Origin of the sequence: Cupriavidus pampae (assembly GCF_914271485.1) — a bacterium.
GTDB lineage: Bacteria > Pseudomonadota > Gammaproteobacteria > Burkholderiales > Burkholderiaceae > Cupriavidus > Cupriavidus pampae.
This window is the reverse complement of sequence record NZ_CAJZAG010000001.1, coordinates 226,128-283,798: the sequence shown is the minus strand read 5'-3', so window position 1 is coordinate 283,798 and position 57,671 is coordinate 226,128. Positions and strand designations below refer to the sequence as shown.

Annotated in this window: 51 protein-coding genes and 1 tRNA gene (2 of these 52 cut by a window edge); 27 read left to right on the top strand and 25 right to left on the bottom strand. The window is 65.0% G+C overall.

Annotated elements, in window-relative coordinates; all coding sequences use genetic code 11:
- Together waaC and LDO41_RS01385 are read right to left on the bottom strand one after the other, a co-directional pair.
- A protein-coding gene (waaC, locus tag LDO41_RS01390; protein WP_223980908.1) for a lipopolysaccharide heptosyltransferase I crosses the window boundary here: on the bottom strand, positions 1–298 show its 5' portion. The gene continues 719 nt to the left of window position 1, outside the view; only the first 298 of its 1,017 coding nucleotides appear in the window; its start codon is at positions 296–298; the stop codon falls past the left edge of the window.
- 87 nt (positions 299–385) lie between these two features.
- Positions 386–994 carry a cysteine hydrolase family protein gene (locus LDO41_RS01385; protein ID WP_223980906.1) on the bottom strand — a complete coding sequence of 203 codons (609 nt, stop codon included), beginning with the start codon at positions 992–994 and terminating at the stop codon, positions 386–388.
- A gap of 331 nt (positions 995–1,325) precedes the next feature.
- Here LDO41_RS01385 and LDO41_RS01380 point away from each other — a divergent pair, with 331 nt between their 5' ends.
- On the top strand, positions 1,326–3,278 hold the full coding sequence (locus LDO41_RS01380) for a diguanylate cyclase domain-containing protein (RefSeq protein ID WP_223980904.1): 1,953 nt from the start codon (positions 1,326–1,328) through the stop codon (positions 3,276–3,278).
- A 39-nt stretch (positions 3,279–3,317) separates the two neighbouring features.
- On the opposite strand, the gene LDO41_RS01375 is transcribed toward LDO41_RS01380, so the two are convergent.
- The 6 genes from LDO41_RS01375 to LDO41_RS01350 form a co-directional block, all read right to left on the bottom strand.
- Complete coding sequence (locus tag LDO41_RS01375; protein WP_223980902.1) at positions 3,318–5,057, bottom strand: ABC transporter substrate-binding protein; 1,740 nt, start codon at positions 5,055–5,057, stop codon at positions 3,318–3,320.
- 125 nt (positions 5,058–5,182) lie between these two features.
- Complete coding sequence (locus LDO41_RS01370; RefSeq protein ID WP_223980900.1) at positions 5,183–5,491, bottom strand: DUF2160 domain-containing protein; 309 nt, start codon at positions 5,489–5,491, stop codon at positions 5,183–5,185.
- A gap of 13 nt (positions 5,492–5,504) precedes the next feature.
- Positions 5,505–6,332 (bottom strand): carbohydrate ABC transporter permease, encoded by an 828-nt coding sequence (locus LDO41_RS01365; RefSeq protein WP_223980897.1) that lies wholly within the window; start codon positions 6,330–6,332, stop codon positions 5,505–5,507.
- On the bottom strand, positions 6,325–7,209 hold the full coding sequence (locus LDO41_RS01360) for a carbohydrate ABC transporter permease (RefSeq protein ID WP_223980894.1): 885 nt from the start codon (positions 7,207–7,209) through the stop codon (positions 6,325–6,327). Before LDO41_RS01360 ends, LDO41_RS01365 begins: the two co-directional genes overlap by 8 nt.
- Complete coding sequence (locus LDO41_RS01355) at positions 7,206–8,333, bottom strand: ABC transporter ATP-binding protein (protein ID WP_223980891.1); 1,128 nt, start codon at positions 8,331–8,333, stop codon at positions 7,206–7,208. Before LDO41_RS01355 ends, LDO41_RS01360 begins: the two co-directional genes overlap by 4 nt.
- Position 8,334: 1 nt before the next feature.
- Positions 8,335–9,495 (bottom strand): ABC transporter ATP-binding protein, encoded by a 1,161-nt coding sequence (locus LDO41_RS01350; protein ID WP_223980888.1) that lies wholly within the window; start codon positions 9,493–9,495, stop codon positions 8,335–8,337.
- 169 nt (positions 9,496–9,664) lie between these two features.
- Between LDO41_RS01350 and LDO41_RS01345 the strand changes: the two genes are divergently transcribed.
- Positions 9,665–10,435: a DeoR/GlpR family DNA-binding transcription regulator gene (locus tag LDO41_RS01345; RefSeq protein ID WP_223980885.1), complete on the top strand. Its 771-nt coding sequence runs from the start codon at positions 9,665–9,667 to the stop codon at positions 10,433–10,435.
- Positions 10,436–10,514: 79 nt separating this feature from the next.
- Here the strand turns inward: LDO41_RS01345 and purU are convergent, their stop codons facing one another.
- Together purU and LDO41_RS01335 are read right to left on the bottom strand one after the other, a co-directional pair.
- Positions 10,515–11,381: a formyltetrahydrofolate deformylase gene (purU, locus tag LDO41_RS01340; protein WP_223980882.1), complete on the bottom strand. Its 867-nt coding sequence runs from the start codon at positions 11,379–11,381 to the stop codon at positions 10,515–10,517.
- A gap of 50 nt (positions 11,382–11,431) precedes the next feature.
- Complete coding sequence (locus LDO41_RS01335; protein WP_223980879.1) at positions 11,432–12,301, bottom strand: NUDIX hydrolase; 870 nt, start codon at positions 12,299–12,301, stop codon at positions 11,432–11,434.
- Positions 12,302–12,328: 27 nt separating this feature from the next.
- Between LDO41_RS01335 and glpK the strand changes: the two genes are divergently transcribed.
- Genes glpK through LDO41_RS01315 form a run of 4 tightly spaced genes read left to right on the top strand, consistent with a single transcriptional unit; the run spans position 12,329 to position 16,340 of the window.
- Complete coding sequence (glpK, locus tag LDO41_RS01330) at positions 12,329–13,882, top strand: glycerol kinase GlpK (protein ID WP_223980876.1); 1,554 nt, start codon at positions 12,329–12,331, stop codon at positions 13,880–13,882.
- Positions 13,883–13,911: 29 nt separating this feature from the next.
- Positions 13,912–15,516: a glycerol-3-phosphate dehydrogenase/oxidase gene (locus LDO41_RS01325; protein WP_223980873.1), complete on the top strand. Its 1,605-nt coding sequence runs from the start codon at positions 13,912–13,914 to the stop codon at positions 15,514–15,516.
- Positions 15,517–15,527: 11 nt separating this feature from the next.
- A complete protein-coding gene (locus LDO41_RS01320) occupies positions 15,528–15,911 on the top strand; it encodes an MliC family protein (RefSeq protein WP_223980871.1) in 384 nt (127 codons plus the stop codon).
- A gap of 48 nt (positions 15,912–15,959) precedes the next feature.
- Positions 15,960–16,340: a hypothetical protein gene (locus LDO41_RS01315; protein ID WP_223982314.1), complete on the top strand. Its 381-nt coding sequence runs from the start codon at positions 15,960–15,962 to the stop codon at positions 16,338–16,340.
- Here LDO41_RS01315 and LDO41_RS01310 read toward each other — a convergent pair whose 3' ends face one another.
- The 3 genes from LDO41_RS01310 to LDO41_RS01300 form a co-directional block, all read right to left on the bottom strand.
- Positions 16,341–16,607 carry a hypothetical protein gene (locus LDO41_RS01310; RefSeq protein WP_223980869.1) on the bottom strand — a complete coding sequence of 89 codons (267 nt, stop codon included), beginning with the start codon at positions 16,605–16,607 and terminating at the stop codon, positions 16,341–16,343.
- Between the two features lie 56 nt (positions 16,608–16,663).
- Positions 16,664–16,885 carry a hypothetical protein gene (locus LDO41_RS01305; protein ID WP_223980867.1) on the bottom strand — a complete coding sequence of 74 codons (222 nt, stop codon included), beginning with the start codon at positions 16,883–16,885 and terminating at the stop codon, positions 16,664–16,666.
- A gap of 78 nt (positions 16,886–16,963) precedes the next feature.
- Positions 16,964–17,527 carry a hypothetical protein gene (locus LDO41_RS01300; protein WP_318036266.1) on the bottom strand — a complete coding sequence of 188 codons (564 nt, stop codon included), beginning with the start codon at positions 17,525–17,527 and terminating at the stop codon, positions 16,964–16,966.
- 422 nt (positions 17,528–17,949) lie between these two features.
- On the opposite strand from LDO41_RS01300, the gene LDO41_RS01295 reads away from it, so the two are divergent.
- The 3 genes from LDO41_RS01295 to LDO41_RS01285 are packed head-to-tail and all read left to right on the top strand — an operon-like array spanning position 17,950 to position 20,379.
- Complete coding sequence (locus LDO41_RS01295; protein ID WP_377741173.1) at positions 17,950–18,495, top strand: YfiR family protein; 546 nt, start codon at positions 17,950–17,952, stop codon at positions 18,493–18,495.
- Positions 18,492–19,841: a diguanylate cyclase domain-containing protein gene (locus LDO41_RS01290; RefSeq protein ID WP_223980863.1), complete on the top strand. Its 1,350-nt coding sequence runs from the start codon at positions 18,492–18,494 to the stop codon at positions 19,839–19,841. The genes LDO41_RS01295 and LDO41_RS01290 overlap by 4 nt, the downstream gene beginning before the upstream one ends.
- Positions 19,842–19,854: 13 nt before the next feature.
- On the top strand, positions 19,855–20,379 hold the full coding sequence (locus LDO41_RS01285; RefSeq protein ID WP_377740863.1) for an OmpA family protein: 525 nt from the start codon (positions 19,855–19,857) through the stop codon (positions 20,377–20,379).
- A gap of 4 nt (positions 20,380–20,383) precedes the next feature.
- Here LDO41_RS01285 and LDO41_RS01280 read toward each other — a convergent pair whose 3' ends face one another.
- Both LDO41_RS01280 and LDO41_RS01275 read right to left on the bottom strand, forming a co-directional pair.
- Positions 20,384–20,665 carry a hypothetical protein gene (locus LDO41_RS01280; RefSeq protein ID WP_223980861.1) on the bottom strand — a complete coding sequence of 94 codons (282 nt, stop codon included), beginning with the start codon at positions 20,663–20,665 and terminating at the stop codon, positions 20,384–20,386.
- 68 nt (positions 20,666–20,733) lie between these two features.
- Entirely contained in the window at positions 20,734–21,603 is an 870-nt protein-coding gene (locus LDO41_RS01275) for a D-amino acid aminotransferase (RefSeq protein ID WP_223980859.1), read from the bottom strand.
- A 238-nt stretch (positions 21,604–21,841) separates the two neighbouring features.
- Here LDO41_RS01275 and bcsD point away from each other — a divergent pair, with 238 nt between their 5' ends.
- From bcsD to LDO41_RS01220, 11 genes are all read left to right on the top strand, one after another.
- The gene (gene bcsD / locus LDO41_RS01270) at positions 21,842–22,297 is read left to right on the top strand and encodes a cellulose biosynthesis protein BcsD (RefSeq protein ID WP_223980857.1); all 456 of its coding nucleotides are present in this window, start codon (positions 21,842–21,844) and stop codon (positions 22,295–22,297) included.
- A 58-nt stretch (positions 22,298–22,355) separates the two neighbouring features.
- Positions 22,356–22,910: a cellulose biosynthesis protein BcsP gene (bcsP, locus tag LDO41_RS01265; protein ID WP_223980854.1), complete on the top strand. Its 555-nt coding sequence runs from the start codon at positions 22,356–22,358 to the stop codon at positions 22,908–22,910.
- Positions 22,907–23,683, top strand: coding sequence for a cellulose biosynthesis protein BcsQ (gene bcsQ, locus LDO41_RS01260; RefSeq protein WP_223980851.1), 777 nt, complete (start codon positions 22,907–22,909; stop codon positions 23,681–23,683). Before bcsP ends, bcsQ begins: the two co-directional genes overlap by 4 nt.
- Positions 23,638–25,950 (top strand): UDP-forming cellulose synthase catalytic subunit, encoded by a 2,313-nt coding sequence (bcsA, locus tag LDO41_RS01255; protein WP_377740867.1) that lies wholly within the window; start codon positions 23,638–23,640, stop codon positions 25,948–25,950. Before bcsQ ends, bcsA begins: the two co-directional genes overlap by 46 nt.
- Before the next feature lie 102 nt (positions 25,951–26,052).
- Positions 26,053–28,431 carry a cellulose biosynthesis cyclic di-GMP-binding regulatory protein BcsB gene (gene bcsB, locus LDO41_RS01250; RefSeq protein ID WP_223980848.1) on the top strand — a complete coding sequence of 793 codons (2,379 nt, stop codon included), beginning with the start codon at positions 26,053–26,055 and terminating at the stop codon, positions 28,429–28,431.
- Entirely contained in the window at positions 28,428–29,720 is a 1,293-nt protein-coding gene (bcsZ, locus tag LDO41_RS01245) for a cellulose synthase complex periplasmic endoglucanase BcsZ (RefSeq protein ID WP_223980844.1), read from the top strand. The genes bcsB and bcsZ overlap by 4 nt, the downstream gene beginning before the upstream one ends.
- A gap of 74 nt (positions 29,721–29,794) precedes the next feature.
- Positions 29,795–34,204, top strand: a complete 4,410-nt coding sequence (locus LDO41_RS01240; RefSeq protein WP_223980841.1) for a cellulose synthase subunit BcsC-related outer membrane protein — start codon at positions 29,795–29,797, stop codon at positions 34,202–34,204.
- 210 nt (positions 34,205–34,414) lie between these two features.
- A complete protein-coding gene (locus LDO41_RS01235; RefSeq protein WP_223980838.1) occupies positions 34,415–35,662 on the top strand; it encodes a SpoIIE family protein phosphatase in 1,248 nt (415 codons plus the stop codon).
- 23 nt (positions 35,663–35,685) lie between these two features.
- The gene (locus LDO41_RS01230; RefSeq protein WP_223980836.1) at positions 35,686–36,264 is read left to right on the top strand and encodes a SiaB family protein kinase; all 579 of its coding nucleotides are present in this window, start codon (positions 35,686–35,688) and stop codon (positions 36,262–36,264) included.
- 21 nt (positions 36,265–36,285) lie between these two features.
- Entirely contained in the window at positions 36,286–36,675 is a 390-nt protein-coding gene (locus LDO41_RS01225; RefSeq protein WP_223980834.1) for a DUF1987 domain-containing protein, read from the top strand.
- Between the two features lie 20 nt (positions 36,676–36,695).
- A complete protein-coding gene (locus LDO41_RS01220) occupies positions 36,696–37,436 on the top strand; it encodes a GGDEF domain-containing protein (RefSeq protein ID WP_223980832.1) in 741 nt (246 codons plus the stop codon).
- A 19-nt stretch (positions 37,437–37,455) separates the two neighbouring features.
- Here LDO41_RS01220 and LDO41_RS01215 read toward each other — a convergent pair whose 3' ends face one another.
- Positions 37,456–38,466, bottom strand: a complete 1,011-nt coding sequence (locus tag LDO41_RS01215; protein ID WP_223980830.1) for a 2-dehydropantoate 2-reductase — start codon at positions 38,464–38,466, stop codon at positions 37,456–37,458.
- 230 nt (positions 38,467–38,696) lie between these two features.
- Between LDO41_RS01215 and LDO41_RS01210 the strand changes: the two genes are divergently transcribed.
- Complete coding sequence (locus LDO41_RS01210; protein WP_223980829.1) at positions 38,697–39,746, top strand: FUSC family protein; 1,050 nt, start codon at positions 38,697–38,699, stop codon at positions 39,744–39,746.
- Between the two features lie 162 nt (positions 39,747–39,908).
- The gene (locus tag LDO41_RS01205) at positions 39,909–40,562 is read left to right on the top strand and encodes a peroxiredoxin-like family protein (RefSeq protein ID WP_223980826.1); all 654 of its coding nucleotides are present in this window, start codon (positions 39,909–39,911) and stop codon (positions 40,560–40,562) included.
- On the opposite strand, the gene LDO41_RS01200 is transcribed toward LDO41_RS01205, so the two are convergent.
- Both LDO41_RS01200 and LDO41_RS01195 read right to left on the bottom strand, forming a co-directional pair.
- Positions 40,514–41,527, bottom strand: a complete 1,014-nt coding sequence (locus tag LDO41_RS01200; protein WP_223980823.1) for a LysR family transcriptional regulator — start codon at positions 41,525–41,527, stop codon at positions 40,514–40,516. The genes LDO41_RS01205 and LDO41_RS01200 overlap by 49 nt on opposite strands.
- An 87-nt stretch (positions 41,528–41,614) precedes the next feature.
- Positions 41,615–41,986 carry a hypothetical protein gene (locus tag LDO41_RS01195; RefSeq protein ID WP_223980821.1) on the bottom strand — a complete coding sequence of 124 codons (372 nt, stop codon included), beginning with the start codon at positions 41,984–41,986 and terminating at the stop codon, positions 41,615–41,617.
- A gap of 1,014 nt (positions 41,987–43,000) precedes the next feature.
- On the opposite strand from LDO41_RS01195, the gene oxlT reads away from it, so the two are divergent.
- Positions 43,001–44,320 carry an oxalate/formate MFS antiporter gene (oxlT, locus tag LDO41_RS01190; RefSeq protein ID WP_223980818.1) on the top strand — a complete coding sequence of 440 codons (1,320 nt, stop codon included), beginning with the start codon at positions 43,001–43,003 and terminating at the stop codon, positions 44,318–44,320.
- A 296-nt stretch (positions 44,321–44,616) separates the two neighbouring features.
- Positions 44,617–46,347, top strand: coding sequence for a ubiquinone-dependent pyruvate dehydrogenase (poxB, locus tag LDO41_RS01185; protein ID WP_223980801.1), 1,731 nt, complete (start codon positions 44,617–44,619; stop codon positions 46,345–46,347).
- 17 nt (positions 46,348–46,364) lie between these two features.
- On the opposite strand, the gene LDO41_RS01180 is transcribed toward poxB, so the two are convergent.
- From LDO41_RS01180 to acs, 6 genes are all read right to left on the bottom strand, one after another.
- The gene (locus LDO41_RS01180) at positions 46,365–46,769 is read right to left on the bottom strand and encodes a hypothetical protein (protein WP_223980799.1); all 405 of its coding nucleotides are present in this window, start codon (positions 46,767–46,769) and stop codon (positions 46,365–46,367) included.
- Complete coding sequence (locus tag LDO41_RS01175) at positions 46,766–47,569, bottom strand: hypothetical protein (protein ID WP_223980798.1); 804 nt, start codon at positions 47,567–47,569, stop codon at positions 46,766–46,768. The genes LDO41_RS01180 and LDO41_RS01175 overlap by 4 nt, the downstream gene beginning before the upstream one ends.
- Before the next feature lie 347 nt (positions 47,570–47,916).
- Complete coding sequence (locus LDO41_RS01170) at positions 47,917–48,114, bottom strand: hypothetical protein (RefSeq protein WP_223980797.1); 198 nt, start codon at positions 48,112–48,114, stop codon at positions 47,917–47,919.
- A gap of 209 nt (positions 48,115–48,323) precedes the next feature.
- Positions 48,324–48,414 (bottom strand) — tRNA-Ser (locus tag LDO41_RS01165).
- 48 nt (positions 48,415–48,462) lie between these two features.
- The gene (locus LDO41_RS01160) at positions 48,463–50,514 is read right to left on the bottom strand and encodes a sodium:solute symporter family protein (protein ID WP_223980796.1); all 2,052 of its coding nucleotides are present in this window, start codon (positions 50,512–50,514) and stop codon (positions 48,463–48,465) included.
- A gap of 123 nt (positions 50,515–50,637) precedes the next feature.
- Positions 50,638–52,620 carry an acetate--CoA ligase gene (gene acs / locus LDO41_RS01155; protein ID WP_223980795.1) on the bottom strand — a complete coding sequence of 661 codons (1,983 nt, stop codon included), beginning with the start codon at positions 52,618–52,620 and terminating at the stop codon, positions 50,638–50,640.
- 274 nt (positions 52,621–52,894) lie between these two features.
- Here acs and LDO41_RS01150 point away from each other — a divergent pair, with 274 nt between their 5' ends.
- The 3 genes from LDO41_RS01150 (at position 52,895) to murI (ending at position 55,986) form a co-directional block, all read left to right on the top strand.
- Positions 52,895–53,455 (top strand): TIGR00645 family protein, encoded by a 561-nt coding sequence (locus tag LDO41_RS01150; protein WP_223980794.1) that lies wholly within the window; start codon positions 52,895–52,897, stop codon positions 53,453–53,455.
- Positions 53,456–53,606: 151 nt separating this feature from the next.
- On the top strand, positions 53,607–55,130 hold the full coding sequence (locus LDO41_RS01145) for a fumarate hydratase (RefSeq protein WP_223980793.1): 1,524 nt from the start codon (positions 53,607–53,609) through the stop codon (positions 55,128–55,130).
- 7 nt (positions 55,131–55,137) lie between these two features.
- On the top strand, positions 55,138–55,986 hold the full coding sequence (murI, locus tag LDO41_RS01140; RefSeq protein WP_223980792.1) for a glutamate racemase: 849 nt from the start codon (positions 55,138–55,140) through the stop codon (positions 55,984–55,986).
- Between the two features lies 1 nt (position 55,987).
- On the opposite strand, the gene LDO41_RS01135 is transcribed toward murI, so the two are convergent.
- Positions 55,988–57,671, bottom strand: the 3' portion of a protein-coding gene (locus LDO41_RS01135) for an AAA family ATPase (protein ID WP_223980790.1). Its footprint extends 614 nt past the window's final position; 1,684 of the gene's 2,298 nt are visible here — the last part of the coding sequence; its start codon lies beyond the right edge, outside the window; the stop codon is at positions 55,988–55,990.

Sequence of the window (57,671 nt, the reverse complement as noted above, 5' to 3'; positions counted from 1 at the left end):
CGCTCTTCATAACGCCGTGGACATCGACCACGGCATCGTATTTCTCGCGCCGCAACGCACGCACGGCCTTGAGAATGCCGCCGAGATTACGCAGGCTGCGCTGCTTCTTGAAGCCGCGCAACGGCGGCGAGATCACGCGATCGACACCGACGGCCCAGCTCGGAATGTCCGCGCACGAGGCATCCGCGACCCAGTCGATCTTCGCTTCGGGATATGCGCGGCGCAGATCGGAGATCAGCGGCAGCGTGTGGACCATATCGCCCAGCGAGGTGATCTTGATGACGAGAATGCGCTTCATGCGGAGGAGCCGCGGCCGGGGCCGGTCAAATTTGCGAAGCCGCTAGTATGCCTGAGCCGGCAGCCCCAGCCTCACACTCGTCGTCGCTCAACGCCAGACCGAAGCGTCCGCCACCACCGTGGCAAAGCGGTCATGCAGCGCGGCCAGCGTCACGCGATGCAGTTCCGCGGCGGGCAACGGCTCGCCACCGAGCGGATCGGGCAGATCGCGCGTGGCGCAGGCCGCCGCCACCAGCGTGCAGCGATAGCCGTGATCGAGCGCGGACCGTACCGTGGCGCTTATGCACATATGCGTCTGGAAGCCCGCGACGATCAGCTCCTTGCGGCCCAGCGCCTCCAGCTTGGCGGCGAGTTCTGTACCCGCGAAGCTGTTGGGCAGGTGCTTGACCACGGTCGTCTCGTCGTCGCGCGCCTCGAGGCCCTCGATCAGGCTGGCAAATCGCGTTGCAGGATCGAACGCGCCACCGGCCTTGCCGTGGTGAACCACATGCACGACGGGCGTGCCATGCGCGCGCGCCAACGCGAGCAGCTCGGCGCAGGCCGCGACGGCCGACGGCATACCGACCAGCGGCAGGCGGCCATCGACGTACTCCTGCTGGTGATCGACGACCACCAGCACGGCGTCCTGCCAGGCGGAAGGCTTGCGGCTCGCGCCCGCAGCGTCGAGCAAGGTGAATGGAGCGGATGGAGTGGACATTTGGAACCGGTTCCTCTTCTGGGAAATATGGATGGTAATTCACTTCGAGGGACGATGCCCCACACGATGGTAGGCAACCATCGGACAGACGCCAAAACCTCGGTATCGCACCATGCACTTAGCGTGCGATCGGACACATCCATTTGGATTAGTCCGCGTTTACGCGGGTGCACATCTGCTACGCTGCCAACCAGTGCCAAGAAACGGGCGGGTTGCAGCACAAAAGCCCTGGCACCAAAAGAACGGGTCAGTGCGCGCAAGGCTTGCCATACCTGAGGCCTGAGCGCGCATGAAAAAGAACATAAACATGCGGCACTCTCTGAAGTACCGGATGGCTCTTGCGACTGCGCTCGTGGCCACGCTGGTCCTTGTGGTCAGCGCAGGGTTCTCGCAGTACTACGCGTACGAAAGCCTCAAAGGTCTGCTTCAGGACCAGCAGGATACGCGTGTCAAGATGGTCGCCGAGCAACTCGATGAAAAGCTCGAGTCGCGCGAGGTCGTACTGCGCCGGCTGGCGAAACAGCTCGAGCCGGCCCTCGCGCGGCCGGCAACGGAGTTGCGCCGTCTCGCCACGGGCGCCGTGGACATGCCCGAGAGCTTCAACGCAGTACTCATGGCCTGGCCCGACGGCACGCTTGCGTTCAGCACTGCCGTGCCCGAGGGCTACAAAGCCAACGTCAGCGAACGTGAATATTTCCGCGCCATTCTCAGGGGTGCCCCGTTTGTCGTCTCGGATCTGATCCAGGGCCGTTATTCCAACTCACCGGGCGTGATTCTGGCGGTGCCGCTTCATGGCCCCAAGGGCGAATTGCGCGCCGTGGTCGCGGGCGTCCTGAACCTCAACGGGCACAACTTCCTGCGCGAGCTCTCGCGCAGCCGCGTGGGCGTGACCGGTTACTACTGCCTGGTCTCGGCCCCTTCCAATCCGCGCTACGCATTGCATCCGGTGGCCGGCACGGTACTGCAACCCGCGCGCGCCGAGGGCGAGTCCTGCGGGGCCGAGCAACCCAAGTCCGCATGGGAGTGGTTCGCGCCAAAGCAACCCATCGTCGCGCGGCATGCGCTCGAGGCCAATGGCTGGCAGGTGGTGGCGGTGCTCCCGGCGCAGGAAGCGTTTTCGCCGTTGATCGAGATTCGTCAGCGCGCGGTGATTGCTGGCGTCATGTCGCTGCTGGTCGCGGGCGCGCTGATGTGGCTGTTGATCCGGCATATCCTCGCGCCGCTGGAGCACCTGCATCGCACGGTGCGTCAGCTCGCCACGCGCCCCACGGCCGTGGCCGAACTCCAGCATGACAGCGAGGACGAGATCGGCGAGCTGGCTACCGCGTTCTCTGAGGTCATGCATCAGCTATCCGAGCGCGAGCGTGCGCTCGAAGCCGCCAAGGATCGCGCCGACGCCAGCGAGAAGCGCATGGAGGCGATTGCCAACCATGTGCCCGACTATGTGTCATTCATCGATGCGTCGGAACGGTTTGCCTATGTCAATCAGGCCTATGCAAACCACTTCGGGCTGGCACCTGCCCAGATCGTGGGACTCACGGTGCGCGAGTTGTGGGGCACCAGCGAATATGTGGCCAACGAGCCGTTCCTCGCGCAGGCGCGTGCCGGTGAAGCGGTGACTGTCACGCGTGAATGCGCGGACGGCGCGTGGTTCGAGGTCACCTATCAACCCGCATGGAACGAGGCACGCGATGCCCTGACCGGGCTGCATATGTTCGCGCGCAATGTCACCGATGAGCGCGCGCGGTTACGGCAGCTGGAGGCGCAGACGCTGTCGGACCATTTGACTGGACTGCTCAACCGCAAGGGTTTCGATCGCCGGCTGGCCGACGTGATGGCGCGGGCGGATGCAAATGGGCAACGCGCGGCATTGCTGCTGGTGGATCTCGATGACTTCAAGGCCGTCAACGACACGCATGGGCATGCGATCGGCGATCGGCTGCTGGTGGCGTTTGCGGAACGACTCAGCCATTGCGTGCGCAAGGGCGATGCGGTCGCGCGCATTGGCGGCGACGAGTTCGCGATCATTCTCGAGAATGTTGGCCATCCAGGCACGGTGGACCGGCTCGCGCGCACGGTGGTGCAGGCGGCGCTGCGCCCGCTGGTGATCGGCGATCAGCCGTTTGTGGCGACGGCCAGTGTGGGTAGCGCGCTGCACCAGCCGCATGGCGGGAGTTCGATCAGCGAGCTGTTTATGCGGGCGGATATGGCGCTTTACGAGGCCAAGCGTTGCGGCAAGGCGCGGCATGCTTCGCCGACCGCGCCGGCAACATTTACGGTTTGAGCCCTCTCCCCGAGGGGAGAGGGCTCACCTGCTAAGCCACTACCGTACGCGGCCTTCCTTCCAGGCTTGCAGCAGCTTGTCGTACGCGATGGTTTCGCCCTTCGGCTTTTCGTTGTCGAGCTTCTTCCACGGTGCGTGGTCCGAAGACAGCCACTTCGACGGATCGCTCTTCGGGTTGAGCTTCGGCGCGCACTGGCTCATGCCGGCGCGCTGCAGGCGGGCCATCACCTGATCCATCTCTTCGGCAAGCGTGTCCATTGCGGCCTGCGGCGTCTTTTCGCCGGTCACCGCGGTGGCCACGTTCTTCCACCACAGTTGCGCGAGCTTCGGATAGTCGGGCACGTTGGTGCCGGTCGGCGTCCAGGCCACGCGCGCCGGGCTGCGGTAGAACTCGATCAGGCCACCGTACTTGGCCGCGTTCTTGGTCAGGTACTCGTTGTTGATGTCGCTATCGCGAATAAACGTCAGGCCGGTCAGCGACTTCTTCAGCGACACGGTCTTGGCCGTCACGAACTGCGCATAGAGCCATGCGGCAGCCAGGCGGTTCGGATCGGTGTTCTTGAAGAACGTCCACGAGCCCACGTCCTGATAGCCGTTCTGCATGCCCTGCTTCCAGTACGGGCCATACGGCGACGGTGCCATGCGCCACTTGGGCGAGCCATCCGCGTTGACCACCGGCAGGCCCTTCTTGGTCATGTCAGCCGTGAAGGCCGTGTACCAGAAGATCTGCTGCGCCACCTGCCCCTGCGCGGGCACCGGACCGGCTTCGGAGAAGGTCATGCCCATCGCCTGCGGCGGTGCGTACTTCTTCATCCAGTCGATGTACTTGGTCAGCGCATAGACCGCGGCCGGGCTGTTGGTGGCGCCGCCACGCGAAACCGAGGCGCCTTCCGGCGTGCACTTGTCCGTGCCCACGCGAATGCCCCACTCGTCCACCGGCATGCCGTTCGGCAGGCCCTTGTCCGCGGTACCCGCCATCGACAGCCATGCATCGGTAAAGCGCCAGCCCAGCGACGGGTCCTTCTTGCCGTAGTCCATGTGGCCATAGACCTTCTTGCCGTCGAGCTCCTTCACGTCGTTCGAGAAGAAGTTGGCGATGTCCTCGTACGCGGACCAGTTGGTGGGCACGCCGAGGTCATAGCCGTACTTGGCCTTGAACTTGTCCTGCAGATCCTTCCGCGCGAACCAGTCCGCGCGGAACCAGTACAGGTTGGCGAACTGCTGGTCCGGCAGCTGATAGAGCTTGCCATCGGGCGCCGTGGTGAACTTGGTGCCGATGAAGTCCTTCAGGTCGATATCCGGGTTCGTGAACTCCTTGCCGGCACCGGCCATGTAGTCGGACAGCGGCAGGATCGCGCCGTAGCGATAGTGCGTACCGATCAGGTCCGAGTCGGAAATCCAGCCGTCGTAGATCGACTTGCCGGACTGCATCGACGTCTGCAGCTTCTCGACGACGTCGCCTTCCTGGATCAGGTCGTGACTGACCTTGATGCCGGTGATTTCCTCGAACGCCTTGGCCAGCGTCTTGGACTCGTATTCATGCGTCGTGATGGTTTCCGACACCACGCTGATCTGCGTGACGCCCTTGGCCTTGAGCTTGGCCGCGGTGTCGATGAACCATTTCATCTCGGCAAGCTGCTTGTCCTTGCTCAGCGACGATGGCTGGAACTCGTTGTCCACCCACTTCTTCGCTTCGGCTTCACCGGCCCATGCGTGCCCGCATGCTAGCGCGGCCGCAAATGCCAGGGCCGACATCCCCAACTTTACGTGCTGTTTCATCAATGTCTCCTCAGGAACCCCCTTCCCCGATTTCTGTTTCTGGGATGGCGCCCCCGGGGAAGGGACAGGCGGCACAGCCCATTTTTAATATGGCAACTGCAACACACATAACCCACGCAGGAGTCTTAACCCTTGCGCATGATCAACAGCAACACCAGCAGCGAGATACCCGCGCTGACCCACACCGACGGCGCCTCGGCAAGCGAGAACCAGGTCTGCATCTTCTCGCCCAGTCCCACCCACGCGAGGTTGATCCACGCCGCGCACATCAGCCCGATAAACAACCGGTCGCCGCGCGTGGTCGCAATCGGCAGAAAGCCCTTGCGCAACACCGTGGGGGAGCGCATTTCCCAGATCGTCATGCCGATCAGCATGATCACCACGCTTGCAAAGAACACGGCCACCGGGGTGGTCCATACCATCCAGCTCAGCATAGATCGCCCTCCCTCAGACCCGGCCCATCGCGAAGCCCTTCGCGATGTAGTGCCGCACGAACCAGATCACGATGCCGCCCGGCACGATGGTCAGCACACCGGCCGCGGCCAGCACACCCCAGTCCATCCCCGAAGCCGACACCGTGCGCGTCATCGTCGCCACGATCGGCTTGGCGTTCACGGACGTCAGCGTACGCGCGAGCAGCAGCTCCACCCAGCTGAACATAAAACAGAAGAACGCTGCCACACCCACGCCGGCCTTGATCAGCGGCAGGAAGATCGTCAGGAAGAAGCGAGGAAACGAATAGCCGTCCACATAGGCGGTCTCGTCGATCTCGCGCGGCACGCCCGACATAAAGCCTTCCAGAATCCATACCGCCAGCGGTACGTTGAACACCAGATGCGCCAGTGCCACGCCGAGGTGCGTGTCCATCAGCCCCATGGTCGTGTAGAGCTGGAAGAACGGCAGCAGGAACACGGCAGGCGGCGTCATGCGGTTGGTCAGCAACCAGAAGAACACATGCTTGTCGCCGATGAACTGGTAGCGCGAGAACGCATACGCGGCCGGTAACGCGACCGAGATCGAGATGATCGTGTTCAGCGCGACGTAGATCATCGAGTTGATATAGCCCGAGTACCACGACGCATCGGTGAAGATGGTCACGTAGTGCTCGAGCGTGAACGTCGCGGGCCACAGCGACAGCGTGGACACGATCTCCTCGTTGGTCTTGAACGACATGTTGACCATCCAGTAGATGGGCACGATGGCGAACAACAGGTAGATCGTGAGGAACACCGGACGCCAGGCCCCGGCGCGTTGTCCCGGTAGTTTCTCAGCCATGGGGCACCTCCTCGCTGCCGGCGGTGCCGGCGCGCTGCATCCAGTTATAGAGCACGAAGCAGGTCAGCAGGATGATCAGGAAATACACGATCGAGAACGCCGCCGCCGGGCCCAGGTCGAACTGCCCCACGGCCTTCTGCGTCAGATACTGCGACAGGAACGTGGTGGCGTTGCCGGGTCCGCCGCCGGTCAGCACGAACGGCTCGGTGTAGATCATGAAGCTGTCCATAAAGCGCAGCAGCACGGCGATCATCAGCACGCCACGCAGCTTGGGCAACTGGATAAAGCGGAACACCGCGAAGCGCGAGGCGCCGTCGATCTGCGCGGCCTGGTAGTACGCATCGGGAATCGCGCGCAACCCTGCGTAGCACAGCAGCGCGACCAGCGGCGTCCAGTGCCAGACATCCATCACGAGCACGGTCACCCAGGCATCGATGGCACTGCCCGTGTAGTTGTAGTCAAAGCCCATGCCCGCGAGCGACGCGCCCAGCAGGCCGATATCGGTACGGCCAAAGATCTGCCAGATCGTGCCCACCACGTTCCACGGAATCAGCAGCGACAGCGCGATGATCACGAGCGTGGCCGACGCGCGCCAGCCTTTGGCCGGCATCGACAGCGCCAGCAGGATACCGAGCGGAATTTCCACCGCCAGCACCGCCAGCGAGAAGCCGAGCTGACGCAGCAGCGCATCGTGCAACTCGACGTCGCGCAGCACGGTGGCAAACCATTCGGTACCGACGAACACGCGGCGCTCGGGCGAGATGATGTCCTGCACCGAGTAGTTGACGATGGTCATCAGCGGCAGGATGGCCGAGAACGCCACGCAGATCACCACGGGCAGAACCAGCAGCCAGGCCTTCTGGTTGACGGGCTTCATTGCACCAGCTCCTCGTTGACGTAGTAGCAGGTATGACGGTTGAACACTGCAAGCCAGGCGGCATCGCCGGCGTTCAGCGCCGCGGCTTCGGTACCCAGGCGGGCGCGTAGCGTGGCGCCCTCGCCCGTGTTTGCCATGGCACCCGCCACGGTGGCTGTGACCAGCCAGTACGTGCCGATATCCTGCGCGCGCGCCACGCGCACCGGCATCGCGAGCGGATCGCCCTCGCCCGACAGGCTCAGGTATTCCGGCCGCACGCCAATGCGGAACGTGCCCGCGGCCTGCAGCGCGGCCGCGATATGCGGTGCGAGCGGCGGCGTGTAGCGACGCCCGCTCGCGTCACCCTCCACTTCGATCGCGCCATCGCGCCATGCGGCCGACAGGAAGTTCATGCCCGGCGAGCCGATAAAGTGCCCGACGAACGTATGCGCGGGTTTCTCGAACAGTGCCTCCGCCGAGCCGACCTGCACCGCCTTGCCGCGCGACATCACCACCACCTGATCCGCGAACGTCAGCGCCTCGGTCTGATCGTGCGTGACATAGATCAGCGTGAGCCGGAACTCGTGATGAATCTCCTTGAGCTTGCGCCGCAGCTGCCATTTCAGATGCGGGTCGATCACGGTCAGCGGTTCGTCGAACAGAATCGCGGACACGTCCTGCCGCACCAGGCCGCGACCCAGTGAAATCTTCTGCTTGGCATCGGCGGCCAGCCCGCTCGCGCGGCGGTCGAGCGACGACGACAGGTCCAGCATTTCCGCGACGCGGCCCACGCGCTCCTTTACCTGCGCGGCGGGCACGCCGCGGTTGCGCAGCGGGAACGCGAGGTTCTCGCCGACGGTCATGGTGTCGTAGATGACCGGGAACTGAAACACCTGTGCGATATTGCGGGCCTGCGGCGACGCCGCCGTAACGTCCTTGCCATCGAAATGGATGGTGCCCTGCGACGGCCGCAGCAGCCCTGATACGCAATTCAGCAGCGTGGTCTTGCCGCAACCGGATGGTCCCAGTAGCGCATAGGCGCCGCCGTCCTCGAACGTGAAACGCAGCGGTAGCAGCGCGTAGTCCTCGTCGCGCTGCGGGTCCGGTACGTAGGCATGCGCGAGGTCGAGATCGATGCGCGTCATGTCAGACTCCGGAAACGTGAGGTGACGTGTTGTTCGGCGTACTGAGGATCGGCGTACTGACCACGTCGGCGAGCGCGCCCGGACGGCGCGGCGCGTGAATGCGCGCGCCGGCGGCATCGAACAGATAGAGGTGCGCGGGGTCGAGGTATAGCGACAACTGCGCGCCGAGCGCGAAGTCGAGCACGCCCGCGAACTGGGCCACGAGATTGCCGGCCGGCGTGTCCACGTGCACGAACGTGTCGGAGCCCGACAGTTCGGCCAGCGCCACGCGTCCCGGCAACTCGACACTGCCGTCGCCCCCCTCGATACCCCCCGGCTTGAGCCGCAGCGCGGCGGCACGGATGCCCACCGTCACATCACCTTCGTAGGTGCCGACGTCGGGCACCGCCACCGCGATCCCACCCGGCAAGGTGACGCGGCCGGCCGTGAACGTGCCCGCGATCAGATTCATCGGTGGATCGCTGAACGCGCGCGCCACGCGCAGCGAGTCCGGATAGTGGAATACCTGCGGCGTGGGCCCGTACTGCAGCAGTTCGCCGGCATCGAGCACCGCGGTGTAGCCGCCGAGCAGCAGTGCTTCGGCCGGCTCGGTGGTGGCATAGATCACGGTGGCGTCGCCATGCGCGAACAGTTGCGCGAGTTCCTCGCGCAGTTCCTCGCGCAGCTTGTAGTCGAGGTTGACCAGCGGCTCGTCCAGCAGCATCAGCGGCGCATTCTTGGCCAGCGCACGCGCCAGCGCGACGCGCTGCTGCTGGCCACCGGACAATTCGGCCGGATAGCGCTGCAGCAGATGGTCGATATGCAGCCGCGCGGCCAGTTCGCGCACCTGCCGCGCGATGTCGTCGCGGCCGGTCTTGCGCAACCGCAGCGGCGAGGCGATGTTGTCGAACACCGTCAGCGACGGGTAGTTGATGAACTGCTGGTACACCATCGAGACATTGCGCTCGCGCACCGGCACCCCGGTCACGTCCACGCCATCGACCAGCACGCGGCCCGCACTCGGCTTGTCCAGCCCCGCCATCACGCGCATCAGCGAGGTCTTGCCGGCCTGCGTCGCGCCCAGCAGGATGGTGACTGCGCCGGGTACCGGCGTCAGCGACATCGGATAGAGATAGGCTTGCGAACCTACATGCTGCGCAATGCCTTCCAGGCTTAGCTGCATCCAGTCTCCAATTTTTTCTTATGCTTTATTCATCACACCCGAAACGCGTGGCCGAGGGCGGTGAAATGCACTATTTGTAGTGTCCTGCTCGTTTTAGCAAAAAAGCGAACGTAATACAACTGTGCGGCGCATCATTTGTTTTCGTTTCTGTTTGTTCTAGAATGGCCGCATGATCCTCAATCCCCGCCAGACTGCCCTGCTCGAAGAGGTGCGCAGCCAGGGCTTCGCCTCCATCGACGCCCTTGCGCGCAAGTTCGGCGTGACCCTGCAAACGGTCCGCCGCGACGTCAATCTGCTCGCCGAGAATGGCATGCTCACCCGCTTTCATGGCGGCGTGCGGATGGAGAACTCCACCACCGAGAATATTGCCTACCGGCAGCGGCAGTTACTCAATGCCGACGGCAAGGCGCGCATCGGACGCGCGGTGGCGGCGGCGGTGCCGGACGGCTGCTCGCTGATCCTGAACATCGGCACCACGGTCGAAGAAATTGCGCGCGCACTGATCCATCACCGCGGGCTGCGCGTCATTACGAACAACCTGCATGTGGCCAATATCCTGGCCGACAACCCCGACTGCGAAGTCATCGTAGCGGGTGGCGTGCTGCGTTCGCGCGATCGCGGCATCATCGGCGAGGCCACGGTCGAGTTCATCCGTCAGTTCAAGGTGGATATCGGGCTGATCGGCATCTCGGGCATCGAGGCCGACGGTACGCTGCGCGATTTCGATTTTCGCGAGGTCAAGGTGGCGCGCACGATCATGGAGCATTCGCGCGAGATCTGGCTGGCCGCCGATGCGAGCAAGTTCAACCGCCAGGCCATGGTGGAACTGGCGCCGCTCACCTGCATCGATCGTCTGTTCACGGACGAGCCGCTGCGCGATCCGTTCGTGCAGATGCTGGGCGAAAGTGGAGTGAACTGTGTGGTCGCGGACCCCGAATAAGCGCGCGGGCGCGCGCGCTGTCAGGTTTGCTATCGGATTCGCTAACCGGCGCGCCGTGGCGCGCCTGTCGGGACTGGATTTACTTGAAGACCACCGTCTTGTGGCCGTTGAGCAGGATGCGATGTTCCGCATGCCATTTGACGGCACGCGCGAGCGCCACGCATTCCACGTCGCGCCCCACGGCGGTGAGCTGGTCGGGGTCCATGCTGTGGTCCACGCGCTCGATCTCCTGCTCGATGATCGGGCCTTCGTCGAGGTCGGCGGTCACGTAATGGGCCGTCGCGCCAATCAGCTTCACGCCGCGATCGTGCGCCTGGTAGTACGGCTTGGCGCCCTTGAAGCTCGGCAGGAACGAATGGTGGATGTTGATCGCGCGGCCGGCCAGCTTGCGGCACAGGTCGTCGGACAGCACCTGCATGTAGCGCGCCAGCACGACGAGGTCGATGTTCTGGTCGCGCACGACTTCGAACACGCGCATCTCCTGCGCGGCCTTCTGGTCGCCGGACGCGTTCATCAGCGGCAGATGGAAGAACGGCACGTCGTAGGACGCGGCCAGTTGATAGAAGTCGCGATGGTTCGACACGATCGCGGCGATCTCGACCGGCAGCCCGCCGACCTTGGCACGGAACAGCAGATCGTTCAGGCAGTGGCCGATCTTGGAAACCATGATCATGACGCGCGGCTTGATCGAGGCATCGAACAGTTCCCACTGCATGCCGAACTGGTCGCCGATCGGCGCGAACGCATCGCGCAACGTGGCCAGTTCCGGACCACCGGCCGCGGTGCTGAAATGCACGCGCATAAAGAAACGGCCGGTGAACGCATCGCCGTACTGGTCGGAGTCAACGATATTGCAGCCGTGCTGGAACAGCAGGCCCGAAACGGCATGAACGATGCCCGGTTGGTCCGGGCACGAGATAGTGAGAATAAATCCGGTGTTGCTCATCGTAGGCGATTGGGTTCAGGGCAGACCGCGGGGTTCGTGAGGCCGAAAGCTCAGGCCCAGCCGCGCCGCCGGAGCGCATCGAGAGTCACCAGCGTAGCGTCCACGGTCATCGCGCGGTCCGCCATGATAGCAAGCAATGCCGCCGGCGCGATCCGCCGATGCTCGGCCACCTCGCCATCGCGATTGACCGGCACGAAGTCCGCCGGCAGCATCAGGTCATATACGAACACCTGTTCCCATTGCACGCCTTCGGGAATATCACGCAGGACTTCAATCACGCCATGCGCCTCGACGCGCGCGGCCAGTGCGGGGGGAATGCCAGATTCCTCGTCGCATTCGCGCACGATCGTCTCCAGCGGCTCGCTGCCATGCGGCATGCCGCCCGCGACGAGGTTGTCCCACATGCCGGGATCGGTCGCCTTGTTCGGACTGCGGCGGGAAATCCATAACGCGGGCCTGGCTTCCGGACCCTCGGGGGCCGTCTCGATGATCCCGTTCAGGTGCGAGGCGAACGTCAGCAGCCCCAGAAACCGGGCCGCCGCGCGTTCGATGGTCGCGAACGCAGGCGCATCGAGCGCTGGCGTGACCGCGAACAGTTCGTTGCGCCAGCCACGCACATGGCCCGCGTCGGCGAGCCGTCGGGCCAGGTCCGCCAGCGCGGCACTGCGGCTTGCAAAGTCGTGGCAACCGGGCAGCAGCGCGATGGTGCCGTGGGCTTCCGCGCCGACCCATTCCAGACCGTCGTTCGCGGCCGCATGCATCGCGCGCAGCGTGACGGCATGGCTGCGCGGCAACCAGCCCACGTGGCAGCCTTCGACGATCAACCGCAGATGCGCCGCCGCATCGAACGGGCTGCGCGCGGCCACGCCGCTCACCGTGCGTTCAACCAGCCCCACAAGCTCTTCATTCATTCCTGACATGTTCGATTCGATTTCGACGGGGGCAGCATGACCACCACGTCCTCACAGCCCACTTATATTCTGGCGCTCGACCAAGGCACGAGCAGCTCGCGCGCCATCCTGTTCGATCACGCGGGCAACGTGGTACGCATCGCCCAGCGCGAATTCCGGCAATATTATCCGCATCCGGGTCATGTCGAACACGATCCGTACGAGATCTGGCAATCGCAGCTCGCGGTCGCGCACGAGGTGCTCACCGCCGCCAACGTCAGCGGCACGCAGGTGCGCGCGATCGGCATCACCAACCAGCGCGAGACCACGGTGCTGTGGGATCGCAAGACCGGCGAACCGGTCGGCCGCGCGCTGGTCTGGCAGGACCGCCGCACCGCGCCGCTGTGCGAGCAGTTGCAGAACGACGGCCACGGCCCGATGTTCCAGCAGAAGACCGGGCTGATCATCGACGCGTACTTCTCCGGCACCAAGCTGCGCTGGATGCTCGACAACTATGAAGGCGCCCGCGCGCGCGCCGAACGCGGCGAGCTGGCCTTTGGCACCGTCGACAGCTGGCTGATCTGGCAATTGACCGAGGGCAAGCGCCATGTGACCGACGTGTCCAATGCCGCGCGCACGCTGATGTTCAACATCAACGATTTCCGCTGGGACGACGCGCTGCTCGAGGTGCTGGATATTCCCAAAAGCCTGTTGCCCGAAGTGGCACCGTCCAGTGGCGAGGTGGCGCACACCTCCGCACGGCTGTTCGGCACCGCGATTCCGATCGCGGGCATCGCGGGCGACCAGCAGGCCGCCACGTTCGGTCAGGTTTGTCTGTCGCCGGGCATGGCCAAGAATACCTATGGCACCGGCTGCTTCATCCTGATGAACGCCGGCGACAAACCCGTGGCCTCGCAGAACCGGCTGCTGACGACCATCGGCTGGCAACTGGGTCCGCAACACGGTAACAACACGCAATACTGCCTTGAAGGCGGTGTGTTCATGGGCGGCGCCACGATCCAGTGGTTGCGCGATGGGCTGAAGATCATCGAGAGCGCGCCCGAGGCGGAAGCGCTTGCGCGCCAGTGCAACGACACCGAAGGCGTGGTGCTGGTGCCCGCGTTCGCGGGTCTGGGCGCGCCGCACTGGGACCCCTTCGCGCGCGGCACGCTGGTCGGCATCACGCGCGGCACGGGCCGTCCGCATATTGCACGCGCGGCGCTCGAGTCGATCGCGTTCCAGAGCGTGGACGTGCTGCAGGCCATGGAGAAGGACGCGGGGCTGCCGCTCGCCGAACTCCGCGTGGATGGCGGCGCGTCGCGCAGCGACCTGTTGATGCAGATGCAGGCCGATCTGCTCGGCACGCCCGTGGTGCGCCCGCGCGTGACCGAGACCACGGCGCTCGGCGCCGCCTACCTGGCTGGCCTTGCCACCGGCTACTGGAGCGATACCGAGGAAATTCGCCAGCAATGGCAGATGGAGCGGCGCTTCGAGCCGCGGCTCTCCGCCGACGAGCGCGCGCAACGCCTGCGCCGCTGGCATCGCGCGGTGGCGCGCGCACGCGACTGGGCTCGCGACGACGATGAAGATTCCGTCGCCAACGCCTCCTGAACACCGATCATTTCTATGTTACTGAAGTCATGCCGATAACCGCCCCCTCCGTCCAACCCCCGTCACGCGCCGAACTGCTCGCCACGCTCGAGCGCGAGCCGCGCTGGGATGTCATCGTCATCGGCGGTGGCGCCACCGGCCTCGGCACCGCCGTCGATGCCGCCTCGCGCGGCTATCGCACGCTGCTGCTGGAAGCCGCCGATTTTGCCAAGGGCACGTCGAGCAAGGCCACCAAGCTCGTGCACGGTGGCGTCCGCTATCTGGCCCAGGGCAATATCAGCCTGGTGCGCGAGGCGCTGCACGAACGCGGCCTGCTCGCGCGCAACGCGCCGCATCTGGTGTGGCCGCTCGGTTTCGTGGTGCCGGCCTATCAGATGTTCGACCAGCCGTTCTACGGCATCGGCCTCAAGGTATATGACATGCTGGCGGGCGGGCTCAACCTGTCGGGCAGCCGCTGGCTCAACCATCGCGAAACACTGGCCGCGGCGCCGACACTGGCCGAGCACGTCGGTGGCCGGCCGCTGCGCGGCGGCAATCTCTACTTCGACGGGCAGTTCGACGACACCCGTCTGGCCACCGCGCTGATGCGCACGCTGTTCGATGTCGGTGGCGTGGCGCTCAACTACATGCGCGTGAGCGGCCTGCAGCAGAAGAACGGCGTGATCACCGGCGTGACCGTGCAGGACGCGATTGGCGATGCCACGTTCGAACTGCGCGCGGACTGCGTGATCAACGCCACCGGCGTGTGGGTCGATGCGATCCGCCAGATGGAAGACGGCCAGGCGCGCACCATGGTCGCGCCGAGCCAGGGCGTGCACCTGACGCTGCCACGCAGCTTCCTGCCCGGCGATCGCGCGATCCTGGTGCCGAAGACCGACGACGGCCGTGTGCTGTTTATCGTGCCATGGAACGGCCACACCATCGTTGGTACCACCGACTCGCCGCGGCAGGACCTGCCGCTGGAGCCGCGCGCCAGCGGCGACGATGTGGACTTCATCCTCGAGACCGCCTCGCGCTATCTCTCGCGCGACCCGACGCGCGCGGACGTCACCAGCGTGTGGGCCGGGCTGCGGCCGCTCGTCAAGGCTACTGGCGAATCGTCCACGGCATCGTTGTCGCGCGAGCATACGATCCTGGTTTCCAAGGCGGGCCTGATCACCGTAACCGGCGGCAAATGGACCACCTATCGCAAGATGGCCGAAGATGTCATCGAAACCGCGATCCAGCGCCAACTGCTCAAGGCCGCGCCGGGCGTCACCGCCGAGTTGCCGCTGCACGGCGCGACGAATCTGCCGGCAGACCTGCCCGCGGCCAACACTGGCTCGCCGGACCGTTACTACGGTTCGGACCTGCCGTTGCTGCGCGCGCTGCCGGGCAACGACGACATTCTCGTGCCCGCGGCAGGCCTGACGGCCGCGCACGTGCGATTTGCCGCGCGTCATGAACTCGCGCGCCGTGTGGAGGATGTGCTGGCACGGCGCAATCGTGCGCTGTTCCTCGATGCGCGCGCGGCGGTCGCCGGCGCGCCGCGCGTGGCCGAGATCCTGGCCGAGGAGCTCGGCCAGGACGCCACTTGGCAAGAGACCGAGGTGGCGTCGTTCGGCGCGCTGGCCAGGGGCTATATGCTCGAATAGGAGGGATGGACATGCACGCACGTACCCGCTTCGCGCTCGTCACGCCGGTCATGCTGGCGACGCTGACCACGCTGACCCTCATGGGGATCGCCCCCGCGGCGGCGCAGCCACGGCTCGACAACCTGCGCTTTCAGGACAACCGGGCCGTGTCCTACCAGTGCGACAACGGCCAGCGCGTGGCCGTGCGGTACCTCAACAGCGCCGACAACCAGCTGGCCCTGATGCGTGTCGACGACAAGCCGAAAGTGTTCGTCAACGTGATGAGTGGCTCCGGCGCGCGCTACGTCGCGGGCCGCTATGAGTGGTGGACCAAGGGGGAGGATGGCAACCTGCGCGACCTGATGGCCGCGCCGGACGCACCGCCGGTATTCGCGAACTGCCACGCGGTGAGATAACTCGGCGATAATGCCGGCTATCGCATCACGGAGAACACCATGGACGAGATGGACGAGATTGATGACCTGTCCGATCTGCCGATGCCCCGCTTTATCTGGGGCTTCGCCATCGCTGCCGACAAGGGCGGCGACATCACGCACGACGAATTCGAGTACCTCACGCACACGAGCAGCCCGCGCTTCACGTGCCGTGTGGTCGAACTCGAGGACATGCCCGTCGGCGGCGACGAGAGCAGCATCGATGGACGCGTCGTGCATTACGACGAACCCGACCGGCTGTTCTACATCACCGATGCCGGCCTGGCACTCGTGAATTTTCAGCTGTTCGACAAGCTGCCCGAGAAAGGCAAGCTGAAGAAGGTCTGCGACGAAGCGATCGCCAACTGGATGCTGCGCCGCGAATTCCTCGACGAGGAAGACGAGGACTGATCAGTCCGCGAGACCTTTTGTTACCACTTCGTTCATCAGGCCGTTGATCCCGCCCGCGTGATCCTTGGCCAGTTCCTGCAGCCGGGCGGCCAGCGTGCCGTCCAGCTTGCAGGCGAACGGCACCAGACCAGCCTGCTGATCCAGCCGACGCTGCTCGCGGCGATCGATCTTTTCGGCCTGCGCAGCGCCACCGCGCACGGAAGCGGCATGCTTCATGTCATGCGCGATCTTGAGACCCTTGTTCTTTTCGAGATCCGTTTTTTTCACGGTCGTATATTCCCAGCAGAGCTAATCGAGGGCGCCATTGTACTCGGCGGCCAACCTTACTTGCTGACCTCGATCAGACCCGAGGCCACGCGCTCGATTTCGCAATAGACCGGCATCGCCTCCAGCGGGCCCGTGCAGCCCACACCCGAGGCCTGGCCCGCATCCGCGCCGGGCGGCAGAAACACGAACGCCATGCCGGGCTGCCAGCCCGGGTGCTTGCGCAGGCTGTCGTTGAGGATGTCGAGGTATTGCGCGCGTGAGAAGACCTGCTTCGTCATGTCATGCCTCCATGTTCGGACCCCTGCGGCCGTCATGGCTGACGGCTGCGGGCATCCTAGCATGGCCGCACGCTGCGGTCAGCGGCCGTGACCTCCGCCACCATGGCCGCCGCCGTGTCCACCACCATGGCCACCACCATGGCCACCGCCATGACCGTGCCCGCCGTGACCGCCATGACCGTGCCCGTTGCCGTGTCCGTGCCCGTGCCCATTGCCATGACCGCGCCCCGGGCCGCCGTAATAACCATGCCCCCCACCGTAGCCGTATCCCGGATGCCCCTGGTAGCCCCCGTGGCCGCGATTCCAGCCGCCGCCCCGCATCACCCAGCCATTGCCGCCCTGCACCCAGTGCGGCGACTGGTAGACATAGCCGGGCCGGCCATGCGCCCAGCGGCCCTTGTGCCAGTGGTGGCGATGGCGGTGGTCATCCCAGCCCCAATAACCCTGCTGCCAGACATAGCCAGGCCGCGGCCCCGGCACGACCTCGTAGATCGGCGCCGGCGGCGGCGTATTGATGCCGATGCTGACGTTGACCTGCGCGTGCGCCGACGGCGCGAGCACGGTACTGAAAACGGCGGTCAGCACGGCCGCGGCAGCGGCCACCGTGATGGAAGGACGTCGATACATACGGCGAGAAAGCATGCAAACCCTTTGGTTGTTGTCTTGTATTCAAAGCATTCGATGGCAGTCTAGCCATCGCCGCGATGCTTCGATGTAAGAAAGGGTATCGGGAAATTACTGGGGAAACTGAGGCGGGGCCTGCCTCGCGCGTTTGAATCGATCCCCGGCGCAGGATTTTCGGTCTACAGTTTTTGCGAGTCGCGCCGAAACAGCAATGAGGCCCTGCGTGTTCTGGACCACCGACGCCGCCAGAGAGCGGCGCCTATCGTATCCGCCGTACACACGATAGCGGTCGTCCCCGTCACACCAGTGCCATTACCAATCATTTGTTTTTCGTTATCGCTTCTTATCGCACTGGCGCTACGCGCCCATCCCTCGACATGGCCGCCCTCTTCTTCTGCCGCGCCGGTCTGGCGCTGGCACTCGTGACCGCGCAGACGGCAATGCCGTCCACGACCGCGTTCGCGCAGGGGTCCGCCGTCACGGGGGCGCCACTCGCGCCATCCTCCGCGCCCACGTCGCCGTCCGGCGGCCCGATCACGCGCCAGGACGCGGTGGCGCGCGTCGTCATGAGCCTGCTCAGCTACGCGCGCTGGCCTGCCGAGCGCGATACCGTGCGGCTCTGCGTCGACACCGGCACGCGTTATGCGGGCAAGCTGATGGAAGGCGGCGCGCTGACCTCGGGCCGCTTCGTCGAGTCGCGCCGCGTCGATCTGATGACGGATGCGCTCACGCCCGGCTGCGATGCGCTGTACGTCGGCGCGGTGTCCGACGCGCGCCGCAAACGCCTGGCCGACGAACTTGCCGGCAAGCCGGTACTGGTGATCGCGGAGGAAGACTTCGAGTGCGAGGCAGGCAGCATGTTCTGCCTGAATATTCGCGACAATCAGGTGTCGTTTCGCGTGAATCTGGATTCGATCGCGCGCAGCGGCATTCATGTACACCCGGGCGTGCTGCAGCTCGGCCGGCGCAAGACACCCGCATCATGAACGCGCCGCGCACGCCCCCTCCGCCGCCCTCGACCGCGTCGTCCTCATCGACGAGTGGGGCGACAACGACGACCACCGCGTTGCCGGCACGCAAGGCCACCGCGCCTCACGCTCGGCCGACGCTATATGGCACGCTGCGACGCATCCACCTGAGCGTGGCGCTGATCGCGGTCTGCACCGCCGGCATATCGCTGACCGCGCTCGGCCTGACCGCGCTGCGCGCCTACGCCGATCACAACCTGCGGCTCGTGGCGCGCTCCATCGCCTATACCGTGGAAGCGCCGGTCGTGTTCCGCGACACCGCGGCCACCACGGAGACGCTATCGGCCATCGCGGCCAGCGAGGATCTCGCGGTGGCAAAGGTGTTCGATCGCGACCATCAGCAACTGGCCATCTGGCAACATGAGGATACGCAGCGCTTTCCCGCGCTGCGACGCATCGCCAGCGACCTGCTGACCTCGGGCCCGGTGGAGCAGCCGATCTATCACGAGGCCCAGCGCGTGGGCAGCGTCGAGGTGGCGGGCGATCCGGTGGCGTTACTGCATTTCCTCGTGCAGGGCACGCTGGGGCTGCTCGCCTGCCTGTTATTGACGGCGATCGGCGCGCACTACATGTCGAGCCGCATGATCGTGCATATCATCGACCCGGTACGCAACCTGATGCGCGTGGCGCATGCGGTGCGTTCCGAACGCGCGTTTGGCCAGCGCATGCCGCCCGCGCGCATTGCCGAGCTCAATGCGCTGGGTGAGGATTTCAACGGTCTGCTCGACGAACTCGAGGCATGGCAGAACCAGCTGCAGCACGAGAACCGTTCGCTCGCGCACCGTGCGACGCACGACGGTCTGACAGGATTGCTCAACCGCGCGGCCTTCGAAGAGGCACTGGAACTCGCCGTACGCAGTGCCGCCGCGCGTAACCAGCATACCGCCGTGCTCTACCTAGACAGTGACGACTTCAAGAACATCAACGACCGCCATGGCCACGCGGCCGGCGATGCCGTGCTCATCGGCATTGCCCAGCGCCTGCGTGGCTGCCTGCGCGAGACGGACCTCGTGGCACGGCTGGGCGGCGACGAGTTCGCGGTGCTGGCCACCGGCCTGCGTCAGCCCGAGGATGCGGCGGAGATCGCCGAGCATATCCTCGAGGCCATGCAGTCGCCATTGATGCTGCCCGCTGGCGGCACCATCGTCGCGCCGATGAGCATCGGCCTGGCCATCTACCCGGTGCACGCGCGCAGCGCCAAGGGGCTGCTCCATGCGGCCGACGTTGCGATGTACGGGGCCAAGCGGCACTCGGGCGCCACGTGGCGCAGCGCCGAGCCAACGCCGCCCGACACCCTGGTCTGAGGAGTCGTCACCGATGCCACTCCCGCTCGCGCGCCAACCCTGGCTCGCCATGACCCTGCTCGTCTGCGCGCTGGCCTGCCTGGTCGGCATGGCCGGCTGCCAGACCACGCCGCCCCCGCAGCCGCAGCCTAAGCTGAGCCCGGCACAGGTCACCGTGTTGAAGGAACAGGGCTTTGCGCTGACGGAACAGGGGTGGGAACTGGGGTTGCCGCACAAGGTGCTGTTTGGCTTCGACGAAGACACCGTCACGAGCACGCGGCAGTGCGCGGTGCTCGATGTCGGGCGCGCGCTGTCGCGGGCCGGCATCGAACATGTTCGCGTGGATGGGCATACCGATGATGTCGGCACCGACGACTACAACCAGCGCCTGTCGTTCCGGCGCGCGGTGGCGGTGGCGAAGCTACTGGTCGAGGCGGGCCTCACGCGCGAACGCATCGAGGTGCGGGGGCTTGGCAAGTCGCGTCCGGTGGCGGACAACACGACCGCGACGGGTCGCGCCGAGAACCGGCGCGTGGCCATCATCGTGACGGTGGACTGAACGCCTATTCGAATGGATTCGGCGTACGCGACACGTGCCCGTCGGCCTCGTCGTCGAGGTCGAACTCCTCGCGCACATCGTCCACCACCGCACGAATGCTGGCCTCGTATCCGCGCGCATTGCCAAAGTGCGGCATGTCCCAATTGCGCCCGCGCGCATCACGCGCGTGCGGCACGGGATCGGGCACGCGGATATGCGCGCCGTCCTCGGCCACTTCGTCGATCTGATGCACCCGCCGGCTGACTTCTTCCTTCAGGACACGACGGCTACGTCCGCGCTTGGCCATGGCTGGCCTCCTTCAGCAGTTCGCCCGCGGGCATCGTAGCACGCGTGCCGCTGAGGGTCACATCGCGGTCAGGACGTGGTTAATTCGTCACTCGAAGCGAGCTTGGCGGCCTGATAGCCCGCATACAGCTTCGCGAACACCGGACCCGGCTGGCCCGTGCCGATCGTGCTGCCATCGAGCGTGACCACGGGCAGGATCTCTTTGGTCGCCGACGAGATGATCAGCTCATCCGCGCCGAACACTTCGTCGCGGGTAATGCGACGCGCCTCCAGCGAGATATCCATCGCCGCGCACAACTCTTCCATCAGACCGTAGCGAATCCCTTCGAGGATCAGGTTGTCCTTCGGCGGTGCCGACACGCGTCCGCCCTTCACCACCCAGACGTTCGACGACGACGCTTCGGTCAGGAAGCCGTCGCGAAACTGGATGGTTTCAGTTACGCCGTTTACGGCCGCATGTTGCGCGGCCAGCACATTACCGAGCAGCGAGACCGACTTGATCTGGCAGTTGAGCCAGCGGCGGTCTTCCATCGTCACGCACGCCACACCCTTCTCGCGCAATGCCGCTGCCGGCAGCACCAGCGGGTTGGTCATGATCAGTACGGTCGGCGTCACTTCCTTCGGGAACGCATGCGCACGTTTCGCCACACCGCGCGTGACCTGGATGTAAACCATTTGATCACCAAGCGCGTTGGCAGTCACCACGCGCGTGATCAACGCGAGCCATTCCGTGGCCGAGAACGGATCGGGGATGCCGATCGACGCGAGGCTGCGTTGAAGGCGCGCCAGATGCTGCTGCGCGCGGAATGGCCTGGCGTCATACAGCGGGATGACTTCGTAGATGCCGTCGCCAAAGATAAACCCGCGGTCGAGCACGGGGATGCGCGCTTCGGAGAGGGGCAGCATGTCCCCATTGAGATAAACGACAGGTTCGGTCATGGCGCTTTTAAGTGAAGACTGCACAAAGAATGGGCCACATTCTTTCACGCGTCACCGGCACGCTTCATGCAAAAACAGCATGGCACTTAAGTCTGATCTCAACTTCGCTCATTAGCTGTTGCATTCTTGAAACAGGGCGCGGTGCACGCCCTATGTATTAATTTCAATTCCTTTGCAAGTGCTCACTAATTCGGACAACATCAAAAACGCCGCCTCCGGCAAAAGATTGGATGCTCACGTGAACGAAGCGGCCCTTCAATACCTGACCGAGCGCCACTGCGCAACACAGTGGCGAGACTTTCTTGGCGTGCTCGGCGAAGAGCTCGTGGCGCAGATGAGTCCGGCCGGCGCACGCGAATTCATGGCGCGAATTGGTGCACGCTTTGCCCAACGTTTCGACCTCGGCCCGTGCGAGTCACTCGCTGAACTCGAGCGCGCCATTGCACAAGTATGGCTCGAAGTCGACTGGGGCTGGACCGGCATCGAGGACAACGGCGACGCGCTGGTGATCCGTCATCACTGCGCGCCACTGCGCACCGCGTTCGGCGAGTCATCCGATGCGTGGAGCAGTGCGTTTCTGCAAGGCGCCTATCAGCACTGGTTCCGTACGCTCGGCTCTTCAGATGCGCTTCAGGTGTCGCAGCAATCGGCTGTCGATGCCACGGGAAGTGTGGAGTTTCGATTCGGACGATGACTGGCGCGACCGCATGCCGGAGTGTGTCCGGCGGCAGCCGCCAGGAAAGTAAATTGCCATGAGCCAGTCAGACGACCTCACCAAACTGTTCGACCGTTTCGGCGGACGCACCGATACCTATCGCGAGATCGTGCGCGAAGACGCCGCGACGGAAGCGCGCGACCGCTGGCCATTGCTGGCGTCCATGCGCGCCGATCAATCGCTGCCGACGCCGCCGGTGCAGGCGTCGTCGCTGACGTCCGGCATCCCGGCCAGCCCGGCCGCGCCTGCCGATGGCGGCATGGCCTCGCGCTTCGCCGCGCCGGCACCGTATGCGGCACCCCCCGTGGCGACCCCTGTGGCACCCCCTGCGACAACCTCTGTGGCGGCCCCGATCGCGTCGCCCGCAGCGCCCCGCGAAGTGCAGGCAGCTCCCGCCACCGCCGCGCCGCTGTGGCAGCCGGCAACGTCCCTGCCTCCGCGAGAAGCCCCCGCGCAGCCGCGCCCGGTGGCACCCGCGTCGGGCAATCTACAAAGCGTTTTCGCGCGGCTCGAAGGCCGTGCGGAAGCATCAGCCCCGGCCGAACGCACCCCCGTTCGCCGTTCGTTCCTCGATCGACTGAATCGCTCGTGAAGATTATTGCTGTCGTATCCGCCAAGGGCGGCGTGGGCAAGACCACGCTGTCCGCCAATCTTGCGGAGTCGCTCGCCCTGGCCGGCGAACGCGTGCTGGCCGTCGACCTGGACCCGCAGAACGCCCTGCGCCTGCACTTCGGCATGGCGCCGCAGGAAGTCGCGGGCCACGCGCGCGCGACGCTCGCGGGCGAACGCTGGATCGAGAGCATCTATCAAGGCCGTTCACGCGTGCTGGTGCTGCCGTTCGGCAGCCTGACCGAGCTCGACCGCTCCCGCTTCGAGCAACATCTGGCCACGCATCCCAACTGGCTGCGCAGCCAGCTCGACGCGCTGGGCCTGAGCCGCAACGACGTGGTCGTCATCGACACGCCGCCGGGCCCGTCGCCTTATATGCGCCAGGCGCTGACCTGCGCGCACATCTGTGTGTCCGTGACGCTGGCCGATGCCGCGTCGTACGCCACGCTGCCGCTGATGGAAGACCTGATCCATACCTACTGCGCGAACCGCCCGGATTTTCTCGGTCAGGTGCATGTGATCAATCAGGTCGATGTGAGCCGCAAGCTGGGCAAGGACGTGGTGCAGGTGTTGCGCGAGCAGTTGGGCAGTCGCGTGCTGGGGGTCGTGCATCAGGATCAGGCCGTGCCCGAAGCGCTGGCCTACGACCGTAGCGTGTTCGAATACAGCCCGCACAGCCAGGCCGGCAACGATATCCAGCGCTGCGCGGCATGGCTGCGCCAACGGCTGACCACCGCCCCGGGAGATACCGCGTGAGCGCGAGTGCGAAGACCAAAGCGAAGCCCAAAGGCAAATCGCAGTCGTCACGGGAAAAGGCGTCGGCCCGGCGCCGCGCGCGCTCCGGCGCGGGCGTGGTCCACCGGCTGATCGATCGCTTTATCTCGCTGCCCGTCTGGGATCACACGATCTTCCGCACCATCGCACTGCTGGCCGGCCTGTTCATGTTCGCGCTGGTCATCAGCGTGCCGCTGGACTTCTATCAGCAGATCGCGTTCGCCGCGGCCAGCTTCGCGCTGGCTATCTACCTGAACCGCGTGCGCGGCCATCTGGCCACGCTGATGCTGGTGCTGTTGTCGATCGCCGCCTCCAGCCGCTATATGTATTGGCGCCTGACCGAGACCATCGGTTTCGAGAGCTGGATCGATGCGGCGTTCGGCATCGGCCTGGTGATGGCCGAGATCTATGCGTTCCTCGTGCTGCTGCTCGGCTACTTTCAGACCGCGTGGCCGCTCAACCGCAAGCCCGCGGCCATGCCGAAGGACAGCACGACGTGGCCGACGGTGGATATCTTCATCCCCACCTATAACGAGCCGCTGTCGGTGGTAAAGCCGACCGTGTTCGCCGCGATGTCGCTGGACTGGCCACGCGACAAGATCAACGTCTACGTGCTCGACGATGGCCGCCGCGAGGAATTCCGCGCGTTCTGCGAGGAAGTGGGCGTGGCGCACGTCACGCGCAATCACAACCGGCACGCCAAGGCCGGCAATATCAACGAGGCGCTCAAGAACACATCCGGCGAGTACGTGGCGATCTTCGACTGCGACCATATCCCCACGCGCTCGTTCCTGCAGGTCTGCATGGGCTGGTTCATCAAGGATGCCAAGCTCGCGATGCTGCAGACGCCCCACTACTTCTTCTCGCCCGATCCGTTCGAGAAGAACCTCAATACGTTCCAGGACGTACCGAACGAAGGCGAGCTGTTCTACGGTCTGGTGCAGGATGGCAACGACCTGTGGAACGGTACGTTCTTCTGCGGTTCGTGCGCGGTCATCCGGCGCGCGCCGTTGCTCGAAGTGGGCGGCATCGCGATCGAGACCGTGACCGAGGACGCGCACACCGCGCTCAAGCTGCACCGCAAGGGCTACGGCACCGCCTATCTGGCGATTCCGCAGGCGGCCGGCCTCGCCACGGAAAGCCTGTCCGGCCACGTCGGGCAGCGTATCCGCTGGGCGCGTGGCATGGCGCAGATCTGCCGGCTCGACAACCCGCTGCTGGGCCCGGGCCTGAAGCTGCCGCAACGCTTGTGCTACCTCAACGCGATGCTGCATTTCTTCTACGGCCTGCCGCGGCTCGTGTTCCTGACCGCGCCACTGGCTTATCTCCTCTTCGGCGCGCACGTGATTCAGGCACCCGCGCTGACCATCGCGATCTTCGCGCTGCCGCACCTGTTGCACGCCAACATGACCAACTCGCGCGTGCAGGGCAAGTTCCGGCATTCGTTCTGGAACGAGGTCTACGAGTCGGTGCTCGCGTGGTACATCATGCGGCCGACCATGGTCGCGTTCTTCAACCCTGCGGCCGGCAAGTTCAACGTGACGCCGAAAGGCGGCGTGATCGAGGAAGCGTACTTCGACTGGATCATCTCGCGGCCGTATCTCATCCTGCTGATTGCGAACCTGATCGGCGTGGGCATTGGCATCGGACGGCTGGCCGTGTGGAACACGCACGAGGCCACCACGGTCGTGCTGAACCTGATCTGGACCATCTACAACCTGATTATCCTGGGCGCATCGATCGCGGTAGCCAGCGAGTCGCGCCAGATCCGCGTGGCCCATCGCGTGGCGATGAAACTGCCGGCCACGCTGCGCTTCGCCGACGGCCGCGCGTATGTGTGCGAAACCGTGGACTTTGCCGAAGGCGGGCTTGGCATCCGCCTGCCGCAGGGCGTACCGGCCAGCATCGGCGACGCGGTCCATATCTCGCTCTACCTGCAGAACGCCGAGCATACGTTCCCCGCGCGCGTCGTGTTCCATGGCGCGCGACATACCGGACTCGAACTCGCCGCGATGTCGCCGCAAGAGGAGATGGCGTTCGTGCAATGCACGTTCTCGCGCGCCGATGCGTGGATCGACTCGTGGGGCAACAAGCGCCGCGATGCGCCGCGCATGGCCGCCAGCCAGATCTTCCGTATCGGCCTGATGGGCTTTCAGAACGTGATGTTCCACCTGAGTCGCGAGATGCGCCATCTGTTTCGCCGCAAGCCCGCCACGCCCTCCGCCAGTGGCGGGCCAGTGGGTCGCTGATCGACACATACGCATGACCAGCGGCCTCAATACCGAGGCCCGCCGGAACCCGAACCCATTCGTTCTCGATTGATGACGCCTTATACGTCCGACACGTCTGCCATGTCTGCCACGTCCGTGACTCATCGCCCGACGCGCCGTCACCACGTCATGCCACGCCGTCTGGCGGCCGCGCTTGCCTGCCTGACGCTGCTGCCGGCCATGGTGCCCGCGCACGCCCAGACCTTGCTGGCGCAGACCCAGCCGCTGCCCGACACCTCGCCGCGCTCCACCGGCACCGCCGCGGCCATGGCACCGCTGTCGAACGCCCCGCTGCCAGCCGCCCCGCCCGCGCGCGGCGCGGCGCGCACGCTCGCGGTCACGCTCAAGCAGCTCGGTGCCGATGCGCCGTTCCAGCTACGCGGCGTCGATGGCATCAACGGCGTGCCGTTCTCGGTGCGTGCCGACGAGGTGGTCACGGCCGCGAAGCTCAAGCTGCGCTATAACTACTCGCCGTCGCTGATTCCCGCGCTGTCGCATATCAACGTGATCATCAACGGCGAGGTGGCCGCCACAGTACCGGTGCCGAAGGAGACTGCCGGCACCAGCCTCGACCGCGAAGTCTCGCTCGAGCCACGCCTGATCAGCGAGTTCAATCGCCTGAATCTCCAACTGATCGGCCACTACACCACCGAGTGCGAGGACCCGTTCCATTCGAGCCTGTGGGCGACCGTCAGCAATGCGAGCGTGCTCGAGCTGACCGTGACGCCAGTGGCGCTGGCCAACGAGCTGTCGCTGCTGCCGCTGCCGTTCTTCGACCGCCGCGACGTGCGCCAGCTCAACCTGCCGTTCGTGTTCGCGGGTGCGCCGTCGCCAGCCACGCTCGAGGCCGCGGGCGCGGTGTCGTCATGGTTCGGCGCGCTGGCCGGCTATCGCGGCGCGACCTTCCCCGCCGCGCTCAATCAGGTGCCGACGTCGGGTAACGCGGTGGTGTTTGCCACGAGCCAGGAGCGTCCGGCTGGCATCGAGATGCCCGCTGTCGATGGACCGTCGCTGGCGATCGTGCCGAACCCGTCAGATCCGTCGTCGAAGCTGCTGCTCGTGATGGGCACCAACAGCGCGGACCTCAAGGTCGCGGCACGCGCACTCACGCTCGGCGCGCGCGCGTTGTCGGGACCGCGTGCGACCATCACCAAGCTCGACGACGTCACGCCGCGCCAGCCATACGACGCGCCCAACTGGCTGCGTAGCGACCGCGCCGTGCGCTTTGGCGAACTGACGCCCGTGGCGGACCTCAACGTGTCGGGCTACAACCCCGACCTCGTGCGCGTGGGTTTCCGCCTGCCGCCCGACCTGTTCGGCTGGCGCAACAAAGGCGTTCCGATCGATCTCAAGTATCGCTACACGCCGCGCCCCACCGTCGACAAGTCGACGCTGAATATCAACGTAAACCGCCAGTTCCTGCGCGCCTATCCGCTACGTGCGCTCAAGGACGAACAGGGTCGCGCCACGCGCCTGCTGGAGAGCGTGCTGCCGGACGGCTCCGCACCCGCGCATCACCGTATCGACCTGCCGCTGTTCATGCTGCCCGCGCAGTCGCAGCTGCAGTTCCACTTCTATTACGACTACCTCAAGCAGGGCGCGTGCAAGGATGTGCTGCTGGACAACGTGAAGGGTGCGATCGACCCGGACTCGACCATCGACGTCTCGGGCCTGCCCCACTTTATCTCGCTGCCAGACCTCGCCGTGTTCGGTAACAGCGGCTTTCCGTTCACGCGTCTCGCGGATCTGTCGGAGAGCGCGGTCGTGCTGCCGTCGCAGCCGTCCGCCGACGACTACTCGACCTACCTGACGCTGCTGGGCCGCATGGGCGAATCCACTGGCTACCCCGCCACTGGCGTGGCGGTGACGAGTCCTGAAGACGTGGCAAAGGTGGCCGGACGCGACCTGCTCGTGATCGGCACCACGCAGGGACAGCCGCTACTCACGCAATGGGCGGATCGCATGCCGGTCTCGCTGACCGGCAACACCAAGCGCTTTACGCTCACCGACGTGTACTCGTCGATCCTGGGCTGGTGGAACGGTGCCGACGGCACGCGCAACGCGCGCGCGGAAACGCAGCTCTCGATCAGCAGCGCGGGCACCGATGCCGCGCTCGCCGGCTTCGAGTCGCCATTGCAATCGGGCCGCAGTGTGGTGGTGGTCACGAGCAACACGACCAACGGTCTGCACAACGTCACCGATGCACTGCTCGATCCGGATCGCCTCAAGGAGGTGCAAGGCAGCCTTGTGCTCGTGCGCGGCAAGGAAGTGAACAGCCTCGCCGCGCAGCAGACGTATGAAGTGGGCCGGCTGGCGCCGTGGACATGGCTGCAGTGGTATCTGTCGCAGCGGCCGCTCGCGCTCGTGCTGATGGTCGGTGGTGCCACGCTATTGCTGGCGGCCCTGCTGTTCCTGTCGCTGCGCAGCCTCGCGCGCCGACGCAAGGCGGGGCAGGCATGATGGCGGATCGTGCGCGCCGCCGCCTGCTTGCACAACTGGCCCGGCTGGGTGCGGCGGGGGCCGCGCTGCTGGCCGCGCCGCTGACTGCGTGCGCAGCCGATTCAGCCACTGCAGGGGCGTCTGCCGCGCGCAGGCCGCCCGCCGGCGCGCCGCCCTCGGCACGCTGCCCGTGGCCGCTCTATCAGCAGTTCGTGGCGCGCTTCGTGCAGGCCGACGGTCGCGTGCTCGATCCGTCCACGCGCGAGCAGCAGAGCACATCGGAAGGTCAGTCGTATGGCATGGTGTTCGCGTTGATCGCCAACGACCGCCTCACGTTCGATCGGTTGTGGCGATGGAGCGTTGCCAACCTCGGCGGTGGCAATCTCACCGACAAGCTGCCCGCGTGGCAGTGGGGGCGCCGCAACGATGGTTCGTGGGGTGTCATCGATGCCAATCCGGCGTCGGATGCCGACCTGTGGTTCGCCTATGCGCTGGCCGAGGCCGCGCGCGTGTGGAAGGTGCCCGCATACGGCGAGGCCGCGCATGCATTGCTCGGCCTCGTGGCAAAGCAGGAGGTCACGACGTTGCCGGACTTCGGCACGATGCTGTTGCCGGGACCGCAGGGTTTCGTCGACGGCAAACCCGACGGCCCGCGCACGTATCGGCTCAACGCCAGCTATCTGCCAGTGCCGGTGCTGCGCCGGCTCGCGTCCTTCGATCGCAATGGCCCATGGGGTGCACTCGCGACGCAGACGCCGAAGTTCATCGAAGCGGTGGCGAAGCAAGGCATCGTGCCGGATTGGTCCGGTTATCGGGCCGGTGGAGATCTGGTGGGCTTTGTCACCGATCCGGTCAAGGGCGACGTCAGCAGCTACGACGCGATTCGCGTCTACCTGTGGGCGGGCATGACCCCTTCGGCCGATAGCGCGAGCCGCACGCTGATGCGCGCGCTGCTGCCCAACGCGCAACGCATGGAGGGTCGTGCAGCGCCGCCCGAGAAGATGCACGCGGACACCGGCGCGCTCGAGGGCAATGGCCCGCCCGGATTCTCGGCCGCGCTGCTGCCGTTCCTCAAGGCCGCCGGGTTACCAAACCTCGCCCCTGCCCTCGCCGCGCAACGCACGCGCGCCGAGGCCATGGTGGATGCACCGCCGGGGCCGGCCGCGCCCGCGTATTACGACACCGTGCTGGGATTGTTCGGCCTTGCGCATCTGGAAGGCCGCTATAGCTTTAGCCCCTCGGGGCAACTGGAGATGGAGTGGGACCAATCGGCAAAGCGGGAGGGCGCATGTCGCGGCAAGACGACCTGAGCGCGCGGCGGCAAGCGCGGCGACAAGGTTGGCCACGAGGTTGGCGACGGACGGCCGCACCAGCACGCTCACTGATGTTCGGTCTGCTGGCCACGCTGGCCGCGGCGGCCGGCGCGCAGGAAGATCCCGTCAAGGTGCTCGTCGATCAGGGCAAGTACTGGCAGGCACGCGGCCGCGCCGATCGCGCCGCCGAATCTTGGCAGAAGATCCTGCGGCTCGACCCGAACCAGCCGGAGGCGCTGTACGGCATGGGCGTCTCGGAGCTCGAAGCCGGGCGCGCGGATAGCGCGCGTAGCTATCTCGATCGACTCAATCGTGTGCAGCCGAACTCCGCGCTCTCGAAGCAGCTTGCGCAGTCGATCCAGCGCGGTTCGGCCGGCACACGCCAGCAGGTGGAACAGGCGCGCGAACTTGCGCGTAGCGGCCAGCCTGAGGAAGCGGTCAAGCGCTACGAACAGGCCGCGGGCGGCGCCGTGCCGCAGGGCGACCTCGCGCTCGAGTACTACCAGACGCTGGGCGGCACCGCGCAGGGGTGGGAGCAGGCACGACGCGGCCTCGAACAGATCGCGCGCAACAATCCCGCCGATGCACGCGCGCAACTCGCGCTCGCGCAACATCTGACCTATCGCGACGCCACGCGACGCGATGGCATTCGCCAGCTCGAAACCCTCGCCACGCGGCCCGACGTCGGCGCGCAGGCGGCCGAAGGCTGGCGCCGCGCGCTCAACTGGCTCGGCGGCCGGCCCGCCGACGCGCCGTATTATCAGGCGTGGCTCGCCACGCATCCCGACGACGCGACGATTCGCGCGAAGCTCGACGCCATCACACGTCAAGGCGAAACCGAGCGTGCCGCCACGCCCGCGGCCGATCCGCTGCGCGCGGTGGTGCAGCAGGGTTTTGCCGCGCTCAACGCCGGCGATCAGGTGCGCGCGGCCGAACGCTTTCAGAGCGTACTCACGCAACGTCCCAACGATGCCGACGCGCTCGGCGGCATGGGCGTGCTGCGCCTGAAGCAGGAGAAATTCGCGGAAGCGAACGACTTTCTCGAGCGCGCCGCGCGCAACGGCGCGGGCACGCGCTATCGGCAGGCGCAGAACAGCGCGCAGTACTGGCTGCTGGTGCAGCAGGCCACCGCCGCGCGCGAGGCCGGCAATCGCGCTCAGGCGCGCCAGCTACTCGAACGCGCGGTGCGGCTCGACGCCAGCGAAACCAGCGCCCAGGTGGCACTGGCCGATCTGCTTGCCGAGGATCGTCAATACGCGCAGGCCGAAGCCGCATACCGCCGCGTGCTGCAACGCCAGCCCGACAATCCCGATGCCACGCGCGGGCTCGTCAGCGTGCTGACCGCGCAGAACAAGAGCACGGAAGCGCTCGCGCTGGTCGAGCGCATGACGCCCACGCAGCGCGACAAGGTGGGCTCGGTCGGCCGCCTGCGCGCGGATCAGGCGCGTGCCCAGGCCCGCCAGGCCCTGCAGGCGGGCGATGTCGCCAGCGCGCGGCGTTTGCTTGAAGACGCGATGGCTGCCGACCCCACCAATCCGTGGGTGCGCCTCGACGTGGCGCGCAACTACGTGGCGATGGGCATGCCCGAGCAGGCGCGTACCGTGATGGACAACCTGCTGGCCTCCGCGCCGAACAATGTGGAGGCGCTCTATGCGAGCGCCCTGCTCGCCTCGGAAACCAGCGCGTGGCAGCGTGGCCTCGATCTGCTTGAACAGATTCCCGCGGCGCAGCGCACCGCCGACATGGGCACGCTGCAGCGCCGACTGTGGGTGCATGCCGAAGCGGCGCGTGCCAGCGGACTGGCCACTGCCGGCCAGCAGGTGGCCGCGCTCAACGTGCTGCAACAGGCCGAACGCTTTGCGCAGGGCGATCCCGAATTGACCGGTGCGCTGGCACAGGGCTACGCCGATGCCGGCGACGACCAGCGCGCGTTGTCGCTGATGCGTGGCGCGATGAGCCGCTCGGTGCTGCCCGACGTCGGCACGCAGTTGCAATACGCGGGCATTCTGCTCAAGACGCGGCAGGACATGGAGCTGGCAGGGCTGCTGCGCCAGCTCGCGAGCGCGCAGATGACCACGCAGCAGCGCCGCGATTATGACGACGTGCGCGTCGCCTACATCGTGCGTCAGGCCGATGCGCTTACCGAAGCCGGTGACCTCGTGGCCGCGTACGACATGCTGGCGCCCGCGCTGTCCGAGCGCGGCGGCAGCAGTGCCGTGCGCGCGAGCCTCGCGCGCATGTATGCGCAGGCCGGCGAGAACAAGCAGGCGCTGGACATCTACCAGAGCGTGCTGGCGCGCGAGCCGAACAACCTTGATCTGCGACTGGCCGCGATCGGCACTGCCACGGCCGCCAAGGAATTTCGCTGGGCCGAACAGGCGTTGCAACCGGCCCTGCAGCAATCGCCGAACTCGGCGACAGTACTCACCGCGGCCGGCCGCCTGTATCGCGCGCAGGGGAAGAATGCCAGGGCGGAACAGTATTTCCGTCAGGCCGTGGCCGCCGAGAGTGCGGCAGGCACGGCGCTCGCCAGTGGCACGCGCGCGCCCGGCTCGGGCTTCGACCGCGTGCCGCCCAATCCGTTTGTCGGCATGCCGGGCCAGCGGCAGGCCTCGCAATTGCCGCCGCCGGGTTCGGCCGCGCCTTATGCGGCGGTCCCGCAGATGGCGACGGCAAACGTTCCTTCGGCGCAGCCCCAGATGGGCATGATGCCGGTGGCTGCGACATTGCCGGGACAGCCCTACGTGCCGATGCCAGTCTCCGCGGGCCAGACTGGTGCGATGCCGGGCTATGCCGGTCAGGCCGCCATGCCGATGCAGGCGCCGTCGGCTTACTACCCCGCCGCGGCACGCGGCAAGACCACCACGGCCGCGCGCGGCAAGACGCCCGCCACGGTGCCGCAGGCGTACCCGCAACCGGCTTACGCACAGGCTTCCGGCTATCCGCGGCCGGGTAGTCCGCAAGGCGCATATCAGCAGCCCGGATATCAGCAGCCGGCTGCGCAAGGCTATGCGCCACCGCAGGCCTACGCGCAGAACGCGGCCGCACAGCCGCCCGGCTACGCCTCACCGCAGGGCTATGCGCAGAACGCGCCGGCGCAGCAACCCGGCTACGCTTCGCCGCAGGCTTACGCCAGCGCGGCGCCAGCACAACCCGCCGCCCCGCAACCCTATGGCGCGCAGTCGCGCCTGCCATGGCTCGCGGACGCCGACGACACCCAGCCACGCACCGGCCCCAGGACCGCGCTCGATGAACTGCGCGAGATCGAGCAGCAGCGCACCACCACGCTGGCCGGTGGCCCGATGCTCCGTGGCCGCAATGGCGACTCGGGCATGAGCCAGCTGACCGAGCTTCAGGTCGTGGCCGAAGGCAAGAAGGCCGTGGGCGACGGCAAGCTGATCGGCCGCGTCACGCCGGTTGCGCTCGATGCCGGCAACCTCGGCGGCGACTACAACAGCGCCAGCCGTTTCGGCGGCGGTCCGCTCGCGTACACGGTGCCCGCCACCGGCAACAACCTGTTCAACCAGCACCTGCCGTCCACCTCCGCGGGCTCGCAGAGCGCTTTCGGTGTCGCGCTGGGTCTGGCCTACGAGAGCGATCGCTTCAACCTCGACGTGGGCTCGACCCCGCTGGGCTTCCGCTACACCGATGTCACCGCGGGCGGACGCGTGAATTTCCCGCTCACCCAGCGCAGCACGCTGGCACTGTCGGGCTCGCGCCGTCCCGTCACAGACAGCCTGCTGTCGTATGCGGGCGCGCAAGACCAACGTACCGGCGTCACCTGGGGCGGCGTCATGCAGAGCGGCGGCCGCGCGGATCTCGGCTGGGATGACGGCTTCTTCGGCATCTATGGCTATGGCGGCTACAGCGTGCTGGCCGGCCACGAGGTCGAACGCAACAACAAGTGGGAAGGTGGCGGCGGCTTCTACATGCGCCTGCTCGACGACGAAGCGCAACGGCTCATGTCGGGCATCAACTTCACGTCGATGGGCTACAGCGAGAACCTGCGCTACTTCACGGTCGGCCACGGTGGTTACTTCAGCCCGCAGACTTACTTCGCGGTCACGGTGCCACTCGCGCTCTCGGGCCGCTCGGGACGCATGGCCTATCACGTGCGCGGCGCGCTGGGTATTCAGGCGTTCCGCGAGGACGATGCCGACTACTTCCCCACCAACCCCGGCGCGCAGGCCGCAGCCAATTCGGCAGTGGCGGTGGCCAACAGCCAGGGCCTCACCAACCAGACCTCGGCGGTCTATCCGGGCCAGTCGAAGACGGGCCTCGCGTACAACCTGGTCGGCTCGGTCGAATACCAGGCCGCGCAGCAACTGTTCGTCGGCGGCACGCTGGGCCTCGACAACGCGCGCGACTACCGCCAGTGGTACGCCGGCGTGTACGTGCGATACGCCCTGCAAAAGCAAAACGGCCTGATCGCGTTCCCGCCGGTACCACCACAGTCGGCAGTAGGCGCCCTGCCGTTCTAAGCCCGCGCATGCCAACGGTTTGCTCCCCTCTCCCCCGGGGAGAGGGGCCGGGGGAGAGGGCATTCCCCCGCATCTTTCGCGCAAGCATGTTTACGCCCGCAATCCCCCCACAGTAGGGCCAAATCCGGCCGTTTTCTGCCGATTTCGTCATCCATCCGACATCCTGGAGTCCTACAATCTGCCGCGTTCCCATGGCTCCATTGGCTCGGCATGTCCAGCGTCTCGCCCGCTTCCTCCGCTGCCCGTCCGCGATTCCGGCAGCCCTGCGCGGAGGATCTCTGCGTGGGCACTCCGTTCGTCACCACCGATCACACCAACCAGGATGTGCTCGAGGTCTTCACCGAGCACCGTGAACTGGCCACGCTGCCGGTGACCGAACACGACCGCCCGATCGGCCTGATCAACCGCTCGATCTTCCTCTCGCAGATGAGCAAGCCGTATCACCGCGAGCTCTACAACCGCAAGAGCTGCATCGCGTTCATGGACAAGGAGCCACTGATCGTGGATGCCGCGATGAGCATCGAGGCGCTGACCTTCCGCACCGTCGAGTACGGCGAAAAGGCCCTCACGGACGGCTTCATCATCGCCCGCGACGGACGCTTTCTCGGCGTGGGCCACGGCCTGCAGCTGATGCGCGTGGTGGCCGACATTCAGGCCGAGCGCAATCGCCAGATCATGCACAGCATCGACTACGCGAGCATCATCCAGCGTGCCATGCTGCGTGCCTCGCGCGAAGCGCTCGCGCATACGCTGCCCGACGCCGCGCTGGTGTGGGAGCCGCGCGACGTCGTTGGCGGAGACTTCTATCATTTCGTGGCGTTCGAAGACGGCTGGTTCGCGGCACTGGCCGACTGCACCGGCCACGGCGTGCCGGGCGCATTCATGACGCTGATCGCCTCGTCGCTGCTCGCGCAGGCCATCGAGCAACAGGGACCACGCGGCCCGCGCGACCCCGGCGCGCTGCTGGCCACCGTCAACCGCGGCATCAAGCAGATGCTCGGCCAGACCGACGGCAGCGACGCCATGACCGCCGAGTCCAACGACGGCATGGACGCCGCGTTCTTCTGGTTCGACAATGCCACGCGCCGGCTGACCTTCGCGGGCGCGCGCTGCGCGCTGTTCGTGCTGCATCCGGGCGAGGCCGAAGACCACGTGATCGATGGCGAGCGCAAGGGCGTGGGCTACATCGATACCGCCGTGGACTACGCCTGGCCCAACCGCCACGTCGACACACGCGAAGGCTCCGTGGTCTTCGTCACCACCGATGGCCTGATCGATCAGATCGGCGGACCAAAGGAAATCGCGTTCGGCAAGCGGCGCGTGCGCGAAGCGCTGCGCGCCGGCCGCGACCTGTCCACCGCGGCGCTGAGCCAGGGCGTGCTCGACGCACACCTGGCGTGGCAGGGCGACAATCGCCGCCGAGACGACCTTACCTACTTCTGCTTTCGCGTCCGCTAGCCCGGACAACCTGACAGCCTGCCATGACCGTCATTACCAATACCTCGATCGATACCGAATATGGGGCATTCTTCGCCGAGGCCCGGGAACGCAACGTGATCTTCTACTACGTCGGATACTTCTCGCAGAACATCATCGCCGCCATGTCCGATGCGGTACGTCTCCAGCTGGCAGTCAGCGGCGCGGACGGCGGCACGCGCCGCAAGCTGTTTTCGTCGTTCGTTGAGATGGCGCAGAATATCGTGCACTATTCGTCCGACGCGCTGACGCCCCCTACCCAGGACGATGGCCAGTTGCGTCACGGTTCGGTCTGCATCAGCCGCGTGGACGATCACTACCGCCTGATCTGCTCGAACCCGGTGGCCACCGCACGGGTGGAACAACTGCGTGCGACACTGGAGCCGTTGCGCACGATGACACTGGACGAAATCAAGGCCGCCTATCGCGAGACGCTCCGTGCGGAGACGCCCGAAGGCAGCAAGGGCGCGGGACTCGGTTTTCTGACGATGGCCCGCGACGCCAGCGCACCGCTCGAATACCACTTTCAGCCGATCGACGCGGACCCGGTCTCGACGATGTTCCAGCTCGTCGCCACGATCTGACGCCATCGGGAAGCATCTGCCATGGAAAACCTGTTCATTGCCGCCACGCCAGCCTCCCCGGAAGTCAACTTCGACTTCCAGACGCACACGCTGTCGCTGAAGGGCGAGTCGTACCCCGAGAACGCCGCGGTGTTCTACGGCGAGGCGCTGACGCGCCTGCGTAAATACCTGAACCTGTGCGAGGACGTCGACATCACCGTCAATGTCGCGCTCACCTACTTCAACAGCTCGAGCACCAAGATTCTGTTCAGCATCTTCGATGCGTTGGACGACGCCGCGCAGCGCGGCAATCGCGTGGCCGTCAACTGGTTCCATGACGAGGACGACGACACCATCCTCGAATTCGGCCAGGAACTGCACGCGGACTTCCCCACGCTCGGCTTTACCGACCACATCACCACGAACGGGTGAACGCGCTACCGAACGCCGTCATGGCAGAACCCGATCTGTTCGACACCGAGAACAGCGCACTCGCGCGCGCGCGCGGCATCTACCTCGATGCCGACGCGGGCGCGGGTTCCTATCGCGCGACGCTCGGCGAACTGATCAGCCATTACGAGCGCCTGCTGCGCGAGACACGCCGGCTGATCCGGCGCAGTGACCGGGAAGAGCTCGAAATGAACCGGCTGAACCAGCGGTTGCAGGAACTCGCGCAGGAACTCGAATATCGCGCCACGCATGACACGCTGACCGGCGCGCTCAATCGCGGCGCCGTGATCGAGCGCGCGACGGCTGCGCTGCAAGAGGGCACGCTGGCGCTGATCGTGCTCGATATCGACCACTTCAAACGGCTCAACGACACGTTTGGGCATCCTGTGGGCGATGTCGTGATCTGCGAGGTCACCGCCTGCCTGTCCGCCTGCCTGCGCGACGCGATGCCCGAAGGCGCGCTGCTGGGCCGCGTGGGCGGCGAGGAATTCGCCGCGCTGCTGCCCGACACCGACTGCGACGCAGCGATCGTGCTGGCCGAACGGATGCGCGTGCGCATCGCCGACCATATCTTTGCCGCACCGCTGACGGCGCCGGTCACGGCAAGCTTCGGCATCAGCTGCAACGCGCGCGGCACGAGCTTTGTCAACGCCTATGCGCGCGCGGACGAAGCGCTGTACGACGCCAAGCGCGCGGGACGCAATCGCGTCGTGTGCGCGGACGGCATGGCAGGCGGCGACTAGCTAACGACGCATTACCGCCTCATGCCGCGGCGCGCTGCCCCGGCGTCGACGCCTCCCGCGCCGCCGCGCTGGCATCGCTGATCGCGCGCAGCAACGCAAGCAGCGTACGGTTGACCGGTGTCGGCACGCCCAGCGCCGCGCCGGTCTCGACGATCGCGCCGGTCAGCGCATTCACCTCCAGCGGCCGGTCATGCATGCAATCCGCATACATCGAGGTGCCGAACGCCGGTGACAGCGCCAGCAGCGTGGCCAGCATGTTCGCGGCCTCGTCGTCGGCAAAACGCGCGCCGCATGCCCGCCCCACCGCCACCGCCTCGTCCAGTACGTCCATGCACAGCGCGCGCACATCGCTATGGTGGAGCACAGCCATCCGCTGCCGCGTCAGCGCGGTAATCGGATTGGCCACCGCATTGAGCAGCATCTTGCGCCATTGCAGCGTGATGAAGTCCGCGTTCGGACGCGCATTCATGCGCGACCCTTCGAACAGCCGCGATAACGCGCGCCCACCCTCGTCGTCGGGCACCGACAGATGGCGGTCGCCCGCCTCGCCAAAGCGCACGCGATCGCGCGCCAGGCGCTCCGCGTTGAAATAGACCACCGCCGGCACCACCGCGGCCGCTGCCGCGCGCGGCGCAAGCGGCAACAATGGTGCCACCCGCTCCACATGTCCGACGCCGTTCTGCAACGCCGCCACGCGCGTGCCCGGTGCGCACAGTCGCGCGAGCCACGGCGCCACGGAAGCAGTGTCCTGCGCCTTCGTGCACAGCAGAACCCAGTCGACAGCGGTGGCCTGCGCGGGATCGGTCAGCGTACGCACCGGCACGCGTCGAGACCCTTCGGCGGCGTCGATCCCGATGTCCTCGATCGGCGCGCGCGCGCACAGCACCACGTCATGCCGCGCGCCCAGCGCCAGGCAAGCGGCCACGGACAGCCCCACGCCCCCGGCGCCGATCACGGCTACGCGTTGACGGGCAAGGGATGCGGCGGCAGTGGCGTCGACCAGGGTGGCGTCGATCAGATCGGCATTCATGAGTGGGTTCCGGGGCCGACGCCCCGCTGCGGGAAAGACATGGGACCATTCTGGTGGCACACCCGCACGCGAACAAGCCATGCTGCCCCATACTGGCGAGCGGAACCGTGCCTTCCGCCAAAGCCTTCTGCATTTCCTCAATCGGCCGCTGGCATGAAGCATGCTCTACACTGGGATTTCCGGTTACTACCGTGCGATCCTTCTCCGCCCTTCTTCACCCATCGCCGATCATGCGAGACGCTTTCCGCAAAACCACCAACGTATTGCTCGATCCCAATCGCCGCTACAGCCAGGCACGCCTGTTTCACGCGATTCGCGTGGCGCTCGCGCTGCTGGTCTCGATCGCGCTGACCACCGGTATTCATATTCCCCACGGCGAATGGGCGTCCATCACCGTGCTCGTCGTCATCGGCGGCCTGCAGCACCACGGCAATATCCGCCGCCGCGCGGCGGAACGCGGCGTCGGCACGCTGCTAGGCGCCATGATCGGCCTGATATTGATCGTGCAGCAGTCCTACCTGCTCCACTGGCCACTGCTGACCTATGTGCTGATGGCACTGGTGTGCGGATATTGCGCGTATCACGCGATCGGCAAGGGCGGCTATATCGCGCTGCTGACCGCGATCACCGTGGTGATCACCGCCGGTCACGGCGACCAGGATGTGTACGACGCGCTCTGGCGAACCGTCGACGTGCTGATCGGCACCGTGGTCGCACTGGTGTTCTCGTTCGCGCTACCCGCGTACGCCTCGTACTCATGGCGCGTCAAGCTGGCCGCGCTGCTGCGCGCCAGCGCCGCGGTGCACGCGCGCGTCCAGCGCGGCGGTGTCGACCCGGCCACGCTGCAGAAGGACATGCTGCAACTCGGCATGCAGCTCGTGCAGTTGCGCAGCCTGATTCCGTCGGTCGCCAAGGAGACCGACGTACCCACGGCACAGCTCGAAGAGATCCAGCATGCGGCGCGCGTCTGCATCAGCGCGCTGGAGTTGATGGCGGCGGTCGATGCCAACGCCGACCATCCGCGCGAGGACGACCACGGCATTCGCAGCACGATGCTCGCGCTGGCGGATTCGCTCGAGAGTGGCAGTGCGCCGGAGACCGAGGCACCGGCAGAGGGGCACATCGCCGCCGGAGCGATCGCTGCTGCGTCTGGCAGCAACGGCGCCACCACGGGCTCGTTCGCGTTCCTGACGCGGCGGCTCGATGCCGAGCTCGCGCGTACGCGCGACGTCCTCACGCAGATGAGCAGCAAGTACGAGTTTCCCTACGCAAGCAACTGAACCCGGCGTCCCAGCTGGGGACCATATTGGACCGTATTGGGCCGTATGCCTTGCAGGAATGGCTTCCATTCCAAAGTGCCGCCTACCGCACGACCCGCCGATCTCCGAAGATGAAGTCACCCGAGCCACACGGCTCGCCTCAGACTTCACCGGAGATTCACCATGTCACTGCAAGACAAACTCGACGCCTTCAAAGCCGACTTCCGCGCTGGCAAGCCTCCCTACAACGCCCCCGCGGAAATTCATCCGATCATGGACCGCGCCACGGCCGAACTCGTCGCCTCGGGTCAGGCCGAGCGGGCCATCCGCGTCGGTGACCGCGCGCCGTCCTTTACGTTGCAGGACCAGAACGGCAACGATGTGTCGTCGGAAGAATTGCTGCGGCAGGGACCGTTGGTGGTCACGTTCTATCGCGGCGTGTGGTGCCCGTATTGCAACCTCGAGTTGCAGGCGCTCAACGAGGCATTGCCGGAGATCGAAGCGCGTGGCGCGAAGCTCGTCGCCATCTCGCCGCAGCTTCCCGTCAATAGCCGCAAGGCCGTGCGCGTCAATTCGCTGAACTTCCCCGTGCTGGCCGACACCCACAACGATGTCGCCGCAACCTACGGCCTGCGCTTTGCCATGCCCGACTACCTGGTGGATCTTTACAAGGCGCTCGGCAGTGATCTGCCGGCGTTCAATGGCGACCCGAGCTGGACGCTGCCGATCCCCGCGCGCTATGTCATCGGCACCGACGGAATCGTGCGCTATGCCGAGGTCAACCCCGACTACACGCACCGCCCGGATCCGTCCGCGCTTTTTCCGGTGCTCGGATAATTGACGTCCGAATTGGCGCTGGCACCGGCGTTCGGTTCAGCGTCTGGAAACTGGCGGGGCGACTGCGCCGCCAGCGTTTCCTCCACAAACGCGACAAACGCGCGCGCCTTCGACGTGACCATCCTGCCCGCGGGAAACACGGCCCACAGGTCGATCGCGGGCAGCTGCCAGTCGGTCAGCACACGACGCACCTGCCCAGAGGCCAGTTCCGCCGTGAACATCCACTCGGAGGCCACGGCAATCCCCATGTCCGCGAGCACGGCAGTGCGCAACCCTTCGGCCGCACTCACGCGCACACGACCGCCGAGCGTCACGGTGACGCTGCTGTCGCGACTGACGGAAGGATCGCGCCGGAAAACCCATGTGTCTCCGCCGCTCCCACCTGTCGAATAGATGATCGCTTCATGCTGCTGCAAGTCGCCCGGCACCATCGGTATGCCGGCGGCTTCCAGATAGGCTGGCGTGGCCAGCGCATAACGCGGACTTTCCGCGATCTTGCGCGCGATCATGTCCGAGTCATCGAGCTTGCCCATGCGCAGCGCGACATCGGTCCCCGTTGCCATCAGATCGATCACGCGATCTTCGAGCGCGAGGTCCAGTTCAAGTTGCGGGTGCCGTGCGAGAAAAGTCTTGAGGGCGGGCAGCAGATGAATGCGCGAGAACGTCACCGTCGAGGACACCCGCAAGCGTCCCGAGAGGGACTGCGAGGCATCGCGCACGGCCTGTTCGGCTTCATCGACGCAGTCGATCGCGCGGCGCGCATGCTCGTAGAAGCGCAGGCCGGCATCGGTCGGGGTCAGGCCGCGTGGAGAACGCAGCAGTAACCGGGTACCGAGCCGCTGCTCGAGTTGCGCGATGATCTTGGATACCGCGGGTTGCCCAAGCTCGAGCCGTCGTGCGGCACCGGAGAACGAACCTGCCTCCACCACCGCAACAAACGTCTCCATGGGAGACAGCCGATCCATGACGCACTCCTCGCGATACGAACGGCCGCCATCTTAGCGCGCGGCGCCATCGCTGGCGTCCGCGCAATGTGGCGGAATTCGCCGCAGTCAGTGGATCGAGGCCCCGGAGGCGGGATAGTTCGCGAGCAACGTCGCGTGATACGGCTCGATCGGCAGACGCACGCCGAGTGCCGTGAACAGTTCGATGGCGCGCTCGAGCGACGTCAGCACGCCGGGCATCCACAGGCGCTGCAGACGAATCGGCGCTTCGCCGACCAATTCCGCGAACTGATAGAGACCGTACTCCTGGATCGCCTTGAACAGGACCAGACCCACGAGATGTAGATCACCGGTGTCGAGCGCGATCACCGCCTGGGCGGCCCATCGCTCTTCACGATTTGTGATGAGATCGGCCTCGGCGAAGCGTTCACCAATATGATCCATCGCGAGAGAGGCAGGAAAGTTGGACAGGAGGCTCACTACATTTCTCCAAAGCCAGATAGTCCAATAACGGCATTCTTGGCAAAGGCTGAAGGGTAGCATGCAGCCTCGTCGTTCCGATGCGTCCGGTCTCGAGCCGGCGCTCTACGATGGCGTTCTCGTTGCGTTTCGCTGCGCTTTCGTTGCGTATATGCAGCAGTCATTCGAACACATTAGGGCCGACCTCCACCGCAGGTGCCGGCGTCAACACTTACCCGCTTCGCAAACGAACATCGCGCTCGGCCCACGCGCCGAGGTGCGCCATGCCAGACGCGCCGATGCAATACGCCCCCTCCGATAACCCTGGGTCCGCCGCAATGCAGCAGAACAGATGCCCTCTTTCGCCCTTCCTTTTGCCCTTACTTTCGCCCTTACTTTCGCCCTTTCATTCCCCGACCTGAAAATGACAATTTTGTAATGTTCGGATTATGACAATTTTGTAATGTTAATACCCCTCCTTACATTGCCAAAATGTAATGAAAAAACCTCCTTTCGGCGCACGCATTTCATTTATAACGTAGAAACGTGCCGTGGACTGGTGTCACACAGCACGACTCAGCCTGCAGACGCGTCTGTGGGCATTTTTTTTGCCAATTTATTCCGGATTCGTCTGAACAGATAATATCCATTTAATTCCGGAATAATGCCCCGCATTTGGTGAAAACCCTGCCGTGCCTTCCTCTTGAAGTTCGCTGGTATATCACATACTGTGTAGCCGTTCCCCTCGCATTTTAAATTCGCAGTACCGCATCGAGGCAGCAACCGTCCAATGGAGCGGTCAGGACCCCTTTTTGCCCAAAGGGAATGCGGCAGTGATTTTGGTTGAGGAATGCTCATTTCAATTCCTATGCATTCACATAAAAGGCGAGTGGCGCGATTTACTCCGCGCCTGAACTCCGATTGATTCCGATTGATTCCAATCCATCAGCGGGTCTCGCCATCAATAAATAGGAGACATCAAAATGCCAGTGTCCAGACTTTTCCCCGCAGTATTCACGCAAACAGGAGCACGCCATGAGTAACCCTTCGGCAACGCTCTCGCCCAACCAGTCGTCGGACTCCAAGCGCTGGTACCAACTGATCGCCGGCGTGGTCTGCATGATCGCCACCGCCAACATCCAGTACGCCTGGACGCTGTTCGTACCGGAAATCGAGGAGACCTACGGCTGGCCGCGCGCGCAGATTCAGGTCGCCTTCACGCTGTTCGTGCTCGTGCAGACCTGGCTCGCGCCGATCGAGGGTTACTTCATCGACAAGTTCGGGCCCCGGCTGATGGTCGCGTTCGGCGCGATCATGATCGGCGCCGCATGGGTCATCAACGCGCAGGCCACCACGCTGATGGGCTTCTACCTTGGCGCGGCCGTTGGCGGCATCGGTGTGGGCTCGATCTACGCCACCTGTATCAATAACGCGCTCAAGTGGTTCCCGGATCGGCGCGGTCTTGCGGTCGGCCTGACGGCGGGCGGCTACGGTGCTGGCTCCGCGGCCACCATCCTGCCGATCGCGTCGATGATCGAGTCCGCCGGCTATCAGGAGACCTTCCTGTTCTTCGGTCTGCTGCAGGGCTCCATCGCGTTTATCGCGGCCTGGTTCCTGCGCGCCCCGAAGTCCACCGAGGTGCGTGCGTCGAGCAAGCTGGCGCAGGCCACGCGCGACTACACGCTCAAGGAGGCGATGAGCACCAAGCTGTTCTGGCTGATGCTCGTTATGTTCGTGCTCGTGGTCACCGGCGGCATGATGGCCGTGGCACAGCTCGGCGTCATCGCCAAGGATCTCGGCGTCAAGGAGTTCAAGGTCGACCTCCACTTCTTCGTGATGGCGGCACTGCCGCTCGCGCTGATGCTGGACCGGATCATGAACGGTATCTCGCGACCGTTGTTCGGCTGGATCTCGGACAACATCGGCCGAGAGAAAACCATGGTCATCGCGTTCACGCTCGAAGGTTTGGGCATCATCGCGCTGGGCTATTTCGGCAGCAATCCGTACGCGTTCCTGATCCTGTCCGGAGTCGTGTTCCTGGCGTGGGGCGAGGTGTATTCGCTGTTCTCCGCGCTGGCCGGCGATGCCTTCGGCACCAAGCACATCGGCAAGATCTACGGCGTGCTGTACACGGCCAAGGGTATCGGCGCACTGTTCGTACCGATCGGCAACCTGATGATGGAAGCCACGGGCACGTGGTCGACGGTGCTCTACACCGTCGCCGCGATGGACTTGACCGCGGCGGTTCTCGCCCTCGTCGTGTTACGACCCGTACTGGCGGAACACGTCGCGTCCTCCAAGCGGTTGTTCAAGGAGGAGTCCACCTCCTCGGCCGGCGTGCAGGTTGGCGCCTGATGGGTTGGCGTCGGATGGGTTGGCGCCTGATGGGTTGGCGTCGGATACCCGGCGGTGACGCAAGCCGGTCTGGCTGACCGGTTGCGGCGATTGCGAAAAAAAGCGGGCTTCGAAAGAAGTCCGCTTTTTTCACGTCCGGCACGCTGTGCGGCCAATGTCTCAGATTCGCGTCTCACATTCACACGCACTACAGTGATACATCGTGCTACCGGAACTCCGGCGCGTTTTCACGCGTCGTACCTTCCAGATCACCTTTGACGCACACCGACATCCCGCACTGTCATCAAGGAGCCAGCATGTCCACCACCCTCGCAGCCGATCTGATCACCGCCGTCCTCGCCAATGCTGGCGTGCAACGCATCTACGGCGTGGTCGGCGACAGCCTCAATGGCATCACGGAATCGCTGCGCAAACGCGAGGACATCGACTGGATCCACACGCGCCACGAAGAAGCCGCCGCGTTTGCGGCCGGTGCCGAGGCGCATCTGACCGGCGAACTCGCGGTCTGCGCGGGGAGTTGCGGGCCCGGCAACCTGCATCTGATCAACGGGCTGTTCGATTGCCATCGCTCGCGCGTGCCGGTGCTGGCGATTGCCGCGCATATTCCGAGCGCGGAGATCGGTCGCAACTACTTTCAGGAAACGCATCCGGAGAACCTGTTCCGCGAATGCAGCCACTACTGCGAGCTCGTGACCAGCGTGGAGCAACTGCCGGGAGTGCTGGAGACCGCGATCCGTACCGCGGTCGGCAAACGCGGTGTCGCGGTCATCGTGATTCCCGGGGACGTTGCGCTGCGGCAAGTCTCGGCCGGGATGTCCGCGCCCGCTGCGTTGATCCCGAAAGAACCGGTGGTGGTGCCCGACGGTGCATCGTTGTCCGTGCTGGCCGGCATGCTCAAGGACGCCGGCAAGATCACGATGCTGTGCGGGCGCGGCTGCGCGGGCAGTCATGACCAGGTCGTCAAGCTCGCGGAAACACTCAAGGCCCCGATCGTTCATGCGCTCGGCGGCAAGGAATACATTGAGTACGACAATCCGTACGACGTCGGCATGACTGGGCTGATCGGCTTCAGCTCAGGCTATCACGCGATGGAGAATTGCGACACGCTGCTGATGCTCGGCACCGACTTCCCGTATCGCCAGTTCTATCCGTCGCACGCGAAGATCATCCAGATCGATGTCCGCGCGGAAAACCTGGGCCGCCGCACGCGCCTCGACCTCGGTCTGGTCGGCGATGTCGGCGCGACGCTCGACGCGCTGCAACCGTTGCTCACCGCCAAGACCGACAGCGCCCACCTCGATGCCTGCGTGAAGCACTACCGCACCGCCCGCAAGGAACTCGACGACCTCGCCAGCGGCGACAGCGGCCGCAAGCCGATCCATCCGCAACACGTCGCCAGACTACTCAGCGAGAAGGCGTCCGAAGACGCGGTCTTCACGTTCGACGTCGGCACCCCGACGATCTGGGCCGCGCGCTATCTGCGCATGAACGGCAAACGCCGCCTGATCGGATCGCTCGCCCACGGCTCGATGGCCAACGCGCTACCACAGGCCATCGGCGCCCAATCCGCCTATCCGCAACGCCAGATCATCAGCATGTCCGGCGACGGCGGCTTCGCCATGATGATGGGCGACTTCCTCACGCTCACGCAGCAAAAGCTGCCGGTGAAAGTGGTGATCTTCAACAACAGCGTACTGGGCTTCGTCGCCCTGGAAATGAAAGCCGCCGGTCTGCTGGAAACCGGCACCACGCTAGAGAACCCCGACTTCGGCGCCATGGCCCGCGCGATAGGCATCTTCGGCCAACGCGTAGACGACCCCAAAGACCTCCCCGAAGCCATCGACAAACTCCTACGCCATGACGGCCCCGCATTGCTGGACGTAGTCACCAACACCCAAGAACTGGCCATGCCACCCGCACTCAAAGCAGAGCAAGTAAAAGGCTTCAGCCTATGGGCGCTAAAAGCCGTAATGAACGGCCGCGCGGATGAACTGGTGGAGTTGGCGAAGACGAATTTGTTGCGGTAGTCACCGCGCTCAAGCAATCAAACGGTCGCTTCGGCCGTCGTCGACGCATCCCCAAATTGTTGAGCGAAAGCGCGCAGCTTCGCCGACAGATTTTGGTGATGCGTCATTTGTTTCTCTGCCGCGTCCTTCGCGAACTCGGCACTGATGTCGTAGTCGGCCTGACATCTGATGCGCTTCATTGCGAGCAGAATGTAGGCAATCGACTTGGCATACGAGCCTTCCTGAAGCTCATAGCGCTTCATCAATGCCTCGTGCGAGCCCATCTTCAGATTGCTATTGTCTGGACAGCGGTGTGCCTGCGCTTGGCACGCATGGTAAGCCGCGTAGTAAAGGCGCGACGCACCATTACGCCACTCGATCTCCGTGACCCCTTGAATCAGTTGCCGCGCGAAACGCTCGAAGTCCGTTGCGCTGACGGTCATTTTGCGGCCCCAGGCTGAAGATCGTGGTACGTCGTCACGGGAAGGCAGCACAGACTCATAAGCTCAGACCCCGTCTTGTCGAACCGCTCAACAAGGCGGTCGGCAATAGCCCAGTCCAGCGCGGCACACTCCTTCACAGAGCGGTCCACATGAAAATGATGCATGACGGAGCCATCAGGCATGATGGCGCGCGAAAATCGCAGTGGCCCCGCACCCGCATCTACGAGCACCCCCACTGCAACATTGAAAACCTCCTGCAATGTCGCCTCTGTATAGCCATGTTCATCGCGAAGCCGCATCAGGTTCTCGACGACGCTGGTATCAAAGGCGCAAGCATTGAATCTGGGCGCGTGATCACGACGTCCACTGCCTTCCTGACACACGGCGAGAGCATCCTCAAACCGGAACGCGTAGACATAAGCAAGCAGCATCGCCGTCAGCACTTGAAGATCGCCCCTAAAGCGGCCACGGCATCGGTCCGCAACCTTGGCCGCCGCATCAATTTCGGCAAGATGGAGAAAGGTGCTGATCAAGTTGATGTGCAGCGCTGGAGAGACCGGGTTCATGTGCACCGCATTCCGTGCGGCATCGAGCGCTCCATCGCGATCCATCCGCAGAACTCGAGCCAGCGAGATGGCATGAAAGCACGTCGCCAAATCACTACCCGGCTGCTGCCGCAGCCGATTCAGGCTGGCTTCAATACGGCGCACTTCAAAGTCATCCGGCAACCGTTGCGTCATCATGTCGATGAGCCGGTTGGCGTAGTTCATCTCTCGAGTTTGTGGGTCAATGGCTTGCATCAGTGGGTTGCGCTTATCTGCACGTCTAGTTCGACAGCCGCGCATTGTTCCCTTATTTCTACACGACTTACATCGGCGAAAAACGAATTGCAACGAGCGTCGTCAAAGAACCGACAAACACAGAGCGGCCGGGCAGTGAAGCTTGCGAAGATGAGTCTGCCCCGCTAACCTGCGCACTCAAATGGGTCGCGACTACGTGGCCGGCGCTGGGCTCCGAGGACTACCTTGGGGCCCCTCTGCTTCCATGAGCGATTCGAATATGAAGCAAGAAACGACAATGCCCGCATGGCGCGGGCATTGAATGTTCTGACAAAGACTACAGAGGCCGTCGCGTCCGCACGATCCGATCAGCATTGCCCCTTTTTCGCTTTGCCCGGCGGGCAGAAGGACTCGTTGCCGTACTGATCCACGCGGCAATTGCCCTTCTTCGCCTGCCCCGGCGGACAGCCCGGCCCGCCCGCCGGTTCGTCATGGGGGTACGGCGCAACAACGCAACCGCTCAACAACACGGCGCAGGCGGCAACGATCAACAGCAACGGCTTCATACTCTTCTCCCTTGTTTTGAGGGCCAAGGATACCAACGCCACAACCTCGGTTCTGTAACGTTTGGTGATGAAACTACCGCTTGATTCGCGACCGTTTCCTCCTCGCCATTGCCCCCCCGCACAACGCCTTACAGAACATCGGAACAATGGAACCAAAAATAAAAAAGCCGTCCAGATGGACGGCTTCGCATTGCTTTGATACATGTTCTTGGCGGAGAGAAGGGGATTCGAACCCCTGATAGGCTATTAACCTATACACGCTTTCCAGGCGTGCGACTTCAACCACTCATCCATCTCTCCGGGAAGTCGGCGATTATAGCAGAGCCGCATGGCTTGTCCAGAGCCGCCCTACCCCCGCCGCAGATAACTCACCAGCCGGTCGATCACCGGCGCATTCCGTGGCGTAATCAAGCTCACAATGATCGCCGCCGCAAACCCCGCTGGCACGCCGAAAGCACCTGATGCAATCGGGTCCACGCCGAACCAGCGGTTGCCGAAGATGCCCGTAATGCGCGTAAAGAACGGATAGTTGACGAAGATGTAATAGACCGCGACCGCCAGCCCCGTGGCCATGCCGGCCACCGCTCCCGCCGCCGTGGTGCGGCGCCAGAAGATCGCCAGCACCAGCACCGGGAAGAAGCTCGACGCCGCCAGCGAGAATGCCGCGCCTACCAGGAACAGGATATTGCCCGGCCGCAGCGATGTCACGTACGACGCGAACAACGCCACCCCCAGCAGCACGATCTTGGCCGTGGTCACGCGCCGCTGATGGCTCGCCTGCCGGTCGACCATGTGATAGTAGACATCGTGCGACAGCGCATTGGCGATCGTCAGCAGCAGACCATCCGCGGTAGACAGCGCCGCCGCCAGCGCCCCCGCCGCGATCAAACCCGAGATCACGTACGGCAGCCCCGCAATCTCCGGCGCCGCCAGCACGATCATGTCGGGCTGGATCAGCACCTCGGCCCACTGCACGATGCCATCGCCGTTCACATCCTTGATGCCGAACACCGGTGGATCGACCTTGCGCCACTGCACCACCCATTGCGGCAAATCGCCATACGACGTGCCAACCAGATGGTGGAAGAACTCGTACTTGACCAGCGCCGCAAGCGTCGGCGCGGAGACATAGAGCAGTGCGATAAAGAACACCGCCCACGCCACCGAGTTACGACTCTCGCGCACCGACGGCGTCGTATAGAGTCGCGTCAAGATATGCGGCAGGCTCGCGGTGCCCAGCATCAGACAGAACACCAACAGCACAAAATTCAATCGCTTGCTCTGACGCTCCTCCTCGGTGGCCGCCGGATACGGTTCGGTCGACGACGTGGCCGGTTGACTGCGTGCCAGCGCCTCGTCGCGCTGCAGCGTCCATTGCTGGAGCGCATCGGCCGCATCAACCGGAAAAGTCGCGCGCTCGCGCTCCACGGTCTTGATCTCGCGCAGCGGCGCATTACGCTCGCGCAATTCCAGCAAACGCGCATCGAGCGCCGCGCGGTCCTCGAAGAACGACTGCGGCAGCCGCGCGATGCGCTCGTCGAGCGCCCCCGCCTGCCGCCGGAAAATCTCGCGCACCTGATTCTCGGCCGGCGCCTGTCGTAGCTCCTGCTCCTGCTTGTCCAATTGGCTCAACAGCGAGCCATAACTGACCTGCGGCAGCACCTCGCCATGATGCTTCCAGGCGATCAGCGACACCGTCAGCAGAAACGCCACAATGAGCATGATGTACTGCGCCACCTGCGTCCACGTCACCGCGCGCATGCCGCCGAGAAACGAGCAGACCAGAATGCCCGCGAGCCCGAAGAACACGCCCACCGCAAACTCCACGCCGATAAAGCGCGTGACGATCAGCCCCACACCCTGAATCTGCGCCACCAGATAGACGAACGAACACAGTGACGCGGCCAGCACCGCAATCGCGCGCACGGGCATATTTCCGCCCGGTTTGCCATTGCCATAACGCGCCGCCAGAAAATCGGGAATCGTATAGCCGCCGTATTTGCGCAGGTATGGCGCCAGCAGGAACGCAACCAGGCAATAGCCGCCGGTCCAGCCCATCACATAGGCAAGCCCTTCATAGCCCGATGCGAACAGAATGCCCGCCAGCCCGATAAACGACGCCGCGCTCATCCAGTCCGCGGCAATCGCCATGCCGTTGAACATCGCGGGCACACGCCGTCCCGCGACGTAGTACTCGTTGAGGTCGGAAGTCCGGCAGATCAGCCCGATGCACGCATAGATCGCGATCGTGACGAACAGGAACACATAGCCGAGCCACAACGCATCGGCGTTGGAATGCTCGAGCAGGCCCATCATCGCGACGAAGCCGAGCAGCCCTAGCGTGAAGAGGCTGTAGTAGAGCAACAGCCGACGGCGGAATCGCGACTGGAGATCAGACATAGGCAATGCGCATGAGGCTTAGGCGATATTCGGCAAGCAGGAAAACGCCCCTCTCCCGCATCGCGGCAGAGGGGCGCATGGCGCGCATTGGCGCATTGCACGCAGAGAGGACTTATTGCGGACTTACTGCGCCTGCTTCAGCTGATCGAGAATCGCCGGATTCTCGAGCGTGGACGTGTCCTGCGTGATCTCTTCGTTCTTGGCCAGCGACCTCAGCAGACGGCGCATGATCTTGCCCGAACGCGTTTTGGGCAGATTGTCGCCAAAGCGGATGTCCTTCGGCTTGGCGATCGGGCCGATCTCCTTGCCCACCCAATTACGCAGCTCCGCGGCAATCTTCACGGCCTCGTCGCCCGTCGGACGCGAGCGCTTCAACACCACGAACGCGCAGATCGCCTCGCCGGTCATATCGTCGGGACGCCCGACCACCGCGGCTTCGGCCACGATCGGGTTGGCCACCAGCGCGGACTCGATCTCCATCGTGCCCATGCGGTGCCCCGACACGTTCAGCACGTCATCGATGCGGCCCATGATCGTGAAGTAGCCAGTCTCCTTGTCGCGAATCGAGCCATCGCCGGCGAGGTACAGCTTGCCGCCGAGTTCTTCGGGGAAGTAGCTCTTCTTGAAGCGCTCCGGATCGCCCCAGATCGTGCGGATCATCGACGGCCACGGACGCTTGACGACCAGAATGCCACCACTGCCGTTTGCCACATCCTGCCCGGTCTCATCGACGATCGCCGCCATGATGCCCGGCAGCGGCAGCGTGCACGAACCCGGCACCAGCGGCGTGGCGCCCGGCAACGGCGTGATCATGTGCCCGCCGGTCTCGGTCTGCCAGAACGTATCGACGACCGGACAACGCTCGCCGCCAATATTCTTGTAGTACCACATCCATGCTTCGGGATTGATCGGCTCGCCCACCGTACCGAGCAGGCGCAGGCTCGACAGGTCGTACTGGCGCGGATGTACCTTCTCGTCGGCTTCCGCGGCCTTGATCAGCGAGCGGATCGCGGTCGGCGCGGTGTAGAAGATCGATACCTTGTGACGCTGGATCATGTCCCAGAAACGTCCAGCATTCGGGAACGTCGGCACACCCTCGAACACGATCTGCGTCGCGCCGGCCGCCAGCGGGCCATACGCAATGTAGGTATGGCCGGTCACCCAGCCGATGTCCGCGGTACACCAGAACAGGTCGTCGGGCTTGATGTCGAACGTCCAGTTCATCGTCATCAGCGCCCACAGCAGATAGCCGCCCGTGCTGTGCTGCACGCCCTTCGGCTTGCCGGTGGACCCCGACGTGTACAGCACGAACAGCGGATGCTCGGCGTCCACCGGTTCCGGCGCGCACGTATCGGGCTGACCCGCTGCCACGTCTTCCATCCAGCGATCGCGGCCTTCGGTCCAGCCCACCTTGCCACCGGTGCGGCGATACACCACCACATGCTTCACGGCCTCGCAGCCACCGAGCGCGAGCGCTTCGTCGGCAATCGCCTTGAGCGGCAGCGCCTTGCCGCCGCGCATCTGCTCGTCGGCGGTGATCAGCGCCACCGCGCCCACATCCACCAGACGTTCCTGCAGGGACTTCGCCGAGAACCCGCCGAATACCACCGAATGCGTGGCGCCGATGCGCGCGCAGGCCTGCATGGCCACCACGCCCTCGACCGACATCGGCATGTAAATTACGACGCGATCGCCCTTCTTGATGCCGAGCGCCTTCAGGCCATTGGCGAAGCGACTGACGCGCGCCAGCAGCTCGTTGTAGCTCACGCGCGAGACGGTACCGTCGTCGGCCTCGAACACGATGGCGATCTTGTCGCCCTTGCCCTTCTCGATATTGCGCTCGAGGCAGTTGTACGAGGCATTGATCTGCCCATCCTCGAACCACTTGTAGAACGGCGCGTTGCTCTCGTCGAGCACCTTCGTAAACGGCTTGTGCCAGTGCAGCAATTCGCGCGCGTGACGTGCCCAGAAACCCTCGTAGTCTTTCGCGGCCTCGTCGCACAGCGCCTGGTAGGCCTCCATGCTGGGAATCGCGGCGGTCTTGGCAAACGACTCCGGCGGATTGAATACGCGATGCTCCTGCATCACCGACTCGATGGCGGACATGAGGTTGTCTCCTGGTTCTGGATGGAATGCTTTTGGCTGCAAGGTACGCCCGGCGGCTTACTTAAACCTGACTGTCCTGACTGTTCCACCTGATGCTGGAACCCTGGCCGCGCGCGCATGTGCAGTTGTCGCCATTAGGCTAGCACAGCCTCCCATCACAAACGATAGCCTCGGCGTCACGACATTGCGCTCGGATTAACGATAGGGAAAACGAGCATCAGACGGTACAATCGACGCCGCTCTGAATGTCTGCCATCCAACTCCCGTTTTCACAATGGCCCACACTCCTCGGCTGCGTCCGATCCCCAGCATCATCTTCGCCTCGCGCTGGCTGCAACTGCCGCTGTATCTCGGCCTGATCGTCGCGCAGGGCGTCTACGTCTATCACTTCCTGATCGAGGTCTGGCATCTGGTCTCGCACGCGAGCAGCTTCGATGAGGCCAAGATCATGCTGGTCGTGCTCGGGCTGATCGACGTCGTGATGATCTCCAACCTGCTGATCATGGTGATCGTCGGCGGTTACGAGACCTTCGTTTCACGCCTCGGCATCGACAACCATCCCGATGAGCCGGAATGGCTCGACCACGTCAACGCGGGCGTGCTCAAGGTCAAGCTGTCGATGGCGCTGATCGGTATCTCGTCGATCCACCTGCTCAAGACGTTCATCGACGCCGAACAGCGCACGACCCATACGATCATGTGGCAGGTCATCATCCACGTGGCGTTCCTGTTCTCCGCCGTCGCCATGGCGTGGGTGGACCGCATGACGTCGCACCCGGCAATGCCCCACGACGCGGCCGGCACCCCAGCCACGCCCGCCACCGCCGACCACTGACACCCGCCGGGCGGCCCATCGCCGCCCGATGTCGCCCCGAGCCCACATCGGGGCGACCCTGGCACTGTCTACGCGTGTATGCAACCGGGCAGCCGGGCCGCGCTCGGTGTATCATCCCGGGCTGTGTTTCCCCGCAGCCCCTCCCCATAAAATGACAGTCATCAAGCAAGAAGACCTCATCCAGAGCGTCGCCGATTCCCTGCAGTACATCAGCTATTACCATCCGATGGACTACATCACCAGCCTGGGCCGCGCCTATGAGCTGGAGCAGAGTCCGGCCGCAAAGGATGCGATCGCGCAGATCCTGACCAACAGCCGCATGTGCGCCGAGGGCAAGCGCCCGCTGTGCCAGGACACCGGCATCGTCACGATCTTCGTCAAGGTGGGGATGGACGTGCGCTGGGACGGCGCCACCATGGGCCTGACGGACATGATCAACGAAGGCGTGCGTCGCGGTTACACGCACCCCGACAACGTGCTGCGCGCATCGATCGTGAACCCGCCCGAAGGTGGTCGCAAGAACACCAAGGACAACACCCCGGCCGTGATCCACTACGAAGTGGTCCCCGGCAACACCGTGGATATCCAGGTCGCGGCCAAGGGCGGCGGCTCGGAGAACAAGTCCAAGTTCGTGATGCTGAATCCGTCGGACTCGATCGTTGACTGGGTCCTCAAGACCGTGCCGACGATGGGCGCCGGCTGGTGCCCGCCCGGCATGCTGGGCATCGGCATCGGCGGCACCGCCGAGAAGGCCATGGTCATGGCCAAGGAATCGCTGATGGAGTCGATCGACATCCAGGACCTGATCGCGCGCGGTCCGAAGGACTGGATCGAAGAGATGCGTATCGAGCTGTTCGAGAAGGTCAACGCGCTCGGTATCGGCGCGCAGGGCCTGGGCGGCCTCGCCACCGTGCTCGACGTCAAGATCATGGGCTATCCGACCCACGCGGCTTCCAAGCCGGTGGCGATGATCCCGAACTGCGCCGCCACGCGCCACGTGCATTTCACGCTTGACGGCAGCGGCCCGGCCCAGCTGGAAGCACCGGACCTGTCGGCCTGGCCGAAGGTGGAATGGGCACCGGACACCGAAACCTCGAAGCGCGTCGACCTGAACACGCTCACGCCCGAGGAAGTCGCCTCGTGGAAGCCGGGCCAGACGCTGCTGCTGAACGGCAAGATGCTGACCGGCCGTGACGCCGCGCACAAGCGCATCGCCGACATGCTGGCCAAGGGCGAGAAGCTGCCCATCGACTTCACCAACCGCGTGATCTACTACGTCGGCCCCGTGGATCCGGTGCGCGACGAAGTGGTCGGCCCGGCTGGCCCCACCACCGCCACGCGCATGGACAAGTTCACCGAGACCATGCTGGCGGAAACCGGCCTGATCTCGATGATCGGCAAGGCCGAGCGCGGCCCGGTGGCCATCGAAGCGATCAAGAAGCACAAGTCGGCCTACCTGATGGCCGTGGGCGGCGCCGCCTACCTGGTGTCGAAGGCGATTCGTGGCGCCAAGGTACTGGCCTTCGAAGATCTCGGCATGGAAGCCATCTACGAGTTCGACGTCAAGGACATGCCCGTGACCGTCGCCGTGGACAGCACCGGTACGTCGGTCCACAAGACCGGCCCCGCGGAATGGCAGGCCAAGATCGGCAAGATCCCCGTCGCCACCGCCTGATAGCTGCTTGACCTCTCCGCTTGAACCCTCTCCCGCCGGGAGAGGGTCCTCCCCGATCGGCGTCTTCGATTCCGGCCTCGGCGGCCTCTCCGTGCTGCGAGAGATCCGCGCGCTGCTGCCGCACGAATCGTTGCTATATGTCGCCGACTCGCGCCACGCGCCCTACGGCGAAAAACCCGAATCATTCGTCGAAGCGCGCACGCTGCAAGCGTGCGACTGGCTGATCGCGCAAGGCTGCAAGGCATTGGTCATCGCCTGCAATACCGCGACCATGCATGCGGTGCAGGCAGTGCGCGCGCGCTTCCCCACACTGCCGGTCATCGGCGTGGAACCGGGCCTCAAACCCGCGGCCGCGGCCAGTCATAGCAAGGTGGTCGGCGTACTGGCCACCGCCAGCACGCTCAAGAGCGACAAATTCAACCGCCTGCTCACGTCATTGCAGCAGGACAGCCGCTTCGTATGCGAAGCAGGCCTCGGCCTCGTACCGCTGATCGAACAAGGCGATATCTCCAGCCCCGACATGCGAGCGCGCCTGCAAACGCTGCTCGCGCCCATGCTCGACGCCGGCGCCGATACGCTGGTGCTCGGCTGCACGCACTACCCGTTCCTGACGCGGACTATCCGCGAGATGGTTGGCGAGCGTCTCGCCATCGTCGATACCGGCGTGGCCATCGCACGCCAGCTCGCGCGCAAGCTCGCCGAGTTCGATCTGGCCGCGGCACCCGATGCCGCGCCGCGCGATCGCTATGTGTCCACGCGCGATGCCGCGCACCTGCGTTCGATGGCCGCGGCACTGCTCGGCGTCGATGCCGAGGCCGAAACCGTGGTGATCGGGACCGACCGCCCTGCTGCGTAAACTACTGCGTAAAGCCCAGCGGCCGATGTTGCCGCACCTCCGGCTTGACCGCATGCTCCTGCCGTAGCTGCGCCAGAAACTCATCGGCGGTCAGCGCCTCGCCCAGCACCGCCACCTGCCGCTTGACCGTGGCAAAGTCGCCCGGCGTCAGACAGTCCATCGACTGCAACTCGGCGCGAATCGCATCGGTCAGCCCCGCCTCGTCGCCCTCGAGCGCCTCCTCGACGAACATCCGCACGCGCTGCGCGGGCTCCAGTGCCAGAAAGCGGATCTTGAACGAGAAGCGGCGCAACGCGGCCTCGTCGATGCGATCGAACAGATTTGTGGTGCAGATGAAGATGCCGTTGAAACGCTCCATGCCCTGCAGCATCTCGTTGACCTCCGACACCTCGTAATTGCGCACCGCACGCTGGCGGCTCTGCATAAAGCTGTCGGCTTCGTCGAGCAGCAGCACCGCGCCATCTTCCTCCGCGCGCGCGAACATCGCGGCGATCTGCTGCTCGGTCTCGCCGACGTACTTGCTCATCAGGTCCGAGGCGCGGCGAATCATCAGCGGCAGGTCGAGCGCGCTCGCGATATGTTCGGCCAACGCGGTCTTGCCGGTGCCCGGCGGCCCATAGAAGCACAGCGTGCCGCGCTGACGCGCGCCCAGCGCCTGAATGATCTTGTCCACCGCAAAGCGCGTCTCGAGGTGCAGGTTGTCGAGCCGGTAGTGGGTCACCACCGGGCGCGCCTCGGCTTCCGGCCGCATGCCCATTGCACGATCGGCATGCTCGAGCTGCCGCAGGATCAACGCCTCGGTCGGCTCCTCCACGCTGGGCCGCGCGAGCTCGACAAAGCGCGCCGCCGATTGCACCTGCGCTGGCGTCAGCGTCTTGCGCGCGGCCAGCGTGGCGATGAACGCATCGCTCACGTCGAGCGCGCCAAGGTGTTTGCGGATGATGTTCTCGCGCACCAGCGGCGGCGGAATCTTGAGTTCCAGATGAAACTGGAAGCGCCGCAGATAGGCCGGGTCGATCTGCCGGATCGAGTTCGAGATCCAGATCACCGGCACCGGATTCTGCTCGAGCGTCTGGTTGACCCACGCCTTGCCGTTGACCGATGCCCGCGTGTCCTCCTGACCGAACAGACTCATCAGTTCGCGCGCGCTGCCCGGAAACACGTCCTCCACCTCGTCGAACAACAGCGCGGTGCGCGGCCGCCCTCGCAGGAAGGCCTGAGAAACCTGTAGCGAACGATAGCGGTCGCGCCCCGACAGGCTGTTGCCGTCACGATCGAGGCAATCCACCTCGTACAGCTCGCACCCGGCCTCGCGCGCGATCAACCGCGCAAACTCGGTCTTGCCGGTTCCGGGTGGCCCGTAGATCAGCACGTTGACGCCCGCGGCATTCTGCCGCGTGGCATTGCCGAGCAGCGCGGACAGATAGCGCGCATCGGTCTCCACGTGCGGATAGTCGCCGGTGCCCAGCGTCGGCGCCGCCGCCGGCCGCGTGAACACCGCCATCATCTCGGCTTCGGTCGCATAGTTGCCCAGCAACACGTGCAGCAGGCGGTCGGACAAACGCATCAGGTCGCCGAGGTCGGTCACGCTGTTCTCGGGCAGCGGCTGCTCGATCAGGTTCAGCGTCTCCAGCCGCGAGCCGGGCCGCAACGACATCGCCACGTCCGCGGCGCTGGCGCCGGTC

Coding starts and splice junctions, on each gene's coding strand:
- LDO41_RS01385 (WP_223980906.1), bottom strand. CDS start 994: ATGTCCACTCCATCCGCTCCATTCACCTTGCTCGACGCTGCGGGCGCG.
- LDO41_RS01380 (WP_223980904.1), top strand. CDS start 1,326: ATGGCTCTTGCGACTGCGCTCGTGGCCACGCTGGTCCTTGTGGTCAGC.
- LDO41_RS01375 (WP_223980902.1), bottom strand. CDS start 5,057: ATGAAACAGCACGTAAAGTTGGGGATGTCGGCCCTGGCATTTGCGGCC.
- LDO41_RS01370 (WP_223980900.1), bottom strand. CDS start 5,491: ATGCTGAGCTGGATGGTATGGACCACCCCGGTGGCCGTGTTCTTTGCA.
- LDO41_RS01365 (WP_223980897.1), bottom strand. CDS start 6,332: ATGGCTGAGAAACTACCGGGACAACGCGCCGGGGCCTGGCGTCCGGTG.
- LDO41_RS01360 (WP_223980894.1), bottom strand. CDS start 7,209: ATGAAGCCCGTCAACCAGAAGGCCTGGCTGCTGGTTCTGCCCGTGGTG.
- LDO41_RS01355 (WP_223980891.1), bottom strand. CDS start 8,333: ATGACGCGCATCGATCTCGACCTCGCGCATGCCTACGTACCGGACCCG.
- LDO41_RS01350 (WP_223980888.1), bottom strand. CDS start 9,495: ATGCAGCTAAGCCTGGAAGGCATTGCGCAGCATGTAGGTTCGCAAGCC.
- LDO41_RS01345 (WP_223980885.1), top strand. CDS start 9,665: ATGATCCTCAATCCCCGCCAGACTGCCCTGCTCGAAGAGGTGCGCAGC.
- purU (WP_223980882.1), bottom strand. CDS start 11,381: ATGAGCAACACCGGATTTATTCTCACTATCTCGTGCCCGGACCAACCG.
- LDO41_RS01335 (WP_223980879.1), bottom strand. CDS start 12,301: ATGTCAGGAATGAATGAAGAGCTTGTGGGGCTGGTTGAACGCACGGTG.
- glpK (WP_223980876.1), top strand. CDS start 12,329: ATGACCACCACGTCCTCACAGCCCACTTATATTCTGGCGCTCGACCAA.
- LDO41_RS01325 (WP_223980873.1), top strand. CDS start 13,912: ATGCCGATAACCGCCCCCTCCGTCCAACCCCCGTCACGCGCCGAACTG.
- LDO41_RS01320 (WP_223980871.1), top strand. CDS start 15,528: ATGCACGCACGTACCCGCTTCGCGCTCGTCACGCCGGTCATGCTGGCG.
- LDO41_RS01315 (WP_223982314.1), top strand. CDS start 15,960: ATGGACGAGATTGATGACCTGTCCGATCTGCCGATGCCCCGCTTTATC.
- LDO41_RS01305 (WP_223980867.1), bottom strand. CDS start 16,885: ATGACGAAGCAGGTCTTCTCACGCGCGCAATACCTCGACATCCTCAAC.
- LDO41_RS01300 (WP_318036266.1), bottom strand. CDS start 17,527: ATGCTTTCTCGCCGTATGTATCGACGTCCTTCCATCACGGTGGCCGCT.
- LDO41_RS01295 (WP_377741173.1), top strand. CDS start 17,950: ATGCCGTCCACGACCGCGTTCGCGCAGGGGTCCGCCGTCACGGGGGCG.
- LDO41_RS01290 (WP_223980863.1), top strand. CDS start 18,492: ATGAACGCGCCGCGCACGCCCCCTCCGCCGCCCTCGACCGCGTCGTCC.
- LDO41_RS01285 (WP_377740863.1), top strand. CDS start 19,855: ATGCCACTCCCGCTCGCGCGCCAACCCTGGCTCGCCATGACCCTGCTC.
- LDO41_RS01280 (WP_223980861.1), bottom strand. CDS start 20,665: ATGGCCAAGCGCGGACGTAGCCGTCGTGTCCTGAAGGAAGAAGTCAGC.
- LDO41_RS01275 (WP_223980859.1), bottom strand. CDS start 21,603: ATGACCGAACCTGTCGTTTATCTCAATGGGGACATGCTGCCCCTCTCC.
- bcsP (WP_223980854.1), top strand. CDS start 22,356: ATGAGCCAGTCAGACGACCTCACCAAACTGTTCGACCGTTTCGGCGGA.
- bcsA (WP_377740867.1), top strand. CDS start 23,638: ATGGCTGCGCCAACGGCTGACCACCGCCCCGGGAGATACCGCGTGAGC.
- bcsB (WP_223980848.1), top strand. CDS start 26,053: ATGTCTGCCACGTCCGTGACTCATCGCCCGACGCGCCGTCACCACGTC.
- bcsZ (WP_223980844.1), top strand. CDS start 28,428: ATGATGGCGGATCGTGCGCGCCGCCGCCTGCTTGCACAACTGGCCCGG.
- LDO41_RS01240 (WP_223980841.1), top strand. CDS start 29,795: ATGTTCGGTCTGCTGGCCACGCTGGCCGCGGCGGCCGGCGCGCAGGAA.
- LDO41_RS01235 (WP_223980838.1), top strand. CDS start 34,415: ATGTCCAGCGTCTCGCCCGCTTCCTCCGCTGCCCGTCCGCGATTCCGG.
- LDO41_RS01230 (WP_223980836.1), top strand. CDS start 35,686: ATGACCGTCATTACCAATACCTCGATCGATACCGAATATGGGGCATTC.
- LDO41_RS01225 (WP_223980834.1), top strand. CDS start 36,286: ATGGAAAACCTGTTCATTGCCGCCACGCCAGCCTCCCCGGAAGTCAAC.
- LDO41_RS01220 (WP_223980832.1), top strand. CDS start 36,696: ATGGCAGAACCCGATCTGTTCGACACCGAGAACAGCGCACTCGCGCGC.
- LDO41_RS01215 (WP_223980830.1), bottom strand. CDS start 38,466: ATGAATGCCGATCTGATCGACGCCACCCTGGTCGACGCCACTGCCGCC.
- LDO41_RS01210 (WP_223980829.1), top strand. CDS start 38,697: ATGCGAGACGCTTTCCGCAAAACCACCAACGTATTGCTCGATCCCAAT.
- LDO41_RS01205 (WP_223980826.1), top strand. CDS start 39,909: ATGTCACTGCAAGACAAACTCGACGCCTTCAAAGCCGACTTCCGCGCT.
- LDO41_RS01200 (WP_223980823.1), bottom strand. CDS start 41,527: ATGGATCGGCTGTCTCCCATGGAGACGTTTGTTGCGGTGGTGGAGGCA.
- oxlT (WP_223980818.1), top strand. CDS start 43,001: ATGAGTAACCCTTCGGCAACGCTCTCGCCCAACCAGTCGTCGGACTCC.
- poxB (WP_223980801.1), top strand. CDS start 44,617: ATGTCCACCACCCTCGCAGCCGATCTGATCACCGCCGTCCTCGCCAAT.
- LDO41_RS01180 (WP_223980799.1), bottom strand. CDS start 46,769: ATGACCGTCAGCGCAACGGACTTCGAGCGTTTCGCGCGGCAACTGATT.
- LDO41_RS01175 (WP_223980798.1), bottom strand. CDS start 47,569: ATGCAAGCCATTGACCCACAAACTCGAGAGATGAACTACGCCAACCGG.
- LDO41_RS01170 (WP_223980797.1), bottom strand. CDS start 48,114: ATGAAGCCGTTGCTGTTGATCGTTGCCGCCTGCGCCGTGTTGTTGAGC.
- LDO41_RS01160 (WP_223980796.1), bottom strand. CDS start 50,514: ATGTCTGATCTCCAGTCGCGATTCCGCCGTCGGCTGTTGCTCTACTAC.
- acs (WP_223980795.1), bottom strand. CDS start 52,620: ATGTCCGCCATCGAGTCGGTGATGCAGGAGCATCGCGTATTCAATCCG.
- LDO41_RS01150 (WP_223980794.1), top strand. CDS start 52,895: ATGGCCCACACTCCTCGGCTGCGTCCGATCCCCAGCATCATCTTCGCC.
- LDO41_RS01145 (WP_223980793.1), top strand. CDS start 53,607: ATGACAGTCATCAAGCAAGAAGACCTCATCCAGAGCGTCGCCGATTCC.